Genomic DNA, 57,671 nt, shown 5'->3' on the forward strand with positions numbered 1-57,671 from the left:
TCTTCCCACCAGACGGCGTACGCCCCCCAACGCCGGGGCGGCGACGGGACGAGGTGGCCCTGCTGGCCAACATGTCCAGCGACTACTACACCCGCCTGGAGCAGCGCCGCGGCGCGCGCCCCTCCGAGCCGATCGTGGCCGCGTTGGCCCGCGCGCTCCGCTGCGACCTGGACCAACGCGACCACCTCTACCACCTGGCCGGGCTGGTGCCCCCGGCGCGGCGTGCCGGTCGGCACATCCGCCCGGGTCTGATCAGCCTGGCGAACCGTCTCACCGACGTGCCGGTGTGCATCTGCACCGACCTGAACGAGGTGCTGTGGCAGAACGCCCTCGCCGACGTCGCGCTGGGCCGGCGCGACCACCGGGTCGGCCGTGCGCGCAGCGTCGTGTGGCGATGGTTCACCGAGCCGGGGGCGCGCGACCTGGTCCCGGAGGAGGACTGGCCACGCCACTCGACCGCGCTCGTCAACGACCTGCGGGCGACGTTCTCGCGCCGCGCGGGCGAGGACGACGTCGTGGAGCTGGTGGGCGACCTGACGCGCCACAGCGCCGAGTTCCGCGCGCTGTGGGAGCGCCATGAGGTCGCGGTGCGTCGTTACGACCGCAAGCGGATGCTGCACCCGGAGGTGGGGGTGCTGCACCTGACCTGCGAGGTGCTGTTCACGCCGGAGGAGGACCTCAAGGTGCTGGCGTTCTTCCCGACCGAGGGCACCGACGCGCGGGAGAAGCTCGACCTGCTGCGGGTGATCGGGACGCAGGACCTCCGGACGGCCGGATGAGGCCCGCGGCACTTTTCGCGCCGGGTGGCCGGGGGAAGACAGCTGGGGTGCCGAACCGCGCGGTGGCCGTCTCGCCGGGGGCGCCGCCAACCGATCCCGGCCGTGGTGAACACGCGGCGGCCCGCCGCGCCGTGCCGCTTCGGACCTCGGGCGGCGCGGGGGTGAGCACCGCGGCCACGAGCCGTGAACCAGGAGACGACATGGACGCTCTCGACAACGCCACCCCCCTCGTCATCGACCCCACGGGCCGCGACGTCCACGGCGAGGCCGCGCGCATCCGCGCCCTCGGGCCCGTCGCCCGCGTCGAGTTGCCCGGCGGTGTGCGGGCCTGGGCGGTGAGCGATCCGGAGCTGCTGCGGCGGCTGCTCGTCGATCCGCGCGTGTCCAAGGACGCCAACCAGCACTGGCCGGCGTTCACCCGGGGCGAGATAGCGCCCGACTGGCCGCTCTTCGCGTGGGTCGCCGTGCGCAACATGCTCACCGCCTACGGCCCCGACCACCGCCGGCTGCGGGGGCTGGTCGCCGGAGCGTTCACCGCGCGCCGTATCGCCGCGCTGCGGCCGCGCGTCGAGGCGATCGTCGGCGAGCTGCTGGACGAGCTGGCCGCCCTGCCGCGGGAGGAGCCCGTCGACCTGCGTGAGCACTACGCCTACCAGCTGCCGATCAGGGTGATCTGCGAGCTGTTCGGCATCGGCGAGGAGACCACCAGGGAGGAGGTGTCGCGGTGCGTGGACGCGCTGTTCAACGTCGGGCGGGCCCCCGCGGAGACCGCCGCGGCGTTCCCCCGCTTACAGCGGATCCTCGCCGAACTCGTCGCCGAGAAGCGCGAACACCCCGGCGACGACCTCTCCTCGGCCCTGATCGCCGCCGGCGAGGACGCGACGCGGCTGTCGGAGGAGGAGCTGGTCGACACCCTCGCGCTGTTCGTGAGCGCGGGCCACGAGACCACCGTCAACCTGCTCGGCAACGCGACCGTCGCGCTGCTCACCCACCCCGGGCAACGCGCGCTCGTCCGCGAGGGGAAGGTGGTCTGGGAGGACGTGATCGAGGAGACGCTGCGCCACCGGGCGCCGGTGCCGAACATGCCGCTGCGCTTCGCCGTCGAGGACATCGAGCTCGGCGACGGCGTCACGCTGCGCGCGGGCGACCCGCTCCTGGCCTGTTACGGGGCCGTCGGGCGCGACCCGCTCGTGCACGGGCAGGACGCCGACCGGTTCGACGCCACCCGCGAGTCCAAGGCCCACCTGTCGTTCGGCCACGGCGCGCACCACTGCCTCGGCGCGCCGCTCGCCCGGCTGGAGGCCACGATCGCGCTCCCCGCGCTCTTCGAGCGCTTCCCGGACCTGGCCCTGGCCGGCGAGCCGGGCGGGCTGCTGCCGTTGGAGTCGTTCGTCTCCGACGGGTACCGCGCCCTGCCGGTCCGGCTCGCGCCCTGACCCGACACCCGTCGGGCCCCCGCCGGGCTCCCGCTCGGCGGCAGACGGCGCGGGACGGCAGGGGCCGGGCGGGACGGCAGGACGGCAGGACGGCACGCGCGGCACGGGACGGCGATCTCACCTGGGAGGGAACATGGCCACCGGCTCCACTCTGGTCCTCGTTCACGGGTTCTGGCACGGCTCGTGGTGCTGGAGCGAGGTCATGCCCCACCTGGCCGCCGCCGGCCGCCGTGCCGTCGCGGTGGACCTGGCGGGGCACGGGCTGTACGCCCGCCGCCCCCGGTGGTTCGCCGGGCGGACGGCGGACCCCGAGGCGGTCGACACGGAGGTCTCGCCCGTGGGAGGGGTGAGCCTCGACGACGCGGCCGCGTTGCTGACCTCGCAGCTCGCGCGGATCGGCGGTGGCGCGCCGGTGACGGTGCTCGCGCACAGCGCGGCCGGCGCCGTCCTGACGCGGGTGGCCGAGCGGACGCCCGGCCTTCTCGCGCACGCGGTGTACCTCGCCGCGTACATGCCGGCGTCCGACGTGCCGGCCGTGGCGTACAACCGGGTGCCCGAGGCCGCCGACGGCGAGGTCGGCCCGCTGTTACGCGGCGACCCGGTCCGGACGGGCGCGCTGCGCCTGGACCTGGCCACGGACGACCCGGCCCATCGGCGGCGGCTGCGCGAGGCGTTCTACGGCGACGTGGACCCCGCCCTCGCCGAGGCGGCCACCGGGCTGCTGACGCCCGACGCCCCGGTCGGCATCCTCACCGGCGCCACCACCCTGACCGGGAACGGCTGGGGATCGGTGCCCCGCACCTACCTCCACTGCGCGAGGGACAGGGCGCTTCGGCCCGCCGTGCAGGCGCGGTTCGTCGCCGAGGCGGACGCCGCCTTCCCCGGGAACCCGACCTCCGTCGTGACGCTCGACGCCTCCCACTCGCCCTTCCTCTCCATGCCGGGGGAGCTGGCCGAGACCGTCCTGACCCTCGGCTGACGCAGGCGGCCGACGCGCGGACGGGCGGGCCCGGTTGACCCGGCGCCGGGGAGGGGCGGCCGGCAGGGAGTCGGCGGGGAACCACGAGCCGACGTCCCGGTCTGTCGTGAATACGACGATTCCGCATGGTCGTCGTGGACCCGGGGAGGCTGTCGCTGTTGTCCACCGCACGACAAGGAAGGGAAGGAAGGAACCTCATGAGCGAGCGGACGCACATCGAGGAGACCGAGGTCTACGAGCCACCCGTGCTGGCCGAGGTCGGTGACTACGCTGAGTTAACGCACGGTTCGCTCGGCGAACTCTGGGACGGCTGGACCGGGCTCCAGTGGGCCTGAGCTGGTGAACTCCCCCTGCGGCGGACGTTGGTTCGTGGTCCTTCCCGACCACGAGGCGGCGTCCGCCGTCTCCGCGCGCCTCAGGGGCGCGGCCTGCCGGCTGGTCAGGCACGCCTCGGGGCGGCCCTGGCTGACGGGCTGCTGGGACGAGGCCTCGGCGCGCGTCGTCGAGGCCGGGGAGGCGCGGCTGGTCACCCTCGGGGTCCTCGACCCCGACGGCGAACGGCTGCGCGCGGCGGCCCGCGCCGTGCGCGGCGTCGCCGACGTGGAGTCGGCCGTCGGCCCGAGCGTGGGCGACCACTTCCTGCTCGCGTCCGTGGCGGGACGAACGTACGCCAGGGGCACGGCCTCGGGCAGCCGCCGGCTCCACCGCGCCGAGGTCGACGGCGTCACCGTCGTCGCCGACCGCCCCCGCACCCTCGCCTGGCTGACCGGCGCCACGGTCGACCTCCGGCAGCTGGCCGCCAGGCTCGGCTCGTTGGTGGCGCCCCCCTATCCCCTGGACGAGGCGACGCTCTTCCACGGCGTGCACGCCGTCGCCCCCGGACAGGCCGTGCTGCTGGAGCGGGCGGGCGGCGTCACGGTGCGGCCGTGGTGGCACCCGCCCGAGGCCGAACTGCCCCTCGCCGAGGCCGCCAGGCGCCTGCGCGGGGCGCTGCGCGCGGCCGTCGCCGCCCGGGTGCGCCCGGGCCGGCGGTGGGCGGCGGACCTCTCGGGCGGCATGGACTCGACCTCCCTGTGTTTCCTGGCCGCCGAGGCGGGCGCGGAGCTGCTGGCGCTCACCCTGGACTGGGGCGCCCCGGGAGACGAGGACCTCGCCTACGCCCGCCAGGCCGCCGCGGGACTCCCACGGGGCACCACCCACCTGGTCTTCCCCCACACCGCGTTGCCGCCCTACCTCACCGGGCTCGACGAGGGCGGCGAGCCGGACGAGGAACCGACGCTGAGGACCAGGGACCTGGCACAGCAGGAACACCTCCGCGCCGCCATGCGCGCCCACGGCGCCGAGCGGCGCCTGTGCGGGCAGGGCGGGGACCACGTCGTGCTGCCGCCCTCCGCCCACCTGCACGACCTGCTGCGCTCCCACCCCACGCTCGCCGCCCGGCACCTCGCCGGCCACGCGGCCAGGCACCGCTGGCCGCGCGCGGCCACCGCCCGCGCCCTGGCCGACCGCCGCCCGCTCGCCGCCTGGCTCACCACGGAGGCCGGGCGCGTGGCGCGCGGCGGCCAGGCGCCGACCGTCCCGATGGGCTGGGGCCCCCGGGCGACCGTCCCGCCCTGGGGCACCGCCCGGGCCAGGGAGATGACGGCGGAGCTCCTGCGTGAGGCCGCCGTGCGGGCCGAGCCGCTGGCCCCCACCCGCGGGCGGCACACGTGGCTGTACACGGCGCGGCAGGCCGGGCGGGTGGCGATGGGCTACGAGCGGTACGGCATGGCGCTCGACATGCCCTTCTGCGACGACGGGGTGCTCGAAGCCTGCCTGAGCGTGCGCCCGCACGAGGCGGCCAGCCCCTGGACGTACAAGCCGCTGCTGGCCGCCGCCATGCGCGGCATCGTGCCCGACCCCCTGCTGGACCGCACCACGAAGGGACACGCCACCCTGGCGTGGCACCGGGGCATGCGGGCCCACAGGCGGCAGCTCGCCGCCTGGCTGGAGGACTCGCGCCTGGTCGCCGCCGAGTTGGCCGAGCCGGACGCCCTGCGTCGCGCCTGGCTCAGCCCCGGCACCCTGCCCGCCCGCGACGGGCCCGCCGCCGAGGCCACGCTGGCGTGCGAGTCCTGGCTGCGCGACCTCGAACGGCACCCCGTCCCCCGACACCTGAAGGACCCCACGCATGAGCCTGCGCCTGAGCCCTGACGTCGTCAGCTGTGACACCGACGACGGCCTCGTCCTCCTCGACAGCCGGCACGGCCGGTACTGGCAGCTCAACGCCACCGGCGCCGCCATCCTGCGCGCCCTGCTCGACGGCGCGGGGGCGCGTCACGTCGCGGCGGAGCTGGCCAGGAGACAGCCGGTGAGCGCCGAACGGGCCGCCAGGGACGTCGACGCGCTCGTGGCGGGGCTGACCCGCGCCCGCCTGGTCGAGGGCGGCCGGGAGGCGGGAGTCGCCGGCGGGGGCGCCGCGTGAGCCAGGTCCTCGACACCCCGGGCCACCGGCCGTCGCCACTGCGCCGTGCCCTCGTCCGCCTCGCCGTGACCGCCGCGTGGCTGCTCGCCCGGCTGCCCCCGAGGCGGATCGTCGCCGTGCTCCGCCTCCTGCGCCGCCGCGCCGCTCCCGCCACGCACGGGCAGGCCCTGTGGGCGCGTCGTCAGGTGACCGGGTCCAGCACCCGGTGCGCGGGGACGTACTGCCTCCAACGCTCCCTCGCCGTCGCGCTGCTGTGCCGGACGCGCGGGGTCTGGCCGACGTGGTGCAGCGGCGTGCGGACGCCGCCGTTCGCCGCCCACGCCTGGGTGGAGGCCGAGGGGCGGCGCGTGGGCGAGCCCGCGGACGTCGAGGCGTACCACGTCCTGCTCGCCGTGCCCCCCGCGGGCGGGCGGGGGCACGGGCCGCAGGGTTCACGCCGCGCGAGGTGCCCGGCCGTGGCGGCGGCGTCCCGCGCGATGGCGCGTCTTTCGGCCAGGCGCGCGGGAGGCGCCGCGCCGGCCGGCGGCGGCAGGGGTGGGGCGGAGGACGCCTCGTGAGGTGAAGTCGCCCCCGTCTTCACCTGGTTACGTCACAGCCCGTGCGGATCGGGGCGGGCTGTCGTAGGGTCGTCGCCCAGGCCCGGTGGGAGCGTTCGCCGAGTGTTCACGTTGCCGTTGGTGGCTTGAACCAACTCAGCACCTAGCGTCCGGGATCGACAGAAATCGATCACTGTGTGGCGGGATTCCTCCGTCACGACGAATCCCAGGAGGAGCTGTGCGTCAGCCTTCCCCCAGCGGGCGGCGGAAGCCGTTGCCGCTGATCTCGTCGCACCCGGGCGGGCGTTCGGCGATGACCTGCCAGTACCGCTGTGGTGACGCGTGTAGCCACCCGGCGCCGAACACCTCACAGAACCCGTACTTCGGCGACGTCGTCGCCGCCGCCGTCTCGCGGCGCGACGTGCTGCGGGCCGGAGCCGTCGTGACGGTGGCGGCGGGCGCGGCCGGCGCGCTCCTGCCCGGCAGGGCGGAGGCGGCGACCGGCGCGGCGAGCGCGGCGGGCCGACACGGCGGGGGCGGTGGCGCGGCACGCGGGCTGGACTTCGACCCGGTGGCTCCCAACACCACCGACGCCGTCACCGTCCCGCCCGGGTACCGGGAGCAGGTGGTGATCCGCTGGGGCGACCCGATCCTGCGCGGCGCGCCGGAGTTCTCCCCGACGCGGCAGACCGCGGCGGCGCAGGCCGGCCAGTTCGGCTTCAACTGCGACTACCTCTCCCTGCTCGACCTCCCGGGAGAGCGCCACGCCCGGCTGCTGGTGGCCAACCACGAGTACACCACCGAGGGCTCCATGCTGCCCGGCTACGAGGACGAGGCCGACCGCACCCGCGAGGAGGTCGAGATCGGCTGGGCCGCGCACGGCATGTCCGTGGTCGTCCTGGAGGAGAACCGCCGCACGGGCGCGCTGACCCCCGTCGTCGGGCACCGCCTGAACCGGCGCATCACGGCGACGACGCCGTTCGAGATCACCGGGCCCGCGGCCGGCAGCGAGCTGCTGCGGACCTCCGCCGACCCGAGCGGGACCATCGCGCTGGGCACCCTCAACAACTGCGCCGGCGGCACCACCCCGTGGGGCACGATCCTGTCGGGGGAGGAGAACTTCAACCAGTACTTCGCGAACGCCGAGTCCGTCACCGACCCGACCACCCAGGAACGTCTGGCGCGGTACGGCTTCAGCGGCGGCGCCACCTGGCGGCAGTGGGAGGCGTACGACTCCCGCTTCGACCTCGCGCAGGAGCCGAACGAGGCCAATCGTTTCGGCTGGGTCGTCGAGATCGACCCCTACGACCCCGAGTCGACCCCCCGCAAGCTCACCGCCCTGGGCCGGATGAAGCACGAGGGCGCGAACATCCGGGTGAACCACGACGGCCGCGTCGTGGCCTACACGGGCGACGACGAGCGCTTCGACTACTTCTACAAGTACGTCTCCGACGGCCGGATGAGGAAGGGCAACAGTCCCGCCGCCCGCCGCCACAACCGGCGGCTGCTGGAGGAGGGCACCCTCTACGTCGCCCGCTTCACCGGTGACAGCCCGGCCGAGGAGATCGACGGCTCCGGCACGCACCCGTCCGACGGCACCTTCGACGGCGTGGGGGAGTGGATCCCGCTGGCCAGCGGGAACCGCTCGTTCGTGGAGGGCATGACGGCGGAGGAGGTCTACGTCTTCACGCGGCTGGCCGCCGACAGGGTGGGCGCGACGAAGATGGACCGCCCCGAGGACGTCGAGCCCCACCCGCGCACCGGCCGGGTCTACGTCGCGCTGACCAACAACACCAACCGCGGCGCGGCGGGTTACGCCGCCGCGGACGAGGCCAACCCGCGCAACGCCAACAAGCACGGCCAGGTGCTGGAGCTGGAGGAGCGCCACGGCGACGCGACCTCCACCTGTTTCACCTGGCGGCTGCTGCTGGTCTGCGGCGACCCGGCCGACCCGGCGACGTACTTCGCCGGCTTCCCCAAGGACCAGGTCAGCCCGATCTCCTGCCCGGACAACGTCGCCTTCGACCCGCACGGCAACCTGTGGGTCTCCACCGACGGGAACGCGCTCGGCTTCCACGACGGCCTGTTCGGCGTGGCGTTGGAGGGGCGGTACCGAGGGCAGGTCAAGCAGTTCCTCACCGTGCCGATCGGCGCGGAGACCTGCGGCCCGGTCATCGAGGAGCGGCACGTCCTAGTCGCCGTGCAGCATCCGGGCGAGATCGACGGCGCCAGCTTCGAGAACCCCGGCTCGCAGTGGCCCGACGGACCCGGGTCCATCCCGCGTCCGTCCGTGGTGAACGTGACGCGCGACGGCTTCGGCCGCATCGGCCGCTGAGCCACCTCACTCCACGGAGGCCGCACCCCGCACACCCCACACAGCCCAACAAAACCGCACGACCCAGGCGCACCAGACCGACCTGGTACCAACGGCCGCCCCGCCCCACCCGGCGGGGCGGCCGTCGTGACGCCTCCCATTGACCGCCGCCCGACCCGCCTCTACCGTGTGCCCCGCTTCCGGAACGTTCCGGAACTTTTCGTCACCGGGCGCACCACACCACCGGGAGAGGGGCTGGGAGAAGGGAGTACGTGAACCACCGTGAGGAAGCTCAGCACGGCGGCGCGTCGCGCCGTGGCGGGAGCCGTGGCGGCGACCCTGCTGCCGGTCGCCACCGCCACCGCCACGACCGGGGCCACCGACACCACCACGGACCGCGTCCCCCGCGCGACCGGCACCGTCGACCTCGGCCGGGAACTCCAGACCATGGACGGCTTCGGCATCTCGCAGGCGTTCCAACGCGCCGCCGTCATGGACGGCCTCCAGGGGCTGTCGGAGGAGAACCAGCGGGAGGTCCTCGACCTCCTCCTCGACCGCGAGACCGGCGCCGGGATCAGCATCCTGCGCCTTGGCATCGGATCCTCCCCGGACGAGGTGTACGACCACATGAGGTCCATCCAGCCCACCGACCCCGGCGGACCGGACGCCACCCCGCGCTACGAGTGGGACGGTTACGACGGGGGACAGGTCTGGCTGGCGCGCGAGGCGCAGGCACACGGCGTGGAACGGTTCTTCGCCGACGCGTGGAGCGCCCCCGGGTACATGAAGACCAACGGCTCCGACGCGAACGGCGGCACGCTCTGCGGCCTGTCGGGCGCCTCCTGCGGCAGCGGCGACTGGCGCCAGGCCTACGCCGACTACCTCCTGCAGTACGTCCGCTTCTACGCCGAGGAGGGCATCGAGATCACCGACCTCGGCTTCACCAACGAGCCCGACCTCACCACCAGCTACGCCTCCATGCGGTTCAGCCCGCAGCAGGCCGTGGACTTCGCCAGGGTGCTGGGCCGCACGATCGAGGACTCGGAGTTCCCCGGGCTCAACCTGGTCTGCTGCGACGCGGCCGGCTGGGAGGTGCAGCGCCCCTTCACCTCGGCGATCGAGGCCGACCCCGAGGCGTCGAGCCTGGTGGACCTGCACACCGGCCACAACTACGTGAACCAGGCACGCAGCCCGCTGCCGACCGACGAGCCCACGTGGATGTCGGAGTGGAGCCCGAACGGCGACCGCTGGAACGAGGCGTGGGACGACGGCTCCGGCTTCGACGGCATGACGGTCGCCAGGGACATCCACGCCGCCCTGACGCAGGCGGGGGTCACGGGGTACGTGTACTGGTTCGGCGCCTCGACGGGCACCACGCGCGGCTTCGTCCAGATGGACGGCGCCAGCTACAACGTCTCCAAGCGGCTGTGGGCCTTCGCGGCCTACAGCAGGTTCATCCGTCCCGACGCGGTACGGCTGGACGCGTGGTCCGGCTCCTCGAACGTCAGCGTCACGGCCTTCCGCAACGCCGGGGACCCCTCCTCTGGGGGAGGGTCGACGGTGCTTGAGATCCTGAACAACGGCTACGGCACGGAGAACCAGACGTTCTCCCTGACCGGCGGCACGGTCGCCGGCACGGGGTCCGTCTACCTCACCGACGCCGGCCACGACCTGGAGCGGACGGGGGAGGCGTCCGTCAGCGGCGGGCAGCTCTCCCTGCGGCTCCCGCCGCGCTCGTTGACCACGGTGGTGCTCGACTGACAGGTGACCGACACCGGCCCCGGGGGCGACGCGGATCACTCGTCGCCTGACCCGCGTCGCCCCCGGCTCCCCCTCCCGTCGGTGCCGTCGGCGCCGCCCGAGCCCGTCGGTGCCGCCGTATGCGGAAGTCCCGGCCGACTTTCGATCGTGACTTGCGAAAGCTGCCATGATGGCGCCATGGCATACACACTCGCCGGACGTCCGGAAACCGCCACCCAGGCCCGCGTGCTGAAACTGCTGCGCGACGAGGGACCGCTCTCCCGCGTCGAACTCGCCGACCGGCTCGGCGTCTCGCGCACCACCATGGCCGCGGAGGTCGGCCGCCTGGCCGAGCTGGGCCTGGCCGAACGGGCCGGCCCGGCGGCCTCCCGCGGCGGGCGCCGCTCGACCCTCGTCGACCTCCCGGCCGGCCTGCGCTTCGTGGGCATCGCGATCGGGGCCACCGCCATGTCGGTGGCCGTCACCGACGGACGGCTGGCGGTCCTGGGCCAGCGGTACGTCGAGATGGACGTGCGGCTCGGGCCCGAACACGTGCTGGCCCGCGCGCTGGAGGTGATCCGCAAGGTCCTGGCGGAACAGGGTGTGGAGCGGCCCGCGGGCCTCGGCATCGGGGTGCCGGGCCCGTGCGACTTCCACAGCGGCGTCCCGGTCTCGCCGCCGATCATGCCCGGCTGGGACGGGTACCCGGTGCGCGACACCCTCGCCCGCGAGCTGGGGTGCCCGGTGCTGCTGGACAACGACGTGAACGTGATGGCGCTGGGCGAGCAGCACTCGGGCGTGGCCAGGACCGCGAGGGACTTCCTCTTCGTCAAGATCGGCACCGGCATAGGCTGCGGGATCGTCGTCGACGGCCAGCTCTACCGGGGCGTGGACGGCTGCGCGGGGGACATCGGCCACATCCGGGTGGAGGAGTTCGGGCCCACGTGCGCCTGCGGCAACACCGGCTGCCTGGAGGCGTTCTTCGGCGGCGCCGCGCTCGCCCGCGACGCCACGGCGGCGGCGCGGGCCGGGCGCTCGCCGGCGCTGGCGGCGCTGCTCGCCGAGCGGGGCGAGCTCAACGCGGCCGACGTGGCCACCGCCATCACCCAGGGCGACGCCCACGCCGTGCAGTTGATGCGCGACGGCGGCCACCGGGTCGGCTGGGTGCTGGCGAGCCTGGTGTCGTTCTTCAACCCCGGCCTGATCGTGATCGGCGGCCGGGTCGCGCGGCTCGGGCACCCGCTGCTCGCCGAGATCCGGGGCGTGGTCTACCGGCGCTCGCTGCCGTTGGCGACGGGGAACCTGCCCGTGGTGCTCAGCGAGATGGGCGACGACGCGGGCGTCGTGGGCGCCGCGGCACTGATCAGCGAGGCGGTCTTCGCCACGCCGTGACCGCCCGCCGACGCCGCCGAACCACCCGGACTTTGTCCAGCATCTGGCATAAGTTTCGCAAGCTGCCGTCGAATAATCGTCTGAGCCCGTGAAAAAACCGTCTCCTACTTCTTGACCTTCCCTCGGGGCCGTTCCTAGTTTGTTGGCGCATCAGAGGAACGACGTGAGGTGGGAGGGCCGGGACGGGGTGGACGACGGGCAGGTGGTGCGGCGTCACAACCTGGCGAGCGTGCTGCGGGAGCTGCGCGCGGCCGGGCCCCGCAGCCGTGCCCGGATCGCCGCCGAGACCGGCCTCACCCGGGCGGCCGTCACCAGCCTCGTCGGCGAACTCCTCGCCCTCGGCCTCGTCCGCGAGACCCAGGGCCAAGGCGCCGGCCACGGCGGGGGCGGCCAGGCGCTCGAACTCGACGGCCGCCTCACCGGACTCGGCGTCGAGGTCGCCGTCGACCACGTCACCGTCCTCGCGCTCGACGTGCGCGGCGAGGTCCTCCACACCGCCCGAACCCCCCTCGACGTGCCCCACCTCGGCGTCACCCGCGGCCTCGACGAGGTGGCCGCCGCCGTCACCGCCGGCCTCGACGCCGTCGCCACGGCCGCCAGCGGCCACGAGGTCGTCGGCGTCACCGTCGGCCTGCCCGGCCTGGTCGAGACCGCCCCGGGCGCGCTGCGCCACGCCCCCACCCTCGGCTGGCGCGAGGTGCCGATCGTCGACGAACTCGCCGCCCGCCTCGGGCCGCGCCGGCCGCCGCACCTCGGCGCCGACAACGCCGCCAACCTGGCCGCCCTCGCCGAGCACGCCACCGGCTCGGCCGCCGGCGTCCCCGACCTCGTCCACATCACGGGCGAGACCGGCGTGGGCGGCGGCATCATCGCCGACGGCGGCCTGCTGCGCGGCGTCGGGGGCTACGGCGGCGAGATCGCCCACCTGCCCATCGGCGACCCCGCCCACCGCTGCCTGTGCGGCAGGTACGGCTGCTGGGAGACCGCCATCGGCCTGCCCGCCCTGCTCCGCGAGGTCGCCGACCCCGGCGACGCGGTGACCGACCCCCACCTGGACCTTCCCGCCCGGCTGGCCGAGATCCGCCGGCGGGCGGAGCTCGGCGACGGCAGGACCCTGCGCGGCCTGGACGCCATCGGCACCAGCCTCGGCGTCGGCGCCGCCATCCTCGTCGACCTGCTCAACCCCCAGGTCATCACGCTGGGCGGCTACTTCGCCGTGCTCGGGGACCTCCTCCACGAGCCCATGGCCGCCGAGCTCGACAAGCGCGCCGCCGTGCCCGGGCGCGGCGACTGCCGTGTGGAGCCGTCCGTCCTCGGCTTCACGGCGGCCTGTCGCGGCGGCGCCCTCGTCGCCCTCGACGCGGTCCTCGACGACCCCGGGCACCTCGCCCCGGCGTCCGGCCCCGACACGGTCCTCGCCGCCACCCCCGTCGCACCGGCCGCCCCGTCACCCGCCGGCGCGTCACCCGCCGGCGCGTCCGCGACGCCGGGCGCCCCGGCCCCACCCACGCCCCCCGCGGCACCCACGTCCCCCGCGGCGACCGCCGCGCCCGCCCCGAACGCCCCGCCCCGACCCGCAGGAGGCACCGCGTGAGCCAGCACCCGCTCCTCACGATGCGCGGCATCGTCAAGACCTTCCCCGGCGTCAGGGCCCTGGACGGCGTGGATCTCGACGTCCGCCCCGGCGAGGTCCACTGCCTGCTCGGCCAGAACGGCGCCGGCAAGTCCACCCTGATCAAGGTGCTGGCCGGCGCCCACCAGCCCGACGAGGGCACCGTCCACTGGCAGGGCACCCCGGTGCGGCTGCCCCACCCCCTGGCCGCCGTGAAGCAGGGCATCGCCACCATCTACCAGGAGCTCGACCTCGTCGACGGCCTCAGCGTCGCGGAGAACATCTTCCTCGGCCACGAGCCGGCCACGGCCGGCTTCGCCCGCCGCGGCGACGCCCGCCGCGCCGCCGCGAAGCTCCTCGCCCGCCTCGGTCACCCCGAGATCGAGCCCGGCACCCCCGTCAGCTCCCTGTCCGCCGCCGGCCAGCAGATCGTCAGCATGGCCCGCGCCCTCTCCCACGACGTGCGGCTGATCGTCATGGACGAGCCCTCCGCCGTCCTCGACCAGTCCGAGGTCGCGCGGCTGTTCACCGTGATCCGCGAGCTGACCGCCCAGGACGTCGCCGTCGTCTACATCTCCCACCGCCTCGCCGAGATCCGGGAGATCGGCGACCGCGTCACCGTCCTGAAGGACGGCCGCACCGTCGCCGCGGGACTCCCCGCGAAGACCACCCCCACCAGCGAGCTCATCCAGCTGATGACGGGCCGCGACATCGAGTACGCCTTCCCCACCCGCCCCGCGCCCGCCACCTCGGGAGAGCCGGTGCTCGAGGTCGCGGGGCTCGGACTGCGCGGCGTCTTCCGGGACGTCAGCCTCACCGTCCACCCCGGCGAGGTCGTCGGCCTCGCCGGACTGGTCGGCTCGGGCCGCTCCGAGGTGCTGGAGACCATCTTCGGCGCCCGCAGGGCGAGTGCCGGCACCGTCACCGTCGCAGGACGGCGCCTGCGCCCCGGCTCGGTGCGGGCCGCCGTCGCCGCCGGCGTCGGCCTGTGCCCCGAGGAGCGCAAGAGCCAGGGCCTGCTCCTGGACGAGTCCGTCTACCGCAACATCAGCGTCGCCGCCCTCGGCCGCTTCGCCCGCGGCGGCTTCCTCAACGGCGCCGGCGAGCGCCGCGCCGCCGCCGAGCACGCCGAGTCCCTCGACATCCGCCCCGCCGGCGTCGAACGCGTCGTGCGCACGCTCTCCGGCGGCAACCAGCAGAAGGTCGTCCTCGCCCGCTGGCTGCTGCGCCGCTGCCGCGTGCTGCTGCTGGACGAGCCGACCCGCGGGGTCGACGTCGGCGCCCGCAGCGAGATCTACGCCCTGATCCAGCGCCTGGCCGCCGAGGGCGTCGCCGTGGTGCTCGTCAGCAGCGAGGTCCCCGAGGTCCTCGGACTGGCCGACCGCGTCCTCGTCCTGCGCGAGGGACACGTCGCCCACACCGGGCCCGCCCACGAGATCGACGAACACCGGGTGCTGGACCTGGTGATGGAGGACGCCCGATGAGCCCGAGCGGCCCGACCGGCCGGACGACCAGACCGGCCCCACGAGCCCGACCGCCCCGAACGACCCCGAAGCACCCGACGATCCCGACCAGCACGAGGGAGGCGCGACAGCGTGAGCGACGTCAGTGACGTGAGCAGAAACGCCGACGACGTCGGCGACGGCGCCGGCCAGAAACTCAGGAAGGGCACGTCGACGACCGTGCCCGCGCCGGCCGCGCCGCCCCCGGACGAACACGACCGCGTCGAGGCGGCCGCGTTGCGGACCACCGCGCCGGCCTCCGCCCTGACGCGGATCATGGGCAGCCCGGCCGGCCGCAACCTCGGCCTGGTCCTCGCCCTCCTCATCCTGTGCGTGGTGGGCGCCGCCACGGCGGGCGACCGCTTCGTCGACCAGGACAACGTGCTGACGATCCTGCGCCTGGCCTCGGTCATCGGCGTCGTCAGCATCGGCATGACCTTCGTGGTCATCGGCGGCGGCATCGACCTGTCCGTCGGCTCGATCGTCGCCCTCGCCTCCGTGTGGGCCACCACGGTGGCCACCCAGGACATGGCCGAGGACTACCACTGGGGCGTGATGGTCTTCACCGGCCTGATGGTCGGGACGATCTGTGGGCTCCTGAACGGAGTGCTGATCGCCTACGGACCCATGGCGCCGTTCATCATGACCCTCGCCATGATGGCCGGCGCCCGGGGCCTGGCGGAGATCATCTCCGACCAGCGCAACCAGCTCGTGCGGAGCGACGACTTCAAGGAGGCGTTCAACGGCGACGTCCTCGGGGTCCCCACCCTGGTGTGGATCTTCGCCGTCGTCTCCGCCGCCGGCTGGGTGCTGCTCAACCGCACCACCTTCGGCCGCCGCACCATCGCCGTGGGCGGCAACGCGAACGCCGCGCGCCTGGCCGGCATCGCCGTGAAGCGCCACACCGTGATGCTGTACGCCCTCCTCGGCCTCGCCTGCGGCCTCGCCGCCGTGATGCTGACGGCGCGCACCACCACGGGCGCGTCCACCCACGGCGGGCTCTACGAGCTCGACTCCATCGCCGCCGTCGTCATCGGAGGGACCCTCCTCAGCGGCGGTCGCGGCACCATCGTCGGCACCGTGCTCGGCGTGCTGATCTTCACCACCCTCACGAACGTCTTCACGCTGAACAACCTCGACACCTCCACCCAGGCAGTCGCGAAGGGGCTGATCATCATCGCCGCCGTGCTGCTGCAACAGCGGGTCGCCCGCCGGAGCGACACCGGATGACCGCACCGGACGGCCGGGACCGGACGTCCGGCGCCGGGACGACCGGCGTCGGACGACCACCACCCGGGCGACCCCTGACGTCCCCCACGGTTCGACCTCTCGATGATCACGAAGGAGTGACCATGTCCCCATCCGCCAGCGTCCGTGGCCGCAGAGTCGGCGCGGCCCGCCGCCTCGCGACCTCCGCCCTCGCCCTCACCGCCGCCGGCGCCCTCCTCGCCGGCTGCGCCAGCAACGACGAGGGCGACGACGACGAGGGCGGCGCGCAGCAGCAGAGCGGCGCCGTCAGCAACAACGACGACCCCGGCGAGACCGTGACGATCGGCTTCTCGGGCCCCGAGGCCGACCACGGCTGGCTCGCGGCCGTCACCGACTCGGCGCGCGCCACCGCCGACCAGTACTCGGACATCGAACTGCGCGTGGCCGAGGGCACCAACGACGCCAACCTCCAGATCAGCCAGATCGAGACGTTCATCAACGAGGGCGTCGACGCCATCGTGCTGCTGCCCACCGACGGCGCCCAGCTGACGGACGTGGCCCTGCGCGCCATGGAGGCCGGCATCCCCGTGGTCAACGTCGACCGCGAGTTCTCCGACCCCGCCGCCTCCCGCACCACGATCCTCGGCGACAACTACGGCATGGGCCTGTCGGCCGGCCAGTACGCCTGCCAGCTCATCCGGGAGAACGACCTCGCCGACCCGGTGATCGCGGAGATCGCCGGCATCGACTCGCTGCCGCTGACGCAGGAGCGCAGCGACGGCTTCAACGACGCGCTCGCCGAGTGCGACCAGACCGTCGACAACCGCGTCGCCGCCGAGTTCACCGTCGAGTCGGGCGAGGAGCAGGCCTCCAACCTCCTCCAGGCCGCCGACCACATCGACATCATCTGGAACCACGACGACGACCAGGGTGTCGGCGTGAAGCAGGCGTTCGACAACGCCGGCCGCGACGAGTTCTTCTTCATCGGCGGAGCCGGCTCGGCCAACGCCATGCGCTGGATCCAGGACGGCGAGATGGAGGCCACGATCCTCTACCCGCCGACCCAGGCCGCCGACGGCATCAAGCTGGCCAGGCTGCTCGCCCAGGACAAGGGCATGTCGGACCTGGTCCAGCTCGAGGTGCCGCGGCGCATCGTCCTCGACGCGCCGGTGGTCACGGCGGACAACGTCGACCAGTACATCGACCAGGCGTTCGAGTCCTAGAGGCCTCGGGCTCGAAGTCCTCACGGCGCGCCCGTCCGGGCCCCCACGAGGGGCCCGCCGGGCGCTCCCACACCAACGGAAGGCGGACACATGACCGTTGACGGCAAGCCGACGCTGGGGATCGGCATGGTGGGGTACGCGTTCATGGGCGCGGCCCACTCCCAGGCGTGGCGCAACGCGCCGAGCTTCTTCGACCTGCCGCTCACGCCCCGCCTGGCCGCGATCGGCGGGCGCAACGCCGACGCGGCCGGCGAGGTCGCGGGCAGGTTCGGCTGGCACAGTGTCGAAACGGACTGGCGCCGCATCGTCGAACGCGACGACATCGACCTCGTCGACGTCTGCACCCCGGGGGACACCCACGCCGAGATCGCCATCGCCGCCCTCCAGGCCGGCAAGCACGTGCTGTGCGAGAAGCCGCTCGCCAACTCCGTCGCCGAGGCCGAGGCCATGGTGGAGGCGGCCGAGGAGGCCGCCAGGTCGGGCGTGCGCGCCATGGTCGGCTTCACCTACCGCCGCGTCCCCGCCCTCTCCCTGGCGCGGCGGCTGGTGGAACAGGGCACGGTCGGGCAGATCCGCCACGTCCGCGCCCAGTACCTCCAGGACTGGATCTCCGACGCCGACACCCCGTTCTCCTGGCGGCTGGACAGGGAACGCGCCGGCTCCGGCGCCCTCGGCGACATCGGCGCCCACATCGTGGACCTCACCCAGTTCCTGACGGGGGAGCGGATCACCGGCGTCAGCGCCCTGACGGAGACGTTCGTGAAGGAACGGCCCGTGCCCGAGGAGTTCAGCGGACTGTCGGGCACGGCCGCCGCCGACGGCCAGCGCGCCACCGTCACCGTCGACGACGCCGCGCTGTTCCTGGCCCGCTTCAGCGGCGGCGCCGTCGCCACCTTCGAGGCCACCCGCATGGCCTCGGGCCGCAAGAACGCGCTGCGCGTCGAGATCAACGGCACCGACGGGTCGATCGCGTTCGACCTGGAGAACATGAACGTCCTCCACCTCTACGACCACACCGAGGCCGCCGAGCACGCCGGCTTCAAGCGCATCCTCGTCACCGAGCCCGGCCACCCCTACGTCGCGGCCTGGTGGCCGCCGGGGCACCTCATCGGCTACGAGCACTCCTTCACCCACCAGGCCGTCGACCTGCTGACCGCGATCGCCGAGGACAGGGACCCGGCGCCGACCTTCGCCGACGGCCTGCGGGTGCAGCGCGTCCTGGCCGCCGTCGAGGCCAGCGCGGGCAACGGCAGCACGTGGACGGAGGTGCCGCGGTGACCAGTGGGCCCGGGGGAGGGCTCGGGGTGTGGTTCGTCGGCGCGCGTGGCTCCGTCGCCACCACCGCCACCGTCGGCGCCCTCGCCCTGCGGGCGGGCCTGGCCGACCACACCGGCATGGTCTCCGAGCTCCCCCAGGTCGCCGCCGCCGGCCTGCCCGCCCTCGACGGGCTGGTCGTCGGCGGCCACGAGGTGGCCGACGGCACCCTCGGCAAGCGGGCCGAGCAGCTGGCCGAGGGCGGCGTCATCCCCGCGGCCCTCGCCCGCGCCCTGGCGAGCGAGCTCGCCGCCGTCGACGCCCGCATCCGGCCCGGCGTCACGCCCCGCGCCACCGGGCCGCAGCGCGACGTCGCGACGCGGCTGGAGGCCGACATCCGCCGCTTCCGCGCGGAGCACGACCTGGCCCGCGTCGTCGTCGTGGACGTCTCCAGCACCGAGCCGCCGGTCGACGCCGACGACCCGGTCCTCGCCGACCTCGCCCGCCTCGAACAGGCCCTGGTCGACGGCGCCTCGCCCCTGCCGCCCAGCTCCCTGTACGCCTACGCCGCGTTTCGCGCCGGCTGCCCGTACGTCGCCTTCACCCCGAGCCCGGGGCCCGCGCTGCCCGCCCTGACGCAGCTGGCCCGGCGGGAGGGCCTGCCGTGGGCCGGCTCGGACGCCAAGACGGGCGAGACGCTGCTGAAGACGGTGCTGGCCCCGATGTTCGCCACGCGGGCGCTGCGCGTGCGCTCCTGGTCCTCCGTCAACCTCCTGGGCGGCGGCGACGGGCAGACGCTCGCCGACCCGGAGAACGCGGCGAGCAAGACCGCCACCAAGGCGCACGGCCTGGCCGCGCTGCTCGGGCACCCCGTCGACGGGCCGCTCCACATCGACTACGTGCCCGACCTCGGGGACTGGAAGACCGCCTGGGACCTGGTGTCGTTCGAGGGCTTCCTCGGCACCCGCATGCAGCTCCAGTTCACCTGGTCGGGATGCGACTCGGCGCTGGCCGCGCCGCTGGTCCTCGACCTGGTCCGGCTGCTGGCCCGCGCCCACGAGCGCGGCCTTCCCGGGCCGGTGGCGGAGTTCGGCTTCTTCTTCAAGGACCCGGCGGGCAGCGACGTCCACGCCCTGGCCGAGCAGTGGCACCAGCTCGTCACGTGGTGCGAGGCGGCGGCGAAGGGGGAAGAGAACGCCCCATGACCATGACGCCACGCGATCTCGCCGAGCTGATACGGGCCCCGGCCGCCTTGACCCTTCCCGGCGACTCGCTGGCGGGCTCGGCCGCCGCGGGCTTCCCGTACGGCCGGCGCACCTGGCTGACGCCGCTGGCGTCGGCCTGCCTGTACTGGGCCGGCATGGCGCTCAACGACTACGCCGACCGCGAGCTCGACCGCGCCGAGCGGCCCGAACGCCCCATCCCCTCCGGCCGCGTCCGCCCCGGCCAGGCCCTCGCCCTCGCGGCGGGCCTGACCGGCGGCGGCCTGGCCCTCGCGGCCGCGGCCGGCGGCCGGCCCGCGGTGCGCGTCGCCGTCCCCCTGGCCGCCACCGTCTGGACCTACGACCTGCTCGCCAAGGACACCCCCGCCGGTCCGGCGACGATGGCGCTGGCCCGCGGCCTCGACGTCCTCCTCGGCGCCGCGACCCGGCCGCGCGCCGCCGCCCTTCCGGCCCTCGCCGTCGCCACCCACACCGTCGGCCTGACGACGCTCAGCAGGGGAGAGGTCCACGGCACGAGCCGCGCCACCGCGCGCGTCGCCCTGGCCGCGACCTCGGCCGCCGCCGCGGCCGCCGCCTGGCCCGCGCGGGCGGCCGGGAGCGGGACCGTGGCCGGGACTGGTCCCGATGCCGGTTCCTGGCGACGCGGGCGGGCCGTGGCCGCGCTGCTGGCCACCGGCTGCGCCGCGACGTACGCCGCCACCGTCGGCCGCGCCCAGCTCGCCGCCGCCCGGAGCCCCGACGCCGCGACCGTGCGGCGCGCCACCGGCGCCGGCATCCGTGGCCTGATCCCGCTCCAGTCCGCCCTGCTCGCCCGCGTCGGCCAGCCCGCGCTCGCCGCCGCCGTCCTCGCCGCGGGACCCGTCGCCCGCGCCGCCTCGAAGGTGGTGTCCCCGACATGACCGCCTCCTCCTCCGCCACCCCGCCCCGACAGCAAGGCCTGCGCCTGGGCTACGGCACCAACGGCTTCGCCAATCACCGCCTCCCCGACGCCCTCGCCGTCATCGCCGACCTCGGCTACGACGGCGTGGCCCTCACCGTCGACCACCCGCACCTCGACCCGTTCGCCCCCGCCGCCACCCTCGCCGCCGAGACCGCCGCGCTCCGCCGCCGCCTCGACGACCTCGGCCTCGCCGTCGTCGTCGAGACCGGCGCCCGCTACGTCCTCGACCCGTGGCGCAAGCACGAGCCGAACCTCGTCTCCGCCACCGCCGAGGGCCGCGCCCGCCGCGTCGACCTGCTGCACCGCGCCGTGCGCGTCGCCGCGGACCTCGGCGCCGAGGCCGTCTCGTTCTGGTCGGGCACCGCCCCGGCCGGCACCACCCCCGCCGAGGGCTGGGAGCGGCTGGTCGGCGGCGTGCGCGCCGTCCTCGACGAGGCGGAGCGCCACGGCGTGGTCTGCGCCTTCGAGCCCGAGCCCGGCATGTTCGTCGACACCCTCGCCACCGCCGTCGAACTCCGCCGCCGCCTCGGCGACCCGGCCTCGCTGCGCCTCACGCTCGACATCGGTCACTGCGTCTGCAACGAGCCGGAGTCCCTGGTCGCCTGCGTCCACGCCGCCGGGCCGCTGCTGGCCAACGTCCAGCTCGACGACATGATGCCCGGCGTCCACGAGCACCTGGAGTTCGGCGAGGGCCGGGTGGACCTGCCCGCCGCCCTCGGCGCGCTGCTCGACGTCGGCTACGGGGGCCTCGCCGCCGTCGAACTGCCCCGCCACAGCCACGCAGCCCCCGCCGTCGCCCGCCGCAGCCTCGAAGCACTCACCAATGCTTTGCGCACCGCCGTGAAGGAAAGGGAAGAGAGGGAAGAGAGAGAAGAGGAAGAGAGACACGTGGCAGAAGGGACGGACGAGCGATGAGCGCCCCACGCCTCGACGACGAGGCACGCGACCGCCTGGCCGCGCTGACCGACGAGGTCCGCGCCGACCCCTCCCGCGTCGCCGTGCTCTTCCCCGCCGTCGCCCGCCGCGTCGCCCGCGGTCCCGCCGACCCGGCCGACCCCGACGGCCTGCTGACCCCCCGGCTGGAGGACAGCGCCCGCGTCGCGCTGCTGCGGGCCTGCGCGCCCGACGCCGAGGAGGTCGCCGCCCTCTACCGCCACGGCGACGCCGACGAGAAGCGCGCCGTGCTGCGCGCGCTGGCCGACCTCACCCTGGACCCGGCCGACGCCGCGCTCCCCCTCGTCACCGACGCCCTGCGCAGCAACGACCCACGCCTGATCGCCGCCGCGCTCGGCCCGTACGCCGCCCGCCACCTCGACGCCCCCGCCTGGCGGCAGGGCGTCCTGAAGTGCCTCTTCACCGAGGTGCCGCTCGACGCCGTCGCCCGCCTCGCGGACCGCGCCGACGCCGAGCTGGTCCGCATGGCCGCCGCATACCGCGACGAACGCCTGGCGGCCGGGCGACCCGTGCCGCCCGACGTCGAACGCGTCCTCGCGCTTCCTCTCCCGCCCCGCCCCCACGACTGACGGGCACCGAGAGCGCACGAAGGGACCCCACCGGGACCGGGACCGGGAACGGCGAGGACGACCGCGAGCACAGAAGAGGACTGACCGAGAGGAGTCACCGATGCGTGTCTTCGACCCTCACATCCACATGACCTCCCGCACCACCGACGACTACGAGCGGATGTACGCCGCCGGGGTCCGCGCCGTCACCGAGCCGTCGTTCTGGCTGGGCCAGCCCCGCACCGGCCTCGGCTCGTTCGTGGACTACTTCGACGCCCTGCTGGGCTGGGAGCGGTTCCGGGCCGCCCAGTTCGGGATACGCCACCACTGCACCATCGCGCTCAACCCCAAGGAGGCCAACGACCCGCGCTGCGCCGGGGTCCTCGACGTGCTGCCCCGCTACCTCGCCAAGGACGGCGTGGTCGCCGTCGGCGAGGTCGGCTTCGACTCGATGACCGCCGAGGAGGAGAAGGTCTTCCTCCACCAGCTCCACCTCGCCGCCGAGCACGAGCTGCCCGTCCTCGTCCACACCCCCCACCGCGACAAGGCCGCCGGCACCCGCCGCAGCCTCGAACTCGTCGCCGCCGCCGGCCTGCCGCCCGAGCGGGTGCTGATCGACCACCTCAACGAGACCACCGTCGCGATGGTCGCCGACTCCGGCTGCTGGATGGGCTTCTCCATCTACCCCGACACCAAGATGGACGAGGAGCGCATGGTGCGCATCCTCGCCGAGCGCGGCACCGAGCGGATGATCGTCAACTCGGCCGCCGACTGGGGCCGCAGCGACCCGCTGAAGACCGTCAGCACCGGCCGGGCCATGCTCGACCACGGCTTCACCGACGCCGAGGTCGCCACCGTGCTGTGGGACAACCCGGTCGCGTTCTACGGGCAGAGCGGCCGGCTCCTCCTCGACGACCTCCCGGCGGAGGGCGAGGACCGCACCGCCACCTTCGCGGGCAACTCCGTGCTCCGTGGGGAGCGGTGACGCATGCGCTTCGCCCACCCCGACGGCACCACCCTCCACCTCGCCTACTGCACCAACGTCCACCCCACCCAGGACCTCGACGCCCTGCTGACCCAGCTGCGCACCTTCGGCGGCGGGGTCCGCGAGACCCTCGGCGTCACGCGGCTGGGCCTCGGCCTGTGGCTGCCCGCTCCCGTCGCCGCAGCGCTCGCCGGGCCCGACGGCGCGGCCGACCTCGCCCGCCTGCGGTCCACGCTCGACGCCCTGGGCCTGGAGGTCGTCACCCTCAACGCCTTCCCCTACAAGGGCTTCCACGACCCCCGCGTCAAGAAGGCCGTCTACCTGCCCGACTGGACCTCGCCCGAACGCCTCGCGTACACGCTCGACTGCGCGCGCCTGCTGGCCCGTCTGCTGCCCGACGACGCCCGCCGCGGCAGCGTCTCCACCCTGCCCCTGGCCTGGCGCGAGGACTTCGGCCCCGAGCGGCAGCGCGCCGCCCGCGACCACCTCGACCGGCTCGCCGACGGCCTCGCCGCGATCGAGGCGACCACGGGCCGCCCCATCCGCGTCGGACTCGAACCCGAGCCGGGATGCGCCGTGGAGACCATCGCCGACGCCGCCGAGCACCTCACGGGCCTGGACACCGAACGCGTCGGCGTCTGCCTCGACGCCTGCCACCTCGCCGTCGGCTTCGAGGAGCCGGCGCCCGCGCTGCGGCGGCTGGCCGCCGCCGGTCTGCCCGTCGTCAAGGCCCAGGCCTCGGCCGCGCTGCACCTCTCCGACCCGGCCGACCCGGCCTCGCGCGCGGCGCTCGCCGCGTACGCCGAGGACCGCTTCCTCCACCAGGTGCGTGAGCGGCACGGCGGCGCCGAGGGCGAGGGCGGCGTCGAGGGCCGCGACGACCTGCCCGAGGCGCTGGCGGGGCCGGCGGCGCTCCCCGGCCGCGGCCCGTGGCGCGTCCACTTCCACGTGCCGCTCCACGAGCGGCCCGCGCCGCCGCTGACCGCCACCCAGCACCAGCTGACCGCCACCCTGCGGGAGCTCGTCGGCGCCGGCCCCGGCGGGATGACGGCGCCGGTCACCGACCACATCGAGGCCGAGACCTACACCTGGTCCGTGCTGCCCGCCGACCGCCGCCCGGCCGACGAGGCGGGCCTCGTCAGGGGCCTGGCCGCCGAGCTGCGCTGGGTCGCCGACCAGCTGACCGCGGCCGGCCTGAAGGAGCTGCCGTGAGGCGACGCACCACGAGGGACACCAGGGCGACGAGGGCCATGGGTGCCCCGAGGCCCACGAGGAACGTGAGGGACGTGAGGGACGTGAGGGAGACGCCATGAACAAGCTGCTGGTCCTCGACGTCGTCGGCCTGACCCCCCGCCTCCTCGCCCACACCCCCCACCTGCGGGCGCTGGCCGACGACGGCTGGCAGGCCCGCCTCGACACCGTCCTGCCCGCCGTGACCTGCTCGGTCCAGTCCACCTTCCTCACCGGCGCCCTCCCCCGCGACCACGGCGTCGTCGGCAACGGCTGGTACTTCCGCGAGCTCGGCGAGATCTTCCTGTGGCGCCAGCACAACCGCCTCGTCGGCGGCGAGAAGGTCTGGGACGCCGCCCGCCGCGCCCACCCCGGGTACACGGTGGCGAACGTCTGCTGGTGGTACGCGATGGGCGCCGCCACCGACTACACCGTCACCCCCCGGCCCGTCTACCACGCCGACGGCCGCAAGTCCCCCGACTGCTACACCCGCCCGCCCGCGCTCCACGACGAGCTCACCGCCACCCTCGGCCCGTTCCCCCTCTTCCAGTACTGGGGCCCGACCGCCTCCCTGAGGTCCAGCGAGTGGATCATCGACGCCACCCGCCGCCTGCTGCCCCGCGCCGACCTCACCCTCGCCTACGTCCCCCACCTCGACTACGACCTCCAGCGCCACGGCCCCGACAGCCCCGAAGCCCACGCCGCGGCCCGCGACGTCGACCGCGCCCTCGCGCCCCTGCTGGACCAGGCGCGGGAGGCGGGCACCACCGTCCTCGTCGTCAGCGAGTACGGCATCACCCCCGCCGACCGCCCCGTCCACATCAACCAGGCGCTGCGCCGCGCCGGCCTGCTGGAGGTCTACACGCAGGCCGGCATGGAGTACCTCGACCCGTGGGCCTCGCGCGCCTTCGCCGTCGCCGACCACCAGGTCGCCCACGTCTACGTCCCCGACCCCGCCGACGTCCCGGCCGTGGCGCGGCTGGCCGCCGAGCTGCCCGGCGTCGACCTCGTGCTGGACCGCGCCGCCCAGCGCGACCACGGCATCGACCACGAGCGGTCCGGAGAGCTGGTCCTCGTGGCCGCCCCCGGCGCCTGGTTCACGTACTACTACTGGCTCGACGAGACCCGCGCCCCCGACTTCGCCCGGGGCGTGGAGATCCACAGGAAGCCCGGGTACGACCCCGCCGAGCTCTTCCTCGACCCGGCCGACCCGCGCCGGGCGAAGCTCCGCGCCGGGATGGGCCTGGTCAGGAAGCGGCTCGGCCTGCGGTACGCGATGAACGTGGTACCGCTCGACGGCGGCTGGGTACGCGGGACCCACGGCCGCCTGCCGGACGACCCCGACGACGGCCCGGTAGCGCTCTGCTCCGACCCGGGCACGGCCCGCGACCGCCTGGCCGCCACCGACGTCCACGACCTGATCCTCGACCTCGCCAAGCTGTCCGTGAGCGCCTCGTGACACGAGGCGACGCATCACCGGTCACGCATGGCGCGCACCACGTCACACGTTAAGGAGACTCACCGATGAGCCGACCCATCACCCTGTTCACCGGACAGTGGGCCGACCTGCCGCTGGAGGAGGTGGCCCGGCTCGCCGCCGAGTGGGGCTACGACGGCCTCGAACTCGCCTGCTGGGGCGACCACCTCGACGTCTGGCGGGCCGCAGAGGACGACGCCTACCTCCGCTCCCGCCGCGACATCCTGGAGAAGCACGGCCTGAAGGTGTGGACGATCTCCAACCACCTCACGGGCCAGGCCGTCTGCGACGACCCCATCGACCACCGTCACCAGGCGATCCTCCCCGCCCAGGTGTGGGGCGACGGCGACCCCGAGGGCGTGCGGCAGCGCGCCGCCGAGGCCATGAAGACCACCGCCCGCGCCGCCGCCCGCCTCGGCGTCGACACGGTCGTCGGCTTCACCGGCTCGGCGATATGGAAGTACGTCGCGATGTTCCCGCCCGTCTCCCAGGACGTGATCGACGCCGGGTACCAGGACTTCGCCGACCGCTGGAACCCCATCCTCGACGTCTTCGACGAGGAGGGCGTCCGCTTCGCCCACGAGGTCCACCCCTCGGAGATCGCCTACGACTACTGGACCACCGTCCGCACGCTGGAGGCCATCGGCCACCGCGAGGCGTTCGGCCTGAACTGGGACCCCAGCCACATGGTGTGGCAGGACATCGACCCGGCCGCCTTCCTGTGGGACTTCCGCGACCGCATCTACCACGTGGACTGCAAGGACACCAAGCTCCGCACGGGCGGTGGCCGCCACGGCCGCCTCGGCTCCCACCTGGCGTGGGCCGACGCCCGCCGCGGCTGGGACTTCGTCTCCACCGGGCACGGCGACGTGCCGTGGGAGGAGTGCTTCCGCGTGCTGAACGCCATCGGGTACGAGGGGCCCGTCTCCGTGGAGTGGGAGGACGCCGGCATGGACCGCCTGCGCGGCGCCGCCGAGGCCGTCCAGTTCGTGCGCGGCGCCCTCTTCGACCCGCCGTCCTCGGCCTTCGACGCCGCCTTCAGCCAGTAACGCGACGGTGGCGGCGGGGAGCGGGCGACGCCCCGCTCCCCGCCGACCGGCCCGGCCGGCGGTCCCGGCCCGCCCCGCGTGCCGTGCGGTACCCTGACCGCATGCGTGCCGTACGCCTTCTGCTTACGCGGCCGCGCTGAACCGTCCGTCACATTCGTTCAGCGCGGCTGACCCCTCCTGCGTGAGGGGTTTTTTCATGACCGTGAGCAGCTGACGACCAGGAGCCTTCGAGACGATGTCCGACACCGAGTCCGACAAGACCAGCAGCGTGACCGCCACCCCGCACCGGTACGACACCACACGGGCCCGGGAGATCGAGGAACGCTGGCAGGAGCACTGGGAGCGGCACGGCACGTACCTCACGCCGAACCCGGGGGAGGGCGAGCTGGCGGGCGACCCCGCCGAGGCGGCCCGCCCCAAGAAGTTCATCATGGACATGTTCCCGTACCCCTCGGGCGCGGGACTGCACGTCGGGCACCCCCTGGGCTTCATCGCCACGGACGCGTACTCCCGCTTCCTGCGGATGACCGGGCACAACGTGCTGCACAGCATGGGCTTCGACGCCTTCGGCCTGCCCGCCGAGCAGTACGCGGTGCAGACCGGCACCCACCCCCGGGTCACCACCGAGGCCAACATCCAGACCTACCGCGCCCAGCTGCGCCGCCTGGGCATGGGGTACGACCCGCGCCGCTCGTTCGCCACGATCGACCCGGAGTACTACCGCTGGACCCAGTGGATCTTCCTGCAGATCTTCAACTCCTGGTACGACCACGAGGCCGGCCGCGCCCGGCCCGTCGCCGAGCTGGTGGAGCAGTTCGCCTCCGGCGCCCGCCCCACGCCCGACGGCCGCCCCTGGGCCGAGCTGACCGAGGCGGAGCGGGCCGACGTGCTGGGCGAGTACCGGCTGGCGTACGCCTCCGACGCCCCGGTCAACTGGTGTCCCGGCCTCGGCACCGTGCTGGCCAACGAGGAGGTCACCGCCGACGGACGCTCCGAGCGCGGGAACTTCCCGGTCTTCCGCTCCCGGCTGCGCCAGTGGAACATGCGGATCACCGCCTACGCCGACCGGCTGCTGTCCGACCTGGACACCGTCGAGTGGCCCGAGGCGATCAGGACCGCCCAGCGGAACTGGATCGGCCGCTCCGAGGGTGCCCGCGCCCGCTTCCTGGTCGGCGAGGAGGGCGACGGCGGCTTCGTCGACGTCTTCACCACCCGCCAGGACACGCTGTTCGGCGCGACGTACATGGTGCTGGCCCCCGAGCACCACGTGGTCGACGCGATCGTGCCGCAGAGCTGGCCCGCCGGCACCCGGGAGGCGTGGACCGGCGGGCACGCCACGCCGGCCGAGGCCGTCGCGGCGTACCGCAAGCAGGCGTCCACCAAGTCGGACGTCGAGCGGCAGGCCGAGGCGAAGGAGAAGACGGGCGTCTTCACCGGCGCCTTCGCCACCAACCCGGTCAACGGCGAGCGCATCCCCGTCTTCGTCGCCGACTACGTGCTGATGGGGTACGGCACGGGCGCCATCATGGCCGTCCCCGCCCACGACGCCCGCGACTTCGCCTTCGCCCGCGCCTTCGAGCTGCCGATGCGCTGCGTCGTGGCGCCGCCCGCCGGCGGCGGGCGCGGCACCGACCCCGCCACCTGGGACGACGCGTTCGTCGGCGGCGGGGAGGCGAGGATCGTCAACTCCACGAGCGACGCGCTGTCGATCGACGGGCTGACCGTGGACGAGGCCAAGGCGCGCGTCACCGCCTGGCTGACCGAGCGGGGCCTGGGCGAGGGCACCGTCAACTACCGTCTGCGGGACTGGCTGTTCAGCCGCCAGCGGTACTGGGGCGAGCCGTTCCCCATCGTCTACGACGAGGACGGCATCGCCCACGCCCTGCCCGAGTCGATGCTGCCGCTCGAGCTGCCGGAGGTCGCGGACTACAGCCCGCGCACCTTCGACCCCGAGGACGCCGACACCCAGCCGGAGACGCCGCTGTCGCGCAACGAGGACTGGGTCGACGTCACCCTGGACCTGGGCGACGGCAGGGGCGAGAGGCGCTTCCGCCGCGAGACCAACACCATGCCCAACTGGGCCGGCTCCTGCTGGTACCACCTGCGGTACATCGACCCGCGCAACGACGAGAAGCTGGTCGACCCGGAGCTGGAGCGGCACTGGATGGGCCCGCGCGAGGGCGCCGACACCGGCGGCGTCGACCTGTACGTCGGCGGCTCCGAGCACGCCGTGCTGCACCTGCTGTACGCCCGCTTCTGGCACAAGGTCCTGTTCGACCTGGGACACGTCTCCTCGGCCGAGCCGTACCACCGGCTGGTCAACCAGGGCATGATCCAGGCGTACGTCTACCGCGACGCGCGCGGCTTCCCCGTGCCCGCCGCCGAGGTGGTCGAGCGCGACGGCGCGTACGTCCACGAGGGGCAGCGCGTCAGCCGCGAGCTGGGCAAGATCGGCAAGTCGCTGAAGAACGTCGTCTCGCCCGACGACGTCATCGGCGAGTACGGCACCGACACGCTGCGGCTGTACGAGATGGCCATGGGCCCGCTGGAGGTCTCCCGCCCCTGGGAGACCCGGGCCGTCGTCGGGCAGTACCGGCTGTTGCAGCGGCTGTGGCGCAACGTCGTGGACGAGGCGACGGGCGAGGTCGTCGTGGCCGACGTCGAGCCGGACGAGGCGACGCTGCGCGCCATGCACAAGGCGATCCACGGCGTGACGCAGGACATGAACACCCTGCGGTTCAACACCGCCATCGCCAAGATCACCGAGCTGAACAACCACGCCACCCGGCTGCCCCGCGGCCAGGTGCCGCGCGTGGTCGCCGAGACCCTGGTGCTGCTGGTCTCCCCGCTGGCGCCGCACATCGGCGAGGAGCTGTGGCGGCGGCTCGGCCACACCGACAGCGTCACGCGCCAGGACTTCCCCGTCGCCGACCCGGCGTACGCCGTCGACGAGACGGTCACGTGCGTCGTCCAGATCAGGGGCAAGATCAGGGCGCGGCTGACGGTGCCGACCGGCATCGACGAGGACGAGCTGCGGGAGCGTGCGTTGGCGGAGCCGGCGGTGACGGCCGCGCTGGGCGGCGCCGAGATCCGCAAGGTCATCGTGCGCGCCCCGAAGCTGGTGAACATCGTCCCGGTGTAGTGAACATCGTCCCCACGTGGGACACCGCGGCCCGCTCGCCCCGTACCGTGGACGTGAAGGAAGCGGACGACCGGGTGCCGGCCGTCCGACCCACTGACCGACTCCAGGAGGTGCGGGCCCGTGGAAATCGTGGTGTTGCTGGTCCTCGGGGTGACGACGCTGGTCTTCGCGAGCCTCGTGCTCCGCGTGAAGCGCGCTGTCCTGCGGACCGCGGAGCGCACCCGTCGGCGGGTCGACCGGGCGCGGCACACGGTGTCCGAGGCGACCCTCGCCGCCCGCGCCGTCCAGCCGGGCGTGGTCGGCGAGGTGGCGCGGGTGCGGCGGGCGTTGCGGTCCTCGCTGGCCGCGAGCCAGGACACCCTCCTCGTCGGCGCCCAGCACGACCCGGCGCTGCGCGAGGCGCTCACCCTGCTGGACCAGCTCCGTGGTCACGCCGGGCAGCTCGACGCGGAGCTGGCGGCGCTGACGGTGGGCACGCCCGACCGCGCCCGGGTCGCGGAGCGGCTGCCCGAGCTGCGTGAGCGGGCCGACCGCATCAGGCGCTCGGCCGAGTCGCTCCGCTCCGCCGCCCAGGACCGCGCCCGGCACGACGGTCAGGCGCAGGCGCTCGACGCGCTGCACCAGCAGATCGCGATCGAGGCCGAGGCGCTGCGGCACTGGACCCCCGCGCCCCGCTCGGCGCCGCGGCCTCCGATCCCGCGGTCGCAGAGCGCCGAGGGCTGACGCGCCACCCGGGCGCTACTCTCCCAACCATGCCGCGCACCACCCCCCGCATCCCCAGCACCTCTGGTTCGGCCAGTCCTGCCGCGTCCGGTGAGTCCGCCGACTCCGTAGAGTCCGGCGCGTCCGGTGAGTCCTCCGCGTCCGGTGAGTCCTCCACGTCCATCGAGCCCGTCGAGTCCGTCGGGTCCTTCGCCCCGGCCGACGGTGCCTTCGGGCCGGTCGCCATCGTCACCGACTCCACGGCCTACCTGCCGGAGGACGCCGTCGCGCGGCACCGGATCACCGTCGTCCCGCTCACGGTCGTGCTCGCCGGCCGGCCGTTCCTCGACGGCACGGAGGAGGCGGCGCGGCGGCTGGCGCAGGCGTTGAACCAGCGGCAGCCCGTCACCACCTCGCGGCCCAGCCCGGCGGAGTTCGCCGCCGCCTACCGGCAGCTCGCCGAGGGCGGCGCCCGCGGCATCGTCTCCCTCCACCTCTCCTCCGAGATCTCCGGCACCCACGACGCGGCGCTCCTCGCCGCCCGCGAGGCGCCGGTCCCGGTCCGGGTGGTGGACAGCGGCATGGTCGCGATGGCGCTGGGCTTCAGCGTGCTGGCCGCGGCGGAGACGGCCGAGGCGGGCGGCAGCCTCGACGAGGCCGTGGCGGCCGCCGCCAAGCGGGCTGATTCCACGTACGCCTTCTTCTACGTCGACACCCTCGAACACCTGCGGCGCGGGGGGCGCATCGGCACCGCGCGGGCGCTGCTGGGCTCGGCTCTCGCGGTCAAGCCACTGCTGGAGCTGGCCGACGGGCGGATCGAGCTGCGGGAGAAGGTCCGCACCGCGTCGCGGGCGATCGCGCGGCTGGAGGAGCTGGCCGCCGAGCGGGCCGGCGCCGGTCCGGTGGACGTGGCCGTGCACCACCTCGCGGCGGAGGAGCGCGCCGCGCAGCTCGCGGAGCGGCTGCGGCAGCGGCTGCCGGGCCTGGCCGGGCGGCTGCACGTGAGTGAGGTGGGCGCGGTGTTGGGCGCGCACACCGGTCCCGGGCTGCTCGGCGCGGTGGTCTCGCCGCGCTGACGCCTGGCGTGGCGCGGCGGCCGGGTCCGTTCACGCCCGCGCGGTCACCCACGCGGGGGAGCGCGGTGTCCACAGCTCGCCCGTCGTCCACAGATTCGGCGAGACGAGACAACCGGGCGTGATCGGATCGTAGCGTCGTGGCATGGAAACGAGAGGAACCCGCCGTGCCGGCGCCCACGTCACCCGCCTCCGCGCCCGCCTCGCCACGCTCTTCCCGCCGCCCACGTCGCCCTCCCCCTCCCACGCGCGCTCGCCCTCGGCCTCGCCGGCGCCGCGGCCGGAGCGGCGTTCGCAGGCGCCGCCGCGCCGGCTGGCGCTGGGGCGGCGGGCACGGCTGGCGGCGGGGGAGCGGCTCACGGGCTGGTACGGCATGGCGCCGAGGACGCTGCTCGCCCTCTGCGTCCTGCTGGTGACGGCGGGCGGCTTCGCCGTCCACCACCTGTGGTCCGGCCGCCCGCAGAGCGTCGTGGCGGCGGAGCTCGACGGCGGCACCGCCGCGGCCGCCGCCTCGCCCCACCCCTCCGACGCCGCCGCTGCCGACGCGGCCGGGTCCTCCGCCCTCTCCGTGCCGTCCGCCACCGACCCCGCGCACGGTGGCGAGCTGGTCATCGACGTGGCGGGCGAGGTCCGCCGGCCGGGCGTGTACACCCTGCCCGCCGGGTCCCGGGTCGCCGACGCCCTCGACGCGGCGGGCGGCATCCGCTCGGGCACGGACACCGACACGCTCAACCGTGCCCGCCTCCTCGTCGACGGCGAGCAGATCGTGGTCGGCCCCGCCGGCCAGGCGGCGCCACCCGCACCGCAGGGTCCGCCGCAGACGCCGGCGCCGGCACCGGTCAGCCTCAACTCCGCCACGGTCGAGCAGCTCGACGCCCTGCCCGGCATCGGCCCGGTCCTCGCGGCGAGCATCGTCACCCACCGCGAGGAGAGCGGTGGCTTCACCTCGATCGAGCAGCTGCTGGACGTCTCCGGCATCGGCGAGAGCCGCCTGTCCGAGCTGAGGGACCATGTCACCCTCTGACCCGCCGGCCACCCGCCCGACACCGACACCGGCACCGGCACCGGCACCGGCACCGGCACCGGCACCGGTTCGGGCTCCGGCCCAGGCGCCGGCACCGGCACCGGCCGGACGTCATCCGGTGCACGCCGCCTCGGGCCACCGCCTCGGCGCGGCCCACCCCCGGCCACGAGGCCCCGCCGACCTCAGGCTCCTCCCACCGGCCGCCGCGACCTGGGCGGCCACGGCCTGGGCCGTGGGCGCCCCACCGGCGACGGCCGCCGCGGTCGCCGCCCTCTGCTGCCTCCTCGCGCTGGCCGCCCTGTGCCGGCGTCGCGCCGGGCGGCCTCGCGGCGGCCGTCGCCGCGCCGGCCTCCCCGGCACCCGCGGGTCCGCCCTGACCACCGCCCTCGCCGCCTCGCTGCTGTGCGCGGCGGCAGGGGCCACCGTCGCCGCGCTCCACCAGACGGCCGCGCGTGCGGGGCCGTTGCCCCAGCTCGCGGGAAGGACCGTCACCGTCGAGGTGGAGCTCACCGCCGACCCCCGGCCCGACCGGCAGGACCAGCCCCGGCCCGGCGGGGAAGAGGCACACACCACTGTGCTGCTGACCGCCGACGCCACCCGCGTGACCGTCGGCGGCGCGACGGCCGTCGCCGTCCGCACCCAGGTCCTGGTCGTCGCCCGGACCGACCACCCGGACGACTGGCTGCGCCTGACGCCCTCGACGAGGTTGCGCCTGACCGCCCGCGTCGCCGAGCCGATGCCCGAGCGGGTTGCCGTGGACCTCGCCGCGGTCCTGCGCGTCACCGACAGCGGCCCGCCCCACGTCCTGGCGCCTCCCGACCGCGCCCACCGGCTCGCCGACCGGCTGCGGGACGCGCTGCGCGAGGCGTCCGCCGAGCTGCCGGGCGACGCCCGCGCCCTGGTGCCCGCCCTCGTCATCGGCGACGACTCGGGCATCCCGCCCGAGCTGTCCGAGGCGGTCGAGGCCACCGGGCTCACCCACCTGATCGTCGTCAGCGGCAGCCAGGTCATGATCGTGCTGGCCGTGTTCGTCGGACCCCTGCACCTCGCCCCGCGCGCCGAGCGCCGGGGGCTGGCCGCCCGGCTCGGCATCCCGCTGCGCACCACGGCGGTGCTCGGCGGCGCGTTGCTGCTGGCGTTCGTCGTCGTCTGCCGCGCCGAGCCCAGCGTGCTGCGGGCGGTGGTCTGCGGCGGCATCGCGCTGCTGGCGCTCGCCACCGGGCGCCGCCGCTCGCTGCTGCCGGCCCTGGCCGCCGCCGTGTTGCTGCTCCTGCTGGCCGACCCCGGCCTCTCCCGCTCCTTCGGATTCCTGCTGTCGGTCCTGGCGACCGGCGCCCTGCTGACGCTCGCGCCGCGCATCGGCGACGCGTTGCGCGGGCGGGGCACGCCGCCCCGCCTGGCCGAGGCGCTCGCGACGGCCACCGCGGCCCACCTGGCCTGCGCGCCCGTCGTCACCGTCTTCGCCGCCAGCACCAGCCTGGTCGCGATCCCGTGCAACCTCCTGGCCGTGCCCGCCGTGGCGCCCGCCGTCGTGCTGGGCTGGCTGGCGCTGGCCGCCGCCCCGTTCAGCATGCCGCTCGGCACGGCCCTGGCCTGGCTCGCGAGCTGGCCCACCCGCTGGATCGCCGCCGTCGCCCGCACCGGTGCCGCGCTGCCGGGAGCCGAGATCGGCTGGCCCGACGGCTGGGCCGGGGCGGCGTTGCTGGCCGCCGTCACCCTCGCCGTCCTGACCCTCGCCCGCCGCGCGGCGGCGCGCCCGTGGCTCGCGGTCGCCGGTGTGCTGCTGCTCCTGCTCGCCGTGCTCCGCCCCGCGCCGCTGCCTCGGGTCCTCACCGGCTGGCCGCCCCAGGGGTGGCGCCTGGTCGTGTGCGACGTCGGACAGGGGGACGCCCTGGTCGTGGCCGCGGGGGACGGCGCGGCGGTGGTGGTCGACACCGGCCCCGATCCCGCCGCCGTCGACGGCTGCCTGCGCGAGCTGGCCGTCCGTCACGTCCCGCTGCTGGTCCTCAGCCACCACCACGCCGACCACGTCGGCGGCCTCTCCGGGGTGCTGCGCGGCCGGCGCGTGGACCTCATCCAGACCTCGCCCGTGCGGGACTCCCCGGAGCAGGCCGCGTTCGTCGAGCGCGTGGCCGCCGAGGCGGGGATCCCCCTCGTGCCCGTCACGGCGGGCGCGCGGGGCCGGGTGAGCCGGGAGCTGAGCTGGGACGTCCTGTGGCCACCGGCCGACGCGGCGCGGGCCGGGCACGAGGCCAACGACGCGAGCGTCACGCTGCTGCTGCGCGCCGGCGGCCTCACGATCCTGCTCCCCGGAGACCTGGAGAGCCCGGCCCAACGTCGTCTGCTGGCCGCGCATCCCCAGTTGCCGCGCGTGGACGTGCTGAAGGTCGCCCACCACGGCTCCGCCGACCAGCACCGGCCGCTGCTGGAGCGGCTGCGCCCCCGCCTGGCCCTGGTCTCCGCGGGCGAGGACAACGACTACGGCCACCCGGCGCCGAGCACCCTGGCGGACCTCCACGAGGTCGGCGCGGTGGTGCTCTCCACCGACCGCCACGGGGACCTCGCCGTCACCACCACCGACGAGGGCGCCGGCCCGCGCGGCGTGGCCCGCGAGGGCCTTTCCCGGGTCACACCAGCCAGACGCCGTCCACCATCAGCTCGCGCCCGGGGAGTTCGTTCGCCTCGCGCCAGGCGCGGATCGCGCGGGGACGGAACCGCAGGAAGCAGTACTCCTCACGGTCACGGGTGTCCCAGCCCAGCTTCGCGTGGAACGCCTGGCCCTCCGCGTCGGGCAGGGCGTCGCTGGGGACCGCCTCCGCGTCGGCGTCGATCAGCACGACGTCCCTGGTGTGGCCGAGCGCCACCACGGCCCTGCCGCTGCGCCGCACGTTGCGAGCCGTCGGGTTGACGGTGCGCGTGCTCATCAGCAGCGCCCCGTCGTGCCACACGAAGGACAGCGGCACCATGCACGGCCTCTCGTCCTGCCCGGTCGTGGACACCCAGGCGTCCACGTCCTCCACGAGCCGTGTGAGCACGTCGCCCCTGCGCTGTTGACCGTCGCGTGCCGGGGGTCTCTGCTTCGCCATGATCGGCGAGCGTAGAGGGGCACCGGTGCCGGCACATCGGACGGCGGGCGGAGGACGTGGGCCGGACGCCCGACGGCGCCTCGATCGGAAGACCTAGGTCGGAGGTCCTCGGTTCGGGTGCCGACGAGCCGCCGCCGGGCGACGAGGGCGACGGCTCAGCCGCGTTCGAGCCAGCCCTCGTGGCTCTCGGCCAGGGCCGCCAGCGTGGCCGGGTCGCAGACGCCGTCCGGGTCGTGGAGGACCACGAGCCACTGGGCGTCCTCGGCGTCGTCCTCGCCCGCTAGGGCGTCGCGGACCAGGCGGGGCTCCTCGGCCAGCGCGTACCGCTCGGCGAGTTCCTCGGCCACCTCCTCGGCGGCGTCACGGTCGGGGAGCACCAGGATCACCTCGTTCACGGTGACATTCTCGCGCGGGGGCGAAGGGGCCGGTCGGGCAGCCGGGACCGGATGTCACAGCCCCGTGGGATGCTGGGCGGCGATGGCCACCAGGAAGAAGACCCTCCAGGCGACGACCGACGATCCGCTGGCGCCCGTGACCCTCGCCGTCGGGCAGGAGGACCTGCTGATCGACCGCGCGGTGCGGCAGGTCGTGTCCGCCGCGCGCGCGGCCGACGCCGACACGGACGTGCGCCAGCTCGACCCCGGGGAGCTCGCGCCCGGCACCCTCGCCGAGCTCACCAGCCCCTCTCTCTTCGCCGAGCGGAAGGTCGTCGTCGTCCGGCAGGCGCAGGACCTCGCCGCCGACGCCGTGAAGGACGTCAAGGCGTACCTGACGCGGCCGGCCGAGGAGATCACCCTCGTGCTGCTCTTCACCGGCAGCGGCACCAAGGGCAAGGGGCTGCTCGACGCCGCCCGCAAGGCCGGCGCCCGCGAGGTGGCCTGCCCGAAGATGACCAGGCCGGCCGACCGGGTGGCGTTCGCCCGCGGCGAGTTCCGGGCCCTGGGCGCCACGGCCACCCCCGTCGCCTGCCAGGCGCTCGTCGAGGCCGTCGGCGGGGATCTGCGCGAGCTCGCCTCGGCGTGCTCCCAGCTGGCCGCCGACGTCGAGGGCGGCATCGACGAGGCGGTCGTCGCCCGGTACTACACGGGCAGGGCCGAGGCGTCCAGCTTCACCGTCGCCGACCAGGCCGTGGAGGGCCGCACCGCCGAGGCCTTGGAGACGCTGCGGTGGGCGCTGGCCACGGGCGTCGCGCCGGTCCTGGTCACCAGCGCGCTCGCGCAGGGCGTGCGGGCGATCGGGAAGCTCGCCTCCGCCCCGCCGGGGCTGCGCGGCGGGGACGTGGCGCGGGAGCTCGGCATGCCGCCGTGGAAGGTGGACCGGGTCCGTCAGCAGATGCGCGGCTGGTCGCCCCAGGGTCTCGCGACGGCCCTGCGCGCCGTCGCGGAGGCCGACGCCGCGGTCAAGGGCGGCGGCTACGACCCGGCCTACGCACTGGAGCGCGCCGTCATCACCGTGGCCAGCGCCGCCCGGGAACGCTAGGGCGTGCACGCGGGGGTCCCGCCGGGGCCGCGAGGCCCAGCCACGGCGCCAGTCTCCCGGCCTTCGGCCCGGTCCCCGGCTCGCCCCCGCCGCGTCGCGGTCCGAGGACGGCTCTCGGCCTCGCGAGGCACCGCGTCCGACGCCACGGCCTGAGCCGACTCGGCGTTAGCCGCCGTGCCCCCTGGCGCGCTGTCCGAGCCGCTGTCCGAGGCGCGGTGTTCGGGACGCGGCGTCCGGGGCGCGCAGGCGTCGCGCCTGGCGGGGGAACCGGGGAGACGGCCGTCAGGCGTCGGCCCCGGGGGAGCCTCCCCCGTCCTGTGGGGACCCGCTCGGCTCGGTCCCGCCCAACGGCACCTCGCCGCGCAGCGTGGCCAGCGTCTCCTCGGTGGCCTCCCGCATCGCCTCGCCCACGTGGTCCGGGTCGGCCAGCTCCGACATCTCCGGCTCCGCCGGGTCGATGTACGCGTCCCAGGTCAACGTGTGGACGAACCAGCCCTCCCGCACCGCCAGGACGACGCGCGCCAGCCGGCCGTCGTCGAGGGTGTCGGTCTGGTAGACGATGAACGCCTCGTCGCCGAGGCCGTCCACCGGCTCGACCGCGTAGTCGTAGTTGACGTCCTCGTACTGCTCCTGCTGGCGGTAGCTGGCGGCGAACTCCGCCCGTGGACTCGTGCCCTTGTGCCACACCGCGTCATAGGTGAGGTAGAGGGAGCTGTACCCCGTGGTGGCGAGGGGGGAGAGGTAGAACGTGCAGGCGCTGCGGTCCAGCGCCCGGTGCTCGTAGGCGAGTTCGCTCGGCTCGCGGTACCCGTCGGCCTGGTAGTCGACGTCGAAGGCCGAGGTGTCCGCCGTCTCGCACATGTCGGCGGCGTACGTGTACCCGGCGAGGTTCGGGCGGACGGGAGGGGGCTCGGAGGGGGAGTTCTCTGAGCCGCCCACCGTGAGGACCAGCACCCCGCCCCACACGGCGGAGGCGACGACCACGCCCCCGACCGCCCAGAGCCAGCCCGGTAACGGCCGGCGCGGGCCGCCCGGGGGCGGCACGGCGGGCGGCGGGGTCATCGGACCGAAACCCCCCGGCGGCTGTGCGCCCGGCATGACCGGCGGGGCGGGCGCCGCGGCTCCGGGGAATCCGTAGCCCACGCCGGCGGGCTGCGCGTAGGGATTGTTCGGCTGGGGCTGGGGCTGAGGTGGCGGCTGTGATGGCTGGCCGGGCTGGACGTACGGATCGGGACGCGTTCCCCCCGGTGTACCCATGCCACCACGCTAGCGGCTGTGCACCGGGGGATCGAGACCCGGGAAGCGGCCACGAGAAAGCGAGCCGGCACGGGCGCGCGGGGCGCGCGGTGCCAGCCGCGTCGTCGGCCCGGAGGGCCGACCGGGAACCTCAGCTCAGCGGGTCATCCCGGAAGGCGCACGCCGGAACGTCCAGCCCGAAGGTTCGGCTCGAACGTCGACCCCGGAACGTGCGGCCCGGTACGTCAGCTCTGGAGCGCGTTGACCTGGGAGGCCAGCGAGGACTTCTTGTTGGCGGCGTTGTTCCGGTGCAGCACGCCCTTGCTCACGGCCTTGTCCAGCTTGCGGGACGCCACCCGGCGCGCCGCCTCGGCCTTGTCGTAGTCCCCGGTGGCCACGGCCTCACGGGTGCGGCGGATCGCCGTCTTGACCTCGGAACGGATCGACTGGTTCCGCAGTCGAGCCTTCTCGTTGGTCTTGATCCGCTTGATCTGGGACTTGATGTTCGCCACGAATGAAGCCTTTGGGTCGGATGATCGATACGCAGTCGGCCAGCCTACCAGCGGCACCCACCCGCCTCCCAATCCGTGGCACCCACCGTCCACGTGGGACCATGGGGATGTCCCACCCCACCCTCACCCGACCTCCGACACCACCCGACAGGACCCCGCGTGCCCGCGATCCCTACGAACGCGCCGGAGCCAGGCGACACGGACCCGGCCCTGATCCGTAACTTCTGCATCATCGCGCACATCGACCACGGAAAGTCCACGCTCGCCGACCGGATGCTCCAGCTCACCGGCGTCGTCGAGCAGCGTCAGATGCGCGCCCAGTACCTCGACCGCATGGACATCGAGCGGGAGCGCGGCATCACGATCAAGTCCCAGGCCGTCCGCATGCCCTGGGCTCCGACCGGGAGCGACACCGCCCACGTCCTGAACATGATCGACACCCCCGGGCACGTGGACTTCACCTACGAGGTCTCCCGTTCCCTCGCCGCCTGCGAGGGCTGCGTCCTGCTGGTGGACGCCGCCCAGGGCATCGAGGCGCAGACCCTCGCCAACCTCTACCTCGCGATGGAGAACGACCTCGCGATCATCCCGGTCCTGAACAAGATCGACCTGCCGGCCGCCCAGCCGGAGAAGTTCGCCGCGGAGCTCGCCCACCTGATCGGCTGCGACCCCGACGAGGTGCTGCGGGTCTCGGCGAAGACCGGCGAGGGTGTCGAGGCCCTCCTCGACGAGGTGATCCGCCAGGTGCCCGCCCCGGTCGGCGAGGCCGGGGCGCCGCCGCGCGCGATGATCTTCGACTCGGTCTACGACTCCTACCGCGGCGTCGTGACCTACGTGAAGGTCGTCGACGGCCGTCTCGGCCGGCGCGAGCGGATCCAGATGATGTCCACGGGCGCCACCCACGAGCTGCTGGAGATCGGCACCAACGCGCCCGAGATGACGCCGGCCGACGGCCTCGGCGTCGGCGAGGTGGGGTACCTGATCACGGGCGTGAAGGACGTGCGCCAGTCGCGCGTGGGCGACACCGTCACCGCCCAGCGCCGGGCCGCGGCCGAGGCGCTCGGCGGGTACAAGGACCCCAAGCCCATGGTGTTCTCCGGGATCTACCCGATCGACGGCTCGGACTACCCGGCGCTGCGCGACGCCCTGGAGAAGCTTCAGCTCAACGACGCCGCCCTGGTCTACGAGCCGGAGACCTCCGCGGCCCTCGGCTTCGGCTTCCGCGTCGGCTTCCTCGGCCTCCTCCACCTGGAGGTGATCCGCGAGCGGCTGGAGCGCGAGTTCGGCCTGGACCTGATCGCCACCGCCCCCAACGTCGTCTACCAGGTGGAGATGGAGGACGGCACCGGCCACACGGTGACCAACCCCTCGGAGTTCCCCACGGGCAAGGTCGCCGAGGTCCGCGAGCCCGTGGTCCGCGCCACGCTGATCGCCCCGAGCGAGTACGTCGGCGCGATCATGGAGCTCTGCCAGACCCGCCGCGGCTCCATGCAGGGCATGGACTACCTCTCCGAGGACCGGGTCGAGCTGCGGTACTCCCTGCCGCTGGCCGAGATCGTCTTCGACTTCTTCGACGCGCTGAAGTCGAAGACCCGGGGCTACGCCTCGCTCGACTACGAGCCCACCGGCGACCAGACCGCGAACCTGGTCAAGGTGGACATCCTCCTCCACGGTGACAAGGTCGACGCCTTCTCGGCCATCGTCCACAAGGACAAGGCCTACGCGTACGGCGTGAAGATGGCGGGCAAGCTGCGCGAGCTCATCCCGCGCCAGCAGTTCGAGGTGCCCATCCAGGCCGCCATCGGGTCGCGGGTGATCGCCCGCGAGACGGTGCGCGCGATGCGCAAGGACGTGCTCTCCAAGTGTTACGGAGGTGACATCTCCCGGAAGCGGAAGCTCCTGGAGAAGCAGAAGGAAGGCAAGAAGCGCATGAAGATGGTGGGGCGGGTGGAGGTCCCCCAGGAGGCGTTCATCGCGGCCCTGGCCTCGGACACGGGCAAGGACACGGGTAAGAACCCGAAATAGACCCCTTACGTGTGGAGCTCCCCCTTACGTACGGAGCTCTCGGGCTCTACCCTGTAGCGCCACCCAATGGTTACTCGTCAGTCGCGAGGCGGTCGCGCGGTAGTCGCGAATCGCTCCTTTTGATGCAGCGCGGCACCCGGAGGAAGTCGTGAGCGAGACACAACAGACGATCGTCGAGCAGCCCCTGGACGGTCGGCCGCCGTCGGTGGCGCACCTGTTCCTGGAGCGGGTGGCGGCGACGCCCGACCGTGAGGCGTTCCGCTATCCGGTGCCCTCGCCAGGCGGCGGCCCCGACGACTGGGCCTCCTACTCCTGGGGCGAGGTCGCCCGGCGGGTCTTCGCGATCGCCGCGGGCCTGATGGACCTCGGCGTCCTGCCCGAGGAGCGCGTCGCGATCGCCTCGACGACGCGCGTCGACTGGATCCTGTGCGACCTTGGCACGATGTGCGCGGGCGCCGCCGTCACGACCGTCTACCCGACGACCAACGCCGACGAGACCGCGTACATCCTCGACGACTCCGACAGCAAGGTGCTCGTCGCCGAGAACGCCGCGCAGCTCGCCAAGGTCCGCGAGCAGCGCGACCGCCTCCCCGGCCTGCGGCACGTCGTGGTCATCGAGGCGGCCGACGCCGTCCCCGCCGAGGGCGACCCCGAGGGGTGGGTGCTGTCCCTGGCCGAGCTCGCCGAGCGCGGCACCGCGTACCTGGAGAAGAACCCCCAGTGCGTGGAGGAGACCGTCGCCGGGCTCCGCCGTGAGCAGCTGGCGACCCTCATCTACACCTCGGGCACCACCGGCCGCCCCAAGGGCGTGCGGCTGCGCCAGGACACCTGGTCCTACATGGGGTACGCCATCGAGGAGACCCGCCTGGTGACCTCCGAGGACGTCCAGTACCTGTGGCTGCCGCTCGCCCACGTCTTCGGCAAGGTCCTGCTGACCTCCCACGTCAAGCTCGGGCACGTCATGGCCGTGGACGGCCGGATCGACAGGATCATCGAGAACCTGCCCGTGGTGCGTCCCACCAGGATGTGCGGCGTCCCCCGGATATTCGAGAAGGTCTACAACGGCGTCGCCATGAAGGCCAAGGCCGGCGGAGCCCTGAAGTACCGGATCTTCACCTGGGCGGCCAGAGTCGCCAAGGAGTACGCCCGCGTCTCGCAGGAGTCGCACCGCCGCACCGGCACCGCCTCGGTGCCCTTCGGCCTGCGCCTCCAGCACACCCTCGCCGACCGGCTGGTCTACAGCAAGCTGCGGGCGGCCTTCGGCGGCCGCATCGAGGGCTGTGTCTCGGGGTCCGTCGCCCTCTCGCCCGAGATCGGGTACTTCTTCTGCGGCGCCGGCATCCCGATCCTGGAGGGCTACGGGCTCACCGAGTCCGCCGCGGCGAGCTTCGCCAACCGCCTGGACTCCTTCCGCACCGGCACCGTCGGGAAGGCGTTCCCCAGCCTGGAGGTGCGGATCGCCGAGGACGGCGAGATCCTGCTGCGCGGCCCCGGCATCATGGACGGCTACCACAACCTGCCCGAGCAGACCGCCGAGGTGCTGGACCCCGACGGGTGGTTCCACACCGGCGACATCGGGGAGCTCTCCGACGACGGGTACCTGCGGATCACCGACCGGAAGAAGGACCTCTTCAAGACCTCGGGCGGCAAGTACGTGGCCCCCTCCGAGATCGAGGGCCGCTTCAAGGCGCTGTGCCCGTACGCCTCCACCATGGCCGTGATCGGCGCCAACCGGAACTACTGCACCGCCCTCGTCGCGCTCGACGAGCCGGCCATCATGGGCTGGGCGAAGGAGAACGGGCTGGAGGGCAGGGACTACGCCCAGGTCGTGGCGGACGAGCGCACGCGCGCGCTGGTCGAGGGGTACGTCGCGGAGCTCAACGCCGGTCTCCAGCGGTGGCAGACGATCAAGAAGTTCCGTTTGCTGCCGCGCGACCTCGACGTGGAGCACGGCGAGCTCACGCCGAGCCTGAAGCTGAAGCGCCCGGTGGTGGAGGCGGAGTACCGGGAGCTGATCGACGGGATGTACGAGGGGGCGTAGCCGGCGGCCCTCCGGGCCCCGTGACGCCCGGCCCTCCGCCGTCTCCCGCCTCAGTCGGCGAGGTCGCGGGCGACGGCGTCGGCCAGCAGCCGGCCGCGCAGCGTCAGCGCCGCGCGGCCGGCCTCGTACTCCGCCGCGCGCAGCAGTCCGTCCTCCAGAGCCCGCCGCGCCGCCGCGAGCCCGGCCGGGCGCAGCAGCCCCAGCGGGCAGCCGTCCGCCAGACGCAGCTCCAGCATCACGCGTTCCACCCGCCGGTCCTCCTCGGCCAGGACCTCCCGCCCCGCGCCGGGGGAGCGGCCCTCGGCCAGGGCCGCCGCGTAGGCGCCGGGGTGCTTGACGTTCCACCACCGCACCCCGCCGACGTGGCTGTGGGCGCCGGGGCCGGCGCCCCACCAGTCGGCGCCGGTCCAGTACAGCTCGTTGTGGCGGCAGCGGGCGGCCGGGGAGGTGGCCCAGTTCGACACCTCGTACCAGGCGAAGCCGGCCGCCGCGAGCACCTCGTCGGCGACGAGGTACCGGTCGGCGTGGACGTCGTCGTCGGGGGCGGCCACCTCGCCGCGCCGCACCCGCCGCGCCAGCCGCGTCCCGTCCTCCACGATCAGCGAGTACGCCGAGACGTGGTCGGGTCCGGCGCCCAGGGCCGCGTCCAGCGAGGCCCGCCAGTCGGCCTCGGTCTCGCCCGGCGTGCCGTAGATCAGGTCGAGGTTGACGTGCTCGAAGCCGGCGGCGCGGGCCTCGCGCACGCAGGCCTCGGGCCGGCCGGGGGTGTGGGTGCGCTCCAGCACGTTCAGCACGTGCTGGCGGGCGCTCTGCATGCCGAACGACACGCGCGTGAAGCCGGCCTCGCGCAGCGCGGCGAGGGAGGCGGGCGTCACCGAGTCGGGGTTGGCCTCGACCGTGACCTCGGCGCCGGGCGCCAGCCCGAACTCCTCCCGCACCGCGGCCAGCATCGCTCCCAGGTGCTCGGTGGGCAGCAGCGTGGGCGTGCCGCCGCCGACGAAGACGGTGCTGGCCTCGCGCGGGTCGTCGCCGAGGACCTTGCGGGCCAGCCGCACCTCCTCAGCCAGCACCCGCGCGTAGCTCTCCCGGGAGGCGAGCACGCCGCCGGAGCCGCGCAGCTCGGCGGCGGTGTAGGTGTTGAAGTCGCAGTACCCGCAGCGGGTCGCGCAGTACGGCACGTGGAGGTAGAAGGCGAGGGGGCGGCCGGCCGCCCCGTCAAGGGCCGGGGCCGGCAGCGCCCCGTCCGGAGGCACGGGCTCGCCATCGGGGAGGACGCTCGGCATACTCCTCATTGTCCGCTACGTGGAAGACTCGCGGGTCACAGGCCGGAGGGCGGTGAGAGGAAGCGATGTCCGAGTTCGAGTTCGACGTGCCCGACGCCCGGGACTACCGGGTGACGTTCACCGTCGAGGCGGCGGAGGCCGCCGACCGCATGGCGCCCCACCGGCGCGAGCTGCTCGGCCGCGGCCTGTCCAACCTCGCCCGTGACCCGTACCACAAGGCCAGCGCGCCCGTCGGCACCCACCAGGACAACCGCAAGGCACAGGTGGCGCCCGGCATCCTCATCGAGTACCTCATCGGCCACGGCCTGATGGTGGTCGCCGTCGTCACCGTCTTCGACGAGGACCTCTTCCTCGTCTAGGGCCGGGCCGTCGTTCGGGCCCAGTCCGTCGTTCGGGGCTACGCCGGCCCGGCGGGCCCGCCGACCGTGACGTGGTCGATCAGGTGCTCCACCGGCCCCAGCAGGGCCGGCTCCAGGTCGCGGAAGTCCCGCACCCGGCCGAGGATCCGCCGCCAGGCCGCCGCCGTGTTCTCCGGCCAGCCCAGCGCCCGGCAGACGCCCGTCTTCCAGTCCTCGCCGCGCGGCACCGTCGGCCAGCCGGGGATGCCGACCGCCGCCGGCTTGACCGCCGCCCAGATGTCGACGAACGGGTGGCCGAGGACCAGGACGTTCGGGTCGGTGATCGCCGAGGCGATGCGGGACTCCTTCGAGCCGGGCACCAGGTGGTCCACGAGCACCCCGAGCCGCGCCTCGGGGGAGGGGCCGAAGTCCGCCACCACCGCCGGCAGCGCGTCGACCCCCGACAGGTACTCCACCACCACGCCCTCCACCCGCAGGTCGTCGCCCCAGACCTTCTCCACCAGCTCCGCGTCGTGGCGCCCCTCGACGTAGATGCGCCCGGCTCGTGCGACGCGAGCGCGCGCTCCCGGGACCGCCAGCGACCCGGAAGCCGTCCGCGCGGGCCCGCCGCCCTGCCCCCGACCAGCCCCGTCCCCGGCACCGGAGGGCTTCCTCGCTGCCCGCACGAGCGTGACAACGGTGCCCTCCAGCAGGAAGCCGCGCGGCTCCATGGGGAAGACGCGGTGCCGGCCGAAGCGGTCCTCCAGCGTGACGGTCGGTCCCTGCGCCGTCCTCTCGCAGCGGATCACCGCCCCGCAGTACCCGGTGGTGACCTCCTCCACCACCAGACCGGGCTCCGCCACCACCTCGGGCGCGGGCGCCTTCCGCTTCCACGGCGGCGTCAGGTCGGGGTCGTACGATCGGCTGCGCATGGGCCTATTCGATCAGGTCCCGCCGGCCGGCGGGAGCTGCCGGGTCAGCGCGTGACGCCGAAGCGTCGGGCCAGCGCCGCGCGTTGGGCGCGGACGAAGGCGGCGTCCACGACGGCCCCGTGCCCCGGCACGTAGCGGGCGTCCTCGCCGCCCAGGGCCAGCAGCCGGTCGAGCGCCGCCGGCCACCGCGACGGTGACGCGTCCTCGCCCGCCTGCGGCTCGCCCGACTCCTCCACGAGGTCCCCGCAGAACACCACCGGCGGCCCGCCCGCGGACGACGCGGGCACCAGCACCGCGAGGTCGCACGGGGTGTGACCGGGGCCCATGTTCGCGAGCACCGCGCGCCGGTCCGCGCCCAGCGCGATCTCGCGCCGGCCGGACACCTCCAGGAACCGCCCGGCCACCGCGTCGATCCCCGCCGCGTGCCGACCCGCCAGGGACGCGTCCATCCCGTTGCCCACCGCGTCCGCCGCCAGTTCGGCGGCCACCAGCCGTGATCGAAGGCCCGCGGCCCCGTACAGCTCGACCTCGGGCCCGAGCCCCGTGGCCCCGAGGACGTGGTCGAAGTGGGGGTGCGTGACCGCCGCCCACCGCGCCACGGACGCGGAGCGACGGGATCTCCCGGCGGCCCAGCGCGCCGGCGCGGCCACGGCCTCGGGGCCGGGTCCCGTGTCCACGAGCAGCAGGCCGTCGTCCCCCGCGACCAGCCCCACCGTCTCGTCCCACCCCGGCAGCCGCCACCGCCAGACCCCGGCGGCCACCTCCTCGGGCTCCCCCCACTCCGTGCTCGTCACGGCCGCAGACTAGCCTCCCCGCGAACACGTGCGCTCCTGCGCTCTCCTGTTCGCGCCGGTCGCGCGGTACGGTCATGTGGTCGCACGTTCCCCGGCCCTGCTACCCAGCCGTACACTGGACCGGGGGTTGGCACTCGGTAGGGATGAGTGCCAGACGGCGGCGGCGTACGAACAGGCGAAGACGTGCGGCTGGGACGGGAGGTGCGCGCATGCTCAGTGAACGCAGACTCGAGGTGTTGCGAGCCATCGTCCAGGACTACGTGGGGACCGAGGAGCCCGTCGGCTCCAAGGCCCTCACCGAGCGGCACAACCTCCGGGTCTCCCCGGCCACGGTGCGCAACGACATGGCCGCGCTGGAGGAGGAGGGGTACATCGCCCAGCCCCACACCAGCGCCGGGCGGGTGCCGACCGACAAGGGGTACCGCCTCTTCGTCGACAAGCTGGCCGACGTCAAGCCGCTGTCGGCGGCCGAGCGTCGCGCCATCCAGAACTTCCTCGCCGGCGCCGTCGACCTCGACGACGTCGTCGGCCGCACGGTCCGGCTGCTGGCGCAGCTCACCCGCCAGGTCGCCGTCGTGCAGTACCCCTCCCTGACCCGCTCCACCGTCCGTCACGTCGAGCTGCTCCAGCTGGCGCCGGCCCGCCTGATGCTGGTGTTGATCACCGACACCGGCCGGGTCGAGCAGCGCCTCCTCGACTGCCCGGCGCCGTTCCCCGAGGCGTCCGTCGCCGACCTGCGCGCCCGGCTCAACAGCAGGGTCGCCGGGCAGCGCTTCACGGAGGTGCCCCGGCTCGTGGGGGACCTGGCCGACGCCTTCGACGCCGAGGAGCGCGGCACGGTGCAGGTGGTGCTCTCCACGCTGCTGGAGACGTTGGTGGAGGAGACCGAGGAGCGGCTGATGATCGGCGGCACCGCCAACCTCACCCGCTTCGCCCAGGACTTCCCGCTGACGATCCGGCCGGTGCTGGAGGCGCTGGAGGAGCACGTGGTGCTCCTGAAGCTGCTGGGGGAGGCCACCGACTCGGGCGTCACCGTCCGTATCGGGCATGAGAACGCTCACGAGGGCCTGACCTCCACCTCGGTCGTCTCCGTCGGCTACGGTTCGGGTGACGAGGCGGTCGCGAAGCTCGGCGTGGTGGGACCGACCCGGATGGACTACCCCGGAACGATGGGAGCGGTGCGGGCAGTGGCACGGTACGTCGGACAGATCCTCGCGGAGAACTAAGTGGCGACGGACTACTACGCGATCCTTGGCGTGCAGCGCGATGCCTCGCAGGAGGAGATCAAGAAGGCCTTCCGCAGGCTGGCGCGCGAGCTGCACCCGGACGTGAACCCGGATCCGAAGACCCAGGAGCGGTTCAAGGAGATCAACACCGCCTACGAGGTGCTCTCCGATCCGCAGAAGAAGCAGATGTACGACCTGGGCGGGGACCCGATGGGCTCCGGTGTCGGGGCGGGGGCGGGCGGCTTCGGAGCCGGCTTCGGGAACTTCTCGGACATCATGGACGCCTTCTTCGGCACCGCGACCCAACGCGGGCCGAAGTCGCGCACCCGGCGCGGCCAGGACGCCATGATCCGCCTGGAGATCGACCTCAACGGCGCCGCCTTCGGCACCACGAAGGAGATCCAGGTCGACACCGCCACCATCTGCGGCACCTGCAACGGCGAGGGCGCCGCGCCCGGCACCTCGGCGCAGACCTGCGACATGTGCCGCGGCCGTGGCGAGGTCTCGCAGGTCACCCGCTCGTTCCTCGGGCAGGTCATGACCTCCCGGCCCTGCCCGCAGTGCCAGGGCTTCGGCACCGTCGTCCCCACCCCGTGCCCGGAGTGCGCGGGCGACGGCCGGGTCCGCACCCGCCGCACCCTGACGGTGAAGATCCCCGCCGGCGTGGACAACGGCACCCGCATCCAGCTCGCGGGCGAGGGCGAGGTCGGCCCCGGCGGCGGCCCCCCCGGGGACCTGTACGTCGAGATCCGCGAGGCGCCGCACCCCGTCTTCCAGCGCCGCGGCGACGACCTGCACTGCACGGTCACCATCCCCATGACGGCCGCCGCGCTCGGCACCAAGGTGCCGCTGGAGACGTTGGACGGCATGGAGGAGGTGGACATCCGCCCCGGCACGCAGTCGGGCCAGTCCATCCCGCTCCACGGCCGCGGCATCACGCACCTGCGGAGCAACGGGCGGGGCGACCTCGTGGTGCACGTGGAGGTGCAGACCCCGAGCAAGCTCGACCCCGAGCAGGAGGAGCTGCTGCGGCGGCTGGCGAAGCTGCGCGGCGAGGAGCGGCCCCAGGGCCAGTTCCAGCCCGGGCAGCAGGGCCTGTTCTCCCGCCTGAAGGACGCGTTCAACGGCCGCTGACGCCGCTGACGAAGCTGACGAAGCCGCCCGAGTCCACGATCGCCGAAGCTCCCATGACCACCGCACCCGTCTTCGTCTCCGACGCGCTCCGCGACGCCCGCCCCGGTGACACCGTGACGCTCGACGGCCCCGAGGGCCGGCACGCGGTCACCGTGCGGCGGCTGCGGCCCGGCGAGCCCGTCGTCCTCACCGACGGCGAGGGCACGGGCGCCGCGGGCACCGTCACCGCGCTCCAGGACCGCGACCGCCTCATGGCGACGGTGGCGCGGGTCTGGCACGAGCCGCCGCGGCGGCCGTGGCTGACCGTGGTGCAGGCGCTGCCGAAGGGGGACCGCGGCGAGCTGGCCGTGGAGACCATGACCGAGACCGGCGTGGACGCGGTCCTGCCGTGGGCGGCGTCCCGCTGCGTCACGCAGTGGCGCGGCGAGCGGGGCGCGAAGTCCCTGGCGAAGTGGCGCGCCACGGCCCGCGAGGCCGGCAAGCAGGCGCGGCGCGTGCGGTTCCCGAGCGTTGCCGAGGCCCACACCACCCGCGAGGTGGCGCGCTGGCTCCAGGCCAGGGAGGCGTTCGGCGTCGTGCTCCACGAGTCGGCCACCGAGCCGCTGGCGGCGGCCGCGCTCCCGGCGGAGGGCGACATCGTGCTCGTCGTCGGGCCGGAGGGGGGCGTCACCGACGCCGAACTGGCCGCCTTCACCGAGGCCGGGGCGCGCCCGTACCGCCTGGGCCCCACGGTGCTGCGGACCTCCACCGCCGGCACGGCCGCCGCGGCCGTGGTCCTGGCCCGCACCGGCCGCTGGAGCTGACACCGCCCGGCGCGGGGGAGCGCCGTGCGGCGTCGCGCCCCCGAACCGACGGCCCCTCGGGAGCGGTCCCCACGTCAAGACGAAACCATGGCAGGGCAGTTGGCGTCTCACGCTGCGCAGACCCTAATGGCTGTCCCGCAGTCCCTGGTGGATCAGGGAGCGGCGTCCTGGGGCTTCGATGGCAAGGCGGAGGAGGGAGTCAGCCTTGCAGGCTGGCGACCGACGACAACGCGGCAAGGGGAGTCGCAGGGCGTCGCGAGCCCGCCAGGGACTGCGGGACAGCCATTAGGGTGACCCATCTCATACCCGGGGACTACGAGGGGCTATAGGGGGCAAGGGATCGTGCCACAGCCGAGTCTGGTCGACACCGGCGCGCTCGCGGACGAGCTGCGGGAGCTGGCCAGCGACGACGCGTTGACACTGCGCCGCCAGGAGCTGAACGCCCTGGCGGACGACCTGCGTGACCGCAGGGGCCTCGCCGAGTGGGCCGAGGTCGACCTGCTGGCCAGCTTCGCCCGCCCGGAGAGCCTCGCCGTGAAACCGCCACCCGCCCGGCTGGGCCCGGTGCGGCGGGTCTCCGCGTTCCTCGCCAGCCGCCCCTGGCAGCGCCCGCGCGAGCTGGCGGTGCGGCTCGGGCAGGGCATGCGGCGCCGGGCCGTGCGGGAGGACCTGGTGGAGGGCCTGCTGGGTGTCCTGGTGTTCGTGCCGCTGCTCATCACCTGGTTCGGCCTGTTGGAGGCCAGCCGGGCCTACAACGAACTGCGCGAGGAGGCGCCGCGGCAGGCCACCCGCCCCTTCCTCCAGCTGTGGCAGTCCGGCTTCGAGGGCCGCACGAGCGCGCTCGGCCGCTTCGACAACGTGGCGCTGCTGGCCTGCCTGGTCATCTTCGCCCTCGTGCTGACCGCGCTGTGGCACGCGTGGGCGCGGGCCCGCGAGGAGCGGGAACGGGTGCGCCTGGCCGAGGAACGCGAGCACCTGCTGGGCCGCCTCGTCGTCGTCCTCACCCGCGTGCAGCTGGCGTTGAGCACCCAGCTGGCGGCCTCGCCCCGCCGCTTCACCGGCGAGCTGAGCCGGGCGGCCAGGCGGCTGGAGTCGATGGTCGCCAAGGCCGACGACGGCCAGCGGCAGCTTGCCGTGGCCGCCACCGCCGTGTCCGACGCCACCACCGCCCTCCAGGCCGCGGGCCAGCGGCTCGCCGACGCCGCCACGCCGCTCGGCAGCGCCTCGGACGAGCTGAAGCAGGTGGTCCGCGACGGGCACCGGGAGACCGCACGCCTCAGCGCCGCCAACGCGGCCGAGATGCGGGCCGTCGGCGACCGCATCGGCGCGATGGGCGGCCAGATCGAGCAGGCCGTCAAGGACCTGACGGGCGTCCAGCGCGAGCTGCTCGACTCCTCGAAGGCGGCCGTCAGCGCCACCGACCAGGCCTCCCAGGCGATGGTCGCCAGCTCCTCGAGCACCGACGACGCCGTGCGGCGCATGGCCGAGTCCGCGGACCGGTGGGACGCCGCGGCGGTGCACTGGCAGAACGCGGCCGACCGGCTGGAGGCGGCGGCGAACGCCCTCGCGCCCGGCGCCGCGCCCGCCTGGAGCCCGCCGCCCCTCCCGCCCGGCGCCTCCGGTGGCGCCCCGCTGCCCGGGAGCGCGGGCCGATGAGCACCGGTGTCGGGTGGCAGCCGCGGCGCCGCAGGGGCCTGGGGCCCGTGGTGCTGGCGGGATGGCTCTTCGCCGACCTGCTGCTGATGCTCGCGCTGGTGTCGATGAGCGGCCAGGCCGACCCGCTGGCTGCGCCGCCCAAGGGCGAGGCGAGCGGCTCGGCGGACCCCTCGCCGTCACCGAGCCCGTCGCCGTCGCCGAGGCCCACCGGGCCGCGGTCGGTGGTGCGGGAGTACGTGACCATCGACGTGGCCGGCACCTCGGACGCGGCGATCGTGCGGCAGCTGAGGAGGCAGACCGAGCGGTGGGAGGGGCGGGAGGCCGCGTTCGTGCTGACCTTCGGCGGCGACACCAACGGCACGGTGTACGCGGGGCAGGTCAACGGGCTCCTCGGGCGGGCACGGCCCGACATGTTCACCGAGGGCATCGTCACCCACGACTTCCACTTCCTCAACGACCCGCCGAACACCGCCGAGCTGTGGATCTACTTCTACACCTCGCCCTCGTGACGACCTCTCCCGACACCTCCGACACCTCCTCGACCTCTGGGAGCGCGCAGCGTGTACGACCCGACGGAGCGTTGGCGGCCGGGGCAGCGGTCCTCGGGGGACGGGGCGCCCTCCCCGCCCCCGCTGCCGTTGCCGCTGCTGCCCGGCCTGCCCGGGTACCGGGCCTTCGACGCGGAGGTGCGGCGCCTGGACTTCCGCCACGCCGTGGACGTGCTGGAGCCCGCCTCCGAGGGGAACGCCAGCCGCTTCCGCGTCGTGGACGGGCTGTGGTTCCCCGGCCCCGGCCTGCACAGCCTGCGCGTCGACGCCGACTGGTGCCTGAGGGCGGCTGACGGCTGGCGCCGCCGCGTCGGCGACCCGCGCTCCGAGGACGCCGCTCGGCTGGCCGACCGCCTCGCCGGGATCGTGGTCGCCGAGGACGGCCCCACGGCCCTGCGTCGCCTCGTGCTCTACCAGCTGTGCTGCCGGCTGCGGGACGCCCCCGTGGTCGACGAGCAGGCGGCGCTCGCGCTCGGCGTGCACCCCGCCGAGGCCCTGCCGCTGGCCGAGGCCACCCGGGCCTGCTTCCCCGGCCCGGGGCCGGTCCGCGAGGCGGCCGAGGAGATCGCCGACGCGTGGCGGGCACGGCGCCTGGCCCGCGTCGTGGAACTGCTCGACGCGCTGCCCGACGTCCCCGGGGACGCGCCGCACGCCGACCCGTTCCTCGTCGCGCTGCGCGCGGAGGCACGTGCCGCCCAACGGGCCGTCGCCACCGCCCTGGCGCGGGCCCGCCGGCTGACCGCGTCCGGCGAGCACGCCGCCGCCTCCCGGCTCTGCCTGCGGATCGCCCGCGCGACGGGCGGTGACGCCCTGGCGCGCGCGGGCATGCTGGAGGCCGCCGCGCACGCGGCCGACGCGGGCCCGCGGCCCGAGATCACCGCCGTCCCCGACGCGGGCGGGGTCCGGCTGTCCTGGCCGGCCGCACGCCTGGCCGGGGTGAGCTACCAGGTGCTCCGCTTCCCCGACGGCGGCCCCGCCGAGGCCGTCGACGTCACCGTGACCGCCGACACCTCCTCCGCCGACACTTCCTGCGCCGACATCTCCGCCGTCGACCCCGAGCCGCCGCCCGCGGTGTCGCTGCGATACGCCGTCATCCCCTGGCGGGGCGGGCGCATGGCGGGTGTCGCCAAGGCCAGCGGCCTGGTGCGGTCGCTGCCGGCGCCCGAGCGCCCCCACGCCCGTGCCGTGCCCGACGGGGTGCGGATCACCTGGCGGGCCCACCCGGCCACGCGCCGCGCCAGGGCGTTCCGCGTGGCGGACGGCATGGACCTCGCGGTCCCGTGCGCGCACGACTCCCTGACGGACCGTCCGTTGGCCCCCGGGACGTACCACTACCGCGTCGCGTGCGGGTACACCGCCCCCGACGGCCAGGTGCTCTGGTCGGCGGAGCGGCTGGTCGTGGCGCGGGCCGTGGAGTGGCCCACGCCGATCGAGGGCGGGATCACGGGACGCCGCCTGCCGAGCGAGGGCCTGGTGGACCTCAGCTGGTCGGCGCCCGCGCGCGGCGAGGGCCGTCTCGTCCCGTGGGGGACGGGCCCCCCGCCGACGCCCGGGGAGGACTGCTCGGACCTCGCCGGCTCCGCCCCCTACGTGCTGACCGCGCGGGAGCCGGGGCCGGACGGGCGGCAGGGTGCCGTCGCCGCCATGGCGCCGCGCGCCGCGACGCGGCTGGTCGCGGTGAGCGTCCTCGGGGACCGGGCGGTGGCGGGGCCGAGCGTGATCCTGGAGAACCCGGGCACCGTCGCCGGGCTGAGCGTGCGACGGCTGGACACCCGGCGCGCCGAGGTCCGCTTCCAGTGGCCCGAGCCGGCCGTGCTGGCCATGGTGACGTGGCGGAGCGGCCGACGGGGCGAGCAGCGCCGGCTGGCGCGCAGCCAGCACCTGAGGGACAACGGTCGGGTCGTGATTCCCGTGAGCCGCGCGGCGCACGTGGTCACGGTGACGCCCGTGGCGCGGCCCGACGCCGCCGTCGCGGAGTGTGGCACGGCGCTGGCCCAGCTGGCGTCGATGCCGCTGGCGCGGGTGGTGCTCACGCGGGCCTGGCAGGCCACGACGCCGGTGCTGCGCCGTGCCTGGCGTGCCACGGCGTCGGGGCTCCGCCGGGCCGTGGGCGCGGCCGTCGTGGCCGTCAGGGGTTCGCGGGGTGGCGCGGGCGGCCCGTGACCGCCGCCGGGCGGCCCCGCCGCCGTGCCGGTCGGTGTGCCCGTGGCCGGCGGGCGGTCAGCGGTCCCAGACCCGGCCCTCCGCGCCGTCGCCGAACTCCAGCAGGATCTCCGGGCGCAGCGCGGCCGTCTTCCCCGGCTCGATCACCCGCTCCTCCCCGTCGGGCCGGCGCATCGTCCATGGCGTCGAGCCCAGGTTCGTCAGCCCCAGCCGGCCGGGCTGGCGCGGGTGTTCGGTGACCCGGGCCACGACCGCGCGGAAGTCGTGCCGGGCCGGCGCCGCCTGGAGGTGGTGGGCGTACAGCTCCGCGCCCTGCTGGAGCCGGACGTCGCGCCGGCCGCGCCGGCCGCCCGTGCCGGTGGTGAGCTCCAGGCGCGGCGGCAGGCCCACGGTCCTGCCGCACTTCCAGCAGGTGGGTCCCGCGCCCCCGGGCTGGCTGAGGTTCTGCCGGCCGCAGCCGCCACACACCACGATCGCGTCCCGCACCATGCTGAGGGCGTCCTGCCACTCGCCCTCCCGCACCCGGCTGTAGGGGTCGGCGAGGCCGTCGGTGAAGGTGCGCACGAACAGGTCCCGCAGGATCTGCGGGAGCGCCTCCCAGAGCACGATCACGGTGTCGTGCTCGCCCGGCACGGGGCGGTTGCGGGTGTCGCGCGGGTCGTAGACGAAGACCGGCTGCGTGCCGTAGAGCCTGCGCTCGGCCTTGTCGTCCCAGCAGTGGATCCGGTACTCCTGCTCGCCCTCCAGCGGGTGGTGGTTCAGCAGCAGGAGGAACAGCAGCACGGCCAGCGAGTGCAGGTCGGTCTGGATGCCCGGCAGCGCGTCGCCGCGCACCAGCTCGGGCGCCATGAACTTCATCGTGCCGGCGACGCCCGCCTCCTCGCCCTCGACCACGGCGTTGTCGTTGTCGCAGACCAGCACGTCGCCGGAGCGGGGGTCGAAGAATATGTTGCCCCAGCTGATGTCGCGATAGGCGATGCCCTTGGAGTGCAGCTCCCGGTACGCCTCGACGGTGTGGAGGCCGATGGTGACGAGGGAGCGCGGCGTGATCGTCCGCGTCACCGAGGGGTCGCGGGCGACCAGCTTGCGCAGGTCCGTGAAGTGGTCGGGGCGCAGCGGCATCAGGTACCCGAGGCCGGCGCCCGGGGAGCGGGGGTCGGTGACGATGGTGCGGGGCCACAGGAAGCGGTCGTCCTGCCAGGCCCGGTGGACCAGGGTCTCCAGGATCGCGCGCCGGAAGTCGGTGGCGAGCTGCGGGAGGTACCACTTCAGCGCCCAGACGCCGGAGCGCGTGGTGACCTGGTACACCTCGCCCTCGCCGCCGGCGCCGAGGCTCTGGCCGACGGTGACCTCCTCGCCGTCGTCGGTCCTCAGGCTCTGCCCGCGTTGCAGCAAGCCCATCATGATGTCCTCGTCCTTTCCTGCGCCTGCGCCTGCGCTGCCTGCGTTGCTTCCGGGTGGTTCGTCGCGTCGTGCGCGGCGTCGCGTGGGGTGCCGCGTACGGCGTCGCGCACGGCGTCGCGTGTGTCGTTCCGTGGGTGGCGCGCCGCTTCGGTGCGCGTTCCGCCGCGCGCGTCCGTGCGCGCGGCGGCGTCCGGGCCGGCGTCGCCCCGGCCGGCCGCCGGCTCCGCCGGGAACGCCGCCACCAGCGTGGCGTCGTCCCCCGAGTGCGTCGCCGCCTTCGTCAGCCAGCCGGCCAGCTGCTCCCGCACCGCCGCCGTGCCCTCGCCGACGACCCGCTCCCGCACCCCGGCGGCGAACTCCAGGAAGCCGGCGTGGTGGGCGAAGCTCTTGGAGAGGCCGTCCGTGGACAGCAGCACGGCCGGCGGGCCCGAGGGGCCGGTCAGCGGCTGCCAGTGCACCCGGAAGCGCCGCCACGCCGCGCTCTGACACAGCGACTCGGTCTCGTCGCCGATCTCCGGGCCCGAGTCCAGCAACGCCTCCGGCCGGCCGTCGTCCCACACCACCGAGACGTCCCCGTCGCCGATCTGCCAGCACACCAGCAGCTCGCGGGTGACGACGGCGCCGACGAAGGTGCTGCCGTAGACCTCGTACGTCCTGGCGTCCGGAGGGCCGCCCGCCGTCGGACCGCGCGGGCCGGTGGCGAGCCGGGTGCCGTCGGAGGGCGCGTTGGCCTCGTGGAACGCCACCCGCCGCCGCCACCGGAGCACGAGCCAGCGCGGCAGCTCACGGGCGGTGGCGTGGAGCCGGCGCCAGGACCCCTCGTCGCCACCGTCCTCCAGCCGCCGCACGAACTCCCGCGCGCACGCGGTGAACTCCTCGACGGCCCAGCGTGAGCCCAGGTCGCTGCGGAAGTGCGCCGCCGAGCCGTGGCCGTCGGCCACCGCCAGCACCGCCGCCCGGCCCCCGCCCTCCACGCGGGCCCGACGGCAGTCCTGGCTGTACTCCTTCTTGAGGCCCTTCACGCCGGCGTCGATGACCTCCCAGGCGTCGTTCACCAGACGTCATCGTCGTCGTTGTCGGGGACGGTGGTCCCGAACGGCTGCTTGACGACGGTCTGGGCGTCGTGCAGCCGCTGGTCGCCTCCGGCCATGGGCGTCGAGGCGGCCGACACCGCCACGGTGGAGGCCCAACGGATCGCGGCCACCAGCTGCTTGGGGTTGTTGGCCTGCAACGGCTCCAGCTCGGGGTTGGCGAGGAACTCCTTGAGCATCCCCTTGTCCGCGTCGTCCCCGATGCCGATCGCCACCCGCACCGCGCGCTTCCCCCACGGCGTGGCGTCGACCGCCCGCAGGCCGGCGCGCCAGTCGTCCATGGGCAGGCCGTCGGAGACGAGCGCCAGTACGGGGCGCAGCGCGCGCTGCGGCATCGGCGGCGACGTCAGCTCCTTGGCCACCAGCCGCAGGGCCGCGCCCATGTCGGTGCCGCCGCTGGTGAAGACGTCGCGCCACTGGAACTCCCGGACGGGGGTCGGGTTCTGGATGTGCCAGGCGGCGCCGGTGGAGAAGGTGACGGCGCGCACCACCAGAGACGCGGCCGGGTTCTCGTCCGCGGCGGCCCGCATCTCGGGGATGGCCTCGCGGATGGCGAAGTTGAGCTGGCCGATCTTGCCGCCGAAGCCCATCGAGGTCGAGCAGTCGAGCAGCCAGATGAAGTGCAGCGGTCGGTTGGCCATCGGGCCGCCGGGAATCTCGCTCACGGGTCCTCTCCGAGTGAGGGGTGGGTGGGTGCTGTCCGTCGGGGTGTGGGGTCGTGGGGGACGTCGGGGTCGTGGCGTCGGGGTCGTGGGGGTCGTCGTCGGGTGTCGGGCGTCGGGCACGGCGCGTCGGGGGCCGGCCAGGGTGGCAGCGGGGGCTGGGGACGGGTCCCGGTCCCGGGACCTGACCCGGCCCGGTCGGCCCGGTCGGGTCACTCCATGCGCAGGAGTCTGCGCGTGGCCCACTCGCTCACCCACCGGGGTTTGGCCTTCGAGTCGTCGTCGAGCAGCGCGCGGAGCTGGACCTGGGCCTCGCCGGCGCGCTGGGTGGTCCCGGTGGCGTCGTGGCCGAGGACGAGCAGTTCGGCGACGACCCGATCGGTGTCGTCCAGCTCGTAGCCGTCGGGGTAGGGGTCGGGGTGGCGCAGGAGCCCTCTGGCCAGCTCGACGCGGTGGTCGTTGTACGTCTCG

48 protein-coding genes and 1 pseudogene (1 of these 49 running past the window's edge) are annotated in these 57,671 nt (G+C 74.7%); 38 read left to right on the forward strand and 11 right to left on the reverse strand.

The genetic code is table 11. From position 1 onward, the window contains the following. The 28 genes and pseudogenes from ACTWP5_RS08765 to ACTWP5_RS08900 form a co-directional block, all read left to right on the forward strand. Window positions 1-779 (forward strand): helix-turn-helix transcriptional regulator (locus ACTWP5_RS08765; protein WP_443220218.1); only part of this gene is annotated, 779 nt, incomplete at its 5' end. A 200-nt stretch (window positions 780-979) separates the two neighbouring features. Beyond that, window positions 980-2,215, forward strand: a complete 1,236-nt coding sequence (locus tag ACTWP5_RS08770) for a cytochrome P450 family protein (RefSeq protein ID WP_443220219.1) — start codon at window positions 980-982, stop codon at window positions 2,213-2,215. A 133-nt stretch (window positions 2,216-2,348) separates the two neighbouring features. Next, window positions 2,349-3,194, forward strand: coding sequence for an alpha/beta fold hydrolase (locus tag ACTWP5_RS08775; RefSeq protein ID WP_443220220.1), 846 nt, complete (start codon window positions 2,349-2,351; stop codon window positions 3,192-3,194). Window positions 3,195-3,391: 197 nt separating this feature from the next. Beyond that, a complete protein-coding gene (locus ACTWP5_RS08780; protein WP_443220221.1) occupies window positions 3,392-3,529 on the forward strand; it encodes a lasso RiPP family leader peptide-containing protein in 138 nt (45 codons plus the stop codon). 4 nt (window positions 3,530-3,533) lie between these two features. Continuing rightward, a complete protein-coding gene (locus tag ACTWP5_RS08785; RefSeq protein ID WP_443220222.1) occupies window positions 3,534-5,387 on the forward strand; it encodes an asparagine synthase-related protein in 1,854 nt (617 codons plus the stop codon). Then, window positions 5,365-5,658: a lasso peptide biosynthesis PqqD family chaperone gene (locus ACTWP5_RS08790; RefSeq protein ID WP_443220223.1), complete on the forward strand. Its 294-nt coding sequence runs from the start codon at window positions 5,365-5,367 to the stop codon at window positions 5,656-5,658. The genes ACTWP5_RS08785 and ACTWP5_RS08790 overlap by 23 nt, the downstream gene beginning before the upstream one ends. Further along, window positions 5,655-6,215 carry a lasso peptide biosynthesis B2 protein gene (locus tag ACTWP5_RS08795; protein WP_443220224.1) on the forward strand — a complete coding sequence of 187 codons (561 nt, stop codon included), beginning with the start codon at window positions 5,655-5,657 and terminating at the stop codon, window positions 6,213-6,215. Before ACTWP5_RS08790 ends, ACTWP5_RS08795 begins: the two co-directional genes overlap by 4 nt. 292 nt (window positions 6,216-6,507) lie before the next feature. Then, window positions 6,508-8,529: a PhoX family protein gene (locus ACTWP5_RS08800; protein WP_443220379.1), complete on the forward strand. Its 2,022-nt coding sequence runs from the start codon at window positions 6,508-6,510 to the stop codon at window positions 8,527-8,529. A 261-nt stretch (window positions 8,530-8,790) separates the two neighbouring features. Next, the gene (locus tag ACTWP5_RS08805) at window positions 8,791-10,269 is read left to right on the forward strand and encodes a glycoside hydrolase family 30 protein (protein ID WP_443220225.1); all 1,479 of its coding nucleotides are present in this window, start codon (window positions 8,791-8,793) and stop codon (window positions 10,267-10,269) included. Window positions 10,270-10,446: 177 nt separating this feature from the next. Further along, window positions 10,447-11,640, forward strand: coding sequence for an ROK family transcriptional regulator (locus tag ACTWP5_RS08810; RefSeq protein ID WP_443220226.1), 1,194 nt, complete (start codon window positions 10,447-10,449; stop codon window positions 11,638-11,640). A 163-nt stretch (window positions 11,641-11,803) separates the two neighbouring features. Further along, on the forward strand, window positions 11,804-13,234 hold the full coding sequence (locus ACTWP5_RS08815; RefSeq protein ID WP_443220227.1) for an ROK family transcriptional regulator: 1,431 nt from the start codon (window positions 11,804-11,806) through the stop codon (window positions 13,232-13,234). 20 nt (window positions 13,235-13,254) lie between these two features. Next, complete coding sequence (locus ACTWP5_RS08820; RefSeq protein WP_443220380.1) at window positions 13,255-14,736, forward strand: sugar ABC transporter ATP-binding protein; 1,482 nt, start codon at window positions 13,255-13,257, stop codon at window positions 14,734-14,736. Between the two features lie 255 nt (window positions 14,737-14,991). Beyond that, window positions 14,992-15,984: an ABC transporter permease gene (locus tag ACTWP5_RS08825; protein WP_443220381.1), complete on the forward strand. Its 993-nt coding sequence runs from the start codon at window positions 14,992-14,994 to the stop codon at window positions 15,982-15,984. Between the two features lie 122 nt (window positions 15,985-16,106). Continuing rightward, on the forward strand, window positions 16,107-17,186 hold the full coding sequence (locus ACTWP5_RS08830; RefSeq protein WP_443220228.1) for a substrate-binding domain-containing protein: 1,080 nt from the start codon (window positions 16,107-16,109) through the stop codon (window positions 17,184-17,186). Window positions 17,187-17,276: 90 nt separating this feature from the next. Next, window positions 17,277-18,464 (forward strand): Gfo/Idh/MocA family protein, encoded by a 1,188-nt coding sequence (locus tag ACTWP5_RS08835; protein WP_443220229.1) that lies wholly within the window; start codon window positions 17,277-17,279, stop codon window positions 18,462-18,464. Continuing rightward, the gene (locus ACTWP5_RS08840; RefSeq protein WP_443220230.1) at window positions 18,461-19,645 is read left to right on the forward strand and encodes an inositol-3-phosphate synthase; all 1,185 of its coding nucleotides are present in this window, start codon (window positions 18,461-18,463) and stop codon (window positions 19,643-19,645) included. The genes ACTWP5_RS08835 and ACTWP5_RS08840 overlap by 4 nt, the downstream gene beginning before the upstream one ends. Further along, on the forward strand, window positions 19,642-20,562 hold the full coding sequence (locus tag ACTWP5_RS08845; protein WP_443220231.1) for an SCO3242 family prenyltransferase: 921 nt from the start codon (window positions 19,642-19,644) through the stop codon (window positions 20,560-20,562). The genes ACTWP5_RS08840 and ACTWP5_RS08845 overlap by 4 nt, the downstream gene beginning before the upstream one ends. Continuing rightward, complete coding sequence (locus tag ACTWP5_RS08850) at window positions 20,559-21,518, forward strand: sugar phosphate isomerase/epimerase family protein (RefSeq protein ID WP_443220232.1); 960 nt, start codon at window positions 20,559-20,561, stop codon at window positions 21,516-21,518. The genes ACTWP5_RS08845 and ACTWP5_RS08850 overlap by 4 nt, the downstream gene beginning before the upstream one ends. Then, window positions 21,515-22,126, forward strand: coding sequence for an EboA domain-containing protein (locus ACTWP5_RS08855; RefSeq protein WP_443220233.1), 612 nt, complete (start codon window positions 21,515-21,517; stop codon window positions 22,124-22,126). Before ACTWP5_RS08850 ends, ACTWP5_RS08855 begins: the two co-directional genes overlap by 4 nt. 100 nt (window positions 22,127-22,226) lie before the next feature. Then, a complete protein-coding gene (locus tag ACTWP5_RS08860) occupies window positions 22,227-23,090 on the forward strand; it encodes a TatD family hydrolase (RefSeq protein ID WP_443220234.1) in 864 nt (287 codons plus the stop codon). Between the two features lie 3 nt (window positions 23,091-23,093). Continuing rightward, entirely contained in the window at window positions 23,094-24,302 is a 1,209-nt protein-coding gene (gene eboE / locus ACTWP5_RS08865) for a metabolite traffic protein EboE (RefSeq protein ID WP_443220235.1), read from the forward strand. Between the two features lie 97 nt (window positions 24,303-24,399). After that, entirely contained in the window at window positions 24,400-25,779 is a 1,380-nt protein-coding gene (locus ACTWP5_RS08870; RefSeq protein WP_443220236.1) for a nucleotide pyrophosphatase/phosphodiesterase family protein, read from the forward strand. Window positions 25,780-25,844: 65 nt separating this feature from the next. Beyond that, the gene (locus ACTWP5_RS08875; protein ID WP_443220237.1) at window positions 25,845-26,846 is read left to right on the forward strand and encodes a sugar phosphate isomerase/epimerase family protein; all 1,002 of its coding nucleotides are present in this window, start codon (window positions 25,845-25,847) and stop codon (window positions 26,844-26,846) included. A gap of 235 nt (window positions 26,847-27,081) precedes the next feature. Beyond that, window positions 27,082-29,988, forward strand: coding sequence for a leucine--tRNA ligase (gene leuS / locus ACTWP5_RS08880; RefSeq protein ID WP_443220238.1), 2,907 nt, complete (start codon window positions 27,082-27,084; stop codon window positions 29,986-29,988). Between the two features lie 120 nt (window positions 29,989-30,108). Then, complete coding sequence (locus ACTWP5_RS08885; protein ID WP_443220239.1) at window positions 30,109-30,711, forward strand: hypothetical protein; 603 nt, start codon at window positions 30,109-30,111, stop codon at window positions 30,709-30,711. A 29-nt stretch (window positions 30,712-30,740) separates the two neighbouring features. Then, window positions 30,741-31,766 carry a DegV family protein gene (locus ACTWP5_RS08890; protein WP_443220240.1) on the forward strand — a complete coding sequence of 342 codons (1,026 nt, stop codon included), beginning with the start codon at window positions 30,741-30,743 and terminating at the stop codon, window positions 31,764-31,766. Window positions 31,767-31,908: 142 nt separating this feature from the next. After that, the gene (locus ACTWP5_RS08895; protein ID WP_443220241.1) at window positions 31,909-32,787 is read left to right on the forward strand and encodes a helix-hairpin-helix domain-containing protein; all 879 of its coding nucleotides are present in this window, start codon (window positions 31,909-31,911) and stop codon (window positions 32,785-32,787) included. Window positions 32,788-33,523: 736 nt separating this feature from the next. Beyond that, a pseudogene (locus tag ACTWP5_RS08900) lies at window positions 33,524-35,167 on the forward strand (ComEC/Rec2 family competence protein); the annotation flags it as partial. Between the two features lie 247 nt (window positions 35,168-35,414). Here ACTWP5_RS08900 and ACTWP5_RS08905 read toward each other — a convergent pair. Next, window positions 35,415-35,873, reverse strand: coding sequence for a pyridoxamine 5'-phosphate oxidase family protein (locus ACTWP5_RS08905; RefSeq protein WP_443220242.1), 459 nt, complete (start codon window positions 35,871-35,873; stop codon window positions 35,415-35,417). 155 nt (window positions 35,874-36,028) lie between these two features. Further along, window positions 36,029-36,268, reverse strand: coding sequence for a hypothetical protein (locus ACTWP5_RS08910; protein WP_443220243.1), 240 nt, complete (start codon window positions 36,266-36,268; stop codon window positions 36,029-36,031). Window positions 36,269-36,350: 82 nt separating this feature from the next. Between ACTWP5_RS08910 and holA the strand changes: the two genes are divergently transcribed. Further along, window positions 36,351-37,352 carry a DNA polymerase III subunit delta gene (gene holA, locus ACTWP5_RS08915; protein WP_443220244.1) on the forward strand — a complete coding sequence of 334 codons (1,002 nt, stop codon included), beginning with the start codon at window positions 36,351-36,353 and terminating at the stop codon, window positions 37,350-37,352. Between the two features lie 282 nt (window positions 37,353-37,634). Here the strand turns inward: holA and ACTWP5_RS08920 are convergent, their stop codons facing one another. Together ACTWP5_RS08920 and rpsT are read right to left on the reverse strand one after the other, a co-directional pair. After that, on the reverse strand, window positions 37,635-38,414 hold the full coding sequence (locus ACTWP5_RS08920) for a hypothetical protein (protein ID WP_443220245.1): 780 nt from the start codon (window positions 38,412-38,414) through the stop codon (window positions 37,635-37,637). A 419-nt stretch (window positions 38,415-38,833) separates the two neighbouring features. Next, on the reverse strand, window positions 38,834-39,100 hold the full coding sequence (gene rpsT / locus ACTWP5_RS08925; protein WP_443220246.1) for a 30S ribosomal protein S20: 267 nt from the start codon (window positions 39,098-39,100) through the stop codon (window positions 38,834-38,836). A gap of 159 nt (window positions 39,101-39,259) precedes the next feature. Here rpsT and lepA point away from each other — a divergent pair, with 159 nt between their 5' ends. Then, window positions 39,260-41,125, forward strand: coding sequence for a translation elongation factor 4 (gene lepA, locus ACTWP5_RS08930; protein ID WP_443220247.1), 1,866 nt, complete (start codon window positions 39,260-39,262; stop codon window positions 41,123-41,125). 148 nt (window positions 41,126-41,273) lie between these two features. Beyond that, window positions 41,274-43,166 carry an AMP-dependent synthetase/ligase gene (locus tag ACTWP5_RS08935; protein WP_443220248.1) on the forward strand — a complete coding sequence of 631 codons (1,893 nt, stop codon included), beginning with the start codon at window positions 41,274-41,276 and terminating at the stop codon, window positions 43,164-43,166. 50 nt (window positions 43,167-43,216) lie between these two features. Here ACTWP5_RS08935 and hemW read toward each other — a convergent pair whose 3' ends face one another. After that, a complete protein-coding gene (gene hemW, locus ACTWP5_RS08940; protein ID WP_443220249.1) occupies window positions 43,217-44,449 on the reverse strand; it encodes a radical SAM family heme chaperone HemW in 1,233 nt (410 codons plus the stop codon). Window positions 44,450-44,514: 65 nt separating this feature from the next. Between hemW and ACTWP5_RS08945 the strand changes: the two genes are divergently transcribed. Next, the gene (locus tag ACTWP5_RS08945) at window positions 44,515-44,808 is read left to right on the forward strand and encodes a type II toxin-antitoxin system RelE family toxin (protein ID WP_443220250.1); all 294 of its coding nucleotides are present in this window, start codon (window positions 44,515-44,517) and stop codon (window positions 44,806-44,808) included. A gap of 38 nt (window positions 44,809-44,846) precedes the next feature. On the opposite strand, the gene ACTWP5_RS08950 is transcribed toward ACTWP5_RS08945, so the two are convergent. Together ACTWP5_RS08950 and ACTWP5_RS08955 are read right to left on the reverse strand one after the other, a co-directional pair. Then, window positions 44,847-45,719 carry a DUF3097 domain-containing protein gene (locus ACTWP5_RS08950; protein WP_443220251.1) on the reverse strand — a complete coding sequence of 291 codons (873 nt, stop codon included), beginning with the start codon at window positions 45,717-45,719 and terminating at the stop codon, window positions 44,847-44,849. 44 nt (window positions 45,720-45,763) lie between these two features. Continuing rightward, window positions 45,764-46,513: an MBL fold metallo-hydrolase gene (locus ACTWP5_RS08955; RefSeq protein ID WP_443220252.1), complete on the reverse strand. Its 750-nt coding sequence runs from the start codon at window positions 46,511-46,513 to the stop codon at window positions 45,764-45,766. Window positions 46,514-46,722: 209 nt separating this feature from the next. On the opposite strand from ACTWP5_RS08955, the gene hrcA reads away from it, so the two are divergent. The 6 genes from hrcA (at window position 46,723) to ACTWP5_RS08985 (ending at window position 54,043) form a co-directional block, all read left to right on the forward strand. Further along, the gene (hrcA, locus tag ACTWP5_RS08960) at window positions 46,723-47,739 is read left to right on the forward strand and encodes a heat-inducible transcriptional repressor HrcA (RefSeq protein ID WP_443220253.1); all 1,017 of its coding nucleotides are present in this window, start codon (window positions 46,723-46,725) and stop codon (window positions 47,737-47,739) included. After that, entirely contained in the window at window positions 47,740-48,873 is a 1,134-nt protein-coding gene (gene dnaJ, locus ACTWP5_RS08965) for a molecular chaperone DnaJ (protein WP_443220254.1), read from the forward strand. It begins immediately after the preceding gene. 53 nt (window positions 48,874-48,926) lie between these two features. Further along, window positions 48,927-49,676: a 16S rRNA (uracil(1498)-N(3))-methyltransferase gene (locus tag ACTWP5_RS08970; RefSeq protein ID WP_443220255.1), complete on the forward strand. Its 750-nt coding sequence runs from the start codon at window positions 48,927-48,929 to the stop codon at window positions 49,674-49,676. Between the two features lie 342 nt (window positions 49,677-50,018). Further along, entirely contained in the window at window positions 50,019-51,332 is a 1,314-nt protein-coding gene (locus tag ACTWP5_RS08975; protein ID WP_443220256.1) for a hypothetical protein, read from the forward strand. After that, window positions 51,329-51,841, forward strand: coding sequence for a hypothetical protein (locus ACTWP5_RS08980; RefSeq protein ID WP_443220257.1), 513 nt, complete (start codon window positions 51,329-51,331; stop codon window positions 51,839-51,841). The genes ACTWP5_RS08975 and ACTWP5_RS08980 overlap by 4 nt, the downstream gene beginning before the upstream one ends. 51 nt (window positions 51,842-51,892) lie before the next feature. Then, window positions 51,893-54,043, forward strand: a complete 2,151-nt coding sequence (locus tag ACTWP5_RS08985) for a hypothetical protein (RefSeq protein ID WP_443220258.1) — start codon at window positions 51,893-51,895, stop codon at window positions 54,041-54,043. 57 nt (window positions 54,044-54,100) lie between these two features. Here the strand turns inward: ACTWP5_RS08985 and ACTWP5_RS08990 are convergent, their stop codons facing one another. From ACTWP5_RS08990 to ACTWP5_RS09005, 4 genes are all read right to left on the reverse strand, one after another. Beyond that, the gene (locus tag ACTWP5_RS08990; protein WP_443220259.1) at window positions 54,101-55,447 is read right to left on the reverse strand and encodes a protein kinase domain-containing protein; all 1,347 of its coding nucleotides are present in this window, start codon (window positions 55,445-55,447) and stop codon (window positions 54,101-54,103) included. Next, a complete protein-coding gene (locus tag ACTWP5_RS08995; RefSeq protein WP_443220260.1) occupies window positions 55,444-56,502 on the reverse strand; it encodes a protein phosphatase 2C domain-containing protein in 1,059 nt (352 codons plus the stop codon). Before ACTWP5_RS08995 ends, ACTWP5_RS08990 begins: the two co-directional genes overlap by 4 nt. Further along, the gene (locus ACTWP5_RS09000; RefSeq protein WP_443220382.1) at window positions 56,499-57,179 is read right to left on the reverse strand and encodes a vWA domain-containing protein; all 681 of its coding nucleotides are present in this window, start codon (window positions 57,177-57,179) and stop codon (window positions 56,499-56,501) included. Before ACTWP5_RS09000 ends, ACTWP5_RS08995 begins: the two co-directional genes overlap by 4 nt. Window positions 57,180-57,412: 233 nt before the next feature. Then, a protein-coding gene (locus ACTWP5_RS09005) for a GAP1-M domain-containing protein (protein ID WP_443220261.1) crosses the window boundary here: on the reverse strand, window positions 57,413-57,671 show its final stretch. 1,367 nt of this gene lie beyond the right edge of the window; only the last 259 of its 1,626 coding nucleotides appear in the window; the start codon falls outside the window, past its right edge; its stop codon occupies window positions 57,413-57,415.

The organism is Streptomyces sp. 4N509B (genome assembly GCF_052245655.1).
Classification (GTDB): Bacteria; Actinomycetota; Actinomycetes; order Streptomycetales; family Streptomycetaceae; genus Streptomyces.

What these genes read in the sequence shown, in the direction of transcription:
- ACTWP5_RS08870 (WP_443220236.1), top strand. Translation starts at nt 24,400, where the DNA reads ATGAACAAGCTGCTGGTCCTCGACGTCGTCGGCCTGACCCCCCGCCTC.
- eboE (WP_443220235.1), top strand. Translation starts at nt 23,094, where the DNA reads ATGCGCTTCGCCCACCCCGACGGCACCACCCTCCACCTCGCCTACTGC.
- ACTWP5_RS08770 (WP_443220219.1), top strand. Translation starts at nt 980, where the DNA reads ATGGACGCTCTCGACAACGCCACCCCCCTCGTCATCGACCCCACGGGC.
- ACTWP5_RS08970 (WP_443220255.1), top strand. Translation starts at nt 48,927, where the DNA reads ATGACCACCGCACCCGTCTTCGTCTCCGACGCGCTCCGCGACGCCCGC.
- ACTWP5_RS08895 (WP_443220241.1), top strand. Translation starts at nt 31,909, where the DNA reads ATGGAAACGAGAGGAACCCGCCGTGCCGGCGCCCACGTCACCCGCCTC.
- ACTWP5_RS08980 (WP_443220257.1), top strand. Translation starts at nt 51,329, where the DNA reads ATGAGCACCGGTGTCGGGTGGCAGCCGCGGCGCCGCAGGGGCCTGGGG.
- ACTWP5_RS08990 (WP_443220259.1), bottom strand. Translation starts at nt 55,447, where the DNA reads ATGATGGGCTTGCTGCAACGCGGGCAGAGCCTGAGGACCGACGACGGC.
- leuS (WP_443220238.1), top strand. Translation starts at nt 27,082, where the DNA reads ATGTCCGACACCGAGTCCGACAAGACCAGCAGCGTGACCGCCACCCCG.
- ACTWP5_RS08810 (WP_443220226.1), top strand. Translation starts at nt 10,447, where the DNA reads ATGGCATACACACTCGCCGGACGTCCGGAAACCGCCACCCAGGCCCGC.
- ACTWP5_RS08800 (WP_443220379.1), top strand. Translation starts at nt 6,508, where the DNA reads ATGACCTGCCAGTACCGCTGTGGTGACGCGTGTAGCCACCCGGCGCCG.
- ACTWP5_RS08855 (WP_443220233.1), top strand. Translation starts at nt 21,515, where the DNA reads ATGAGCGCCCCACGCCTCGACGACGAGGCACGCGACCGCCTGGCCGCG.
- ACTWP5_RS08775 (WP_443220220.1), top strand. Translation starts at nt 2,349, where the DNA reads ATGGCCACCGGCTCCACTCTGGTCCTCGTTCACGGGTTCTGGCACGGC.
- ACTWP5_RS08920 (WP_443220245.1), bottom strand. Translation starts at nt 38,414, where the DNA reads ATGACCCCGCCGCCCGCCGTGCCGCCCCCGGGCGGCCCGCGCCGGCCG.
- ACTWP5_RS08830 (WP_443220228.1), top strand. Translation starts at nt 16,107, where the DNA reads ATGTCCCCATCCGCCAGCGTCCGTGGCCGCAGAGTCGGCGCGGCCCGC.
- ACTWP5_RS08875 (WP_443220237.1), top strand. Translation starts at nt 25,845, where the DNA reads ATGAGCCGACCCATCACCCTGTTCACCGGACAGTGGGCCGACCTGCCG.
- ACTWP5_RS08835 (WP_443220229.1), top strand. Translation starts at nt 17,277, where the DNA reads ATGACCGTTGACGGCAAGCCGACGCTGGGGATCGGCATGGTGGGGTAC.
- ACTWP5_RS08890 (WP_443220240.1), top strand. Translation starts at nt 30,741, where the DNA reads ATGCCGCGCACCACCCCCCGCATCCCCAGCACCTCTGGTTCGGCCAGT.
- holA (WP_443220244.1), top strand. Translation starts at nt 36,351, where the DNA reads ATGGCCACCAGGAAGAAGACCCTCCAGGCGACGACCGACGATCCGCTG.
- ACTWP5_RS08820 (WP_443220380.1), top strand. Translation starts at nt 13,255, where the DNA reads ATGCGCGGCATCGTCAAGACCTTCCCCGGCGTCAGGGCCCTGGACGGC.
- ACTWP5_RS08950 (WP_443220251.1), bottom strand. Translation starts at nt 45,719, where the DNA reads ATGCGCAGCCGATCGTACGACCCCGACCTGACGCCGCCGTGGAAGCGG.
- ACTWP5_RS08860 (WP_443220234.1), top strand. Translation starts at nt 22,227, where the DNA reads ATGCGTGTCTTCGACCCTCACATCCACATGACCTCCCGCACCACCGAC.
- ACTWP5_RS08845 (WP_443220231.1), top strand. Translation starts at nt 19,642, where the DNA reads ATGACCATGACGCCACGCGATCTCGCCGAGCTGATACGGGCCCCGGCC.
- ACTWP5_RS08850 (WP_443220232.1), top strand. Translation starts at nt 20,559, where the DNA reads ATGACCGCCTCCTCCTCCGCCACCCCGCCCCGACAGCAAGGCCTGCGC.
- ACTWP5_RS08945 (WP_443220250.1), top strand. Translation starts at nt 44,515, where the DNA reads ATGTCCGAGTTCGAGTTCGACGTGCCCGACGCCCGGGACTACCGGGTG.
- hrcA (WP_443220253.1), top strand. Translation starts at nt 46,723, where the DNA reads ATGCTCAGTGAACGCAGACTCGAGGTGTTGCGAGCCATCGTCCAGGAC.
- ACTWP5_RS08780 (WP_443220221.1), top strand. Translation starts at nt 3,392, where the DNA reads ATGAGCGAGCGGACGCACATCGAGGAGACCGAGGTCTACGAGCCACCC.
- ACTWP5_RS08905 (WP_443220242.1), bottom strand. Translation starts at nt 35,873, where the DNA reads ATGGCGAAGCAGAGACCCCCGGCACGCGACGGTCAACAGCGCAGGGGC.
- hemW (WP_443220249.1), bottom strand. Translation starts at nt 44,449, where the DNA reads ATGCCGAGCGTCCTCCCCGATGGCGAGCCCGTGCCTCCGGACGGGGCG.
- ACTWP5_RS09000 (WP_443220382.1), bottom strand. Translation starts at nt 57,179, where the DNA reads ATGGCCAACCGACCGCTGCACTTCATCTGGCTGCTCGACTGCTCGACC.
- ACTWP5_RS08790 (WP_443220223.1), top strand. Translation starts at nt 5,365, where the DNA reads ATGAGCCTGCGCCTGAGCCCTGACGTCGTCAGCTGTGACACCGACGAC.